This window comes from Streptomyces sp. NPDC096105 (assembly GCF_044763335.1).
GTDB lineage: Bacteria > Actinomycetota > Actinomycetes > Streptomycetales > Streptomycetaceae > Streptomyces.
Map to the genome: position 1 here is coordinate 56,718 of NZ_JBIWGC010000012.1, position 57,671 is coordinate 114,388.

A 57,671-nucleotide genomic window follows, 5' to 3' on the forward strand; every position below is an offset into this window, starting at 1 on the left:
CCGCCCCGGCCCGCACCCCCGCCCTAACCTGGTCCGCGCACGGACCCCACTCGGACGGCACGGATCCCATGACTGGAGATGTGATGCTCGATTCTCCGTTTCGCCTGCGGCTGCCCCCCGTTTTCTCCGTCCTACGTGTCTGCCGGAACAACGCCTGCGCATCCTCCGCCCTGCCGGAATCTTCTTTCTCCGCCTGGTCCCGCGGAGATCTGGAGGAAGGTATTCGCTTGGCAGCGGCCGCTGTTCGAACGGAACCCGATTGCGCCGGGGACTGCAAGGCGCTGGCACGGGTCTGGCACGCGGCACTGCTGGTCAGGGTCCGCCGGCTGTCGTCCGCCGCGCTGGTCCTGGCCGAGGTGGACGAACTGTCGGCCCGGTCGGACGCCGACGGCGGTCCCGCTGTCGCCTCCCTGCTCGGCGCGGCGGACCTCGCCTTCGCCAGGGGCGACACCTCGGCAGCCGTCGATCTCGCCGCCCGGGGCGCCGACCGCGCGCGGCGGGCCGGGCTGCACGGCTTCCTGCCCGACGCGCACACCGTGCTGGCGCTCGGCGCGCTTCGGCAGGGCGACATGAGTGTGAGTGCGCAGTTCGCCGATCAGCTACGGGACTGCGCTCTGCTCGGCCGGACCGCGCACGGGCCGAGCCAGTGCGCCTGGGCGGCGGCCCAGCTCCTCGAGGTGCAGGGCGGCCCGGCGAGCGCGGCCCAGCTCATCGCGGGCATCGTCACGGACGACCGGTTGCTGCTGGAGCTGCTGACCTCCCAGCCCACCGCCGCCGCCTGGCTCGTGCGGGCCACCCGCAAGCTGGGCGACGAGGTACTCGCCCGGCGGGTGGTGGCGGGAGCCGGCGCGCTCGCGGTGCGCAACCCGGGGCTGTGCTCCGTGGGCGCGGCGGCGGGGCATGCCGCCGGGCTGCTGGACGGCGATCCGGACGGGGTGCTCGCCGCGGCCGCCGCGCACCAGGACCCGTGGGCCGCCGCGTCCGCCGCGGAGGACGCGGGCAGGTTCCTCGCCGCGCGCCCCGCCGAACGCCAACGGGCCGTCGACGCCTTCGAGTCGGCGGCGGACGGCTACGCGGGGGCCGGGGCCCCGCGGGACGCGCGGCGGGTCGCGAGCCGGTTACGTGCGCTCGGCGTGCGGCGGGGCCGCCATCCGCAGTACGCCGGCCGGAGCGGCCCGGACGCCGGCACGCTCACCAACACCGAGGCCGCCGTGGCCGAGCTGGTGAGCCAGGGGTTCACCAACTCACAGGTGGGGGAACGGCTCTTCATCTCCGGGCACACCGTGGCCTTCCACCTGAAGAAGATCTTCCGGAAGATGAACGTGGCCTCGCGGGTGGAACTGACGCGGGCCTGGAGCCGGGTGCCGGGCGCGTCCCCCGAAGGCGCGAGGGCCTCCTGAGCCCGGCGCCGCCGCACGGACGGCCGCGGTTCGGTGGGTGGTCGGTCCGGTGAGGGGCCGGGGCCCGGTGAGGGGCCGGGATCCGGTGAGGGGCCGGGATCCGGTGAGCGGCCGGGGTCCGGTGAGCGGCCTGGCGGTGGTCCACCGGTCACAGGATCGTGCGGGGCGTGCCCGGCGGGGTCTGCCGCCTGCGCCACTCGCGGGGGTAGCCCACGGACACCTCCTCGAAGCGTACGCCCTCGTGGTGGGTGGTCCGCGGGATGTGGAGGTGGCCGTACACCACGGCAGCCGTGGGGTACCTGCGGTGCCAGTCGGCGGTCAGCCGGGTGCCGCACCACATGGCGAACTCCGGGTACCACAGCACCTCCGTCGGGTGCCGGTGCAGCGGATAGTGGTTGACCAGGACGACCGGCGTCCCGTCGGGCAGTGAGGCGAGCCGGCGTTCGGTCTCGGCGACCCGGGCCCGGCACCATGCCTCACGGCTCGGGTAGGGATCGGGGTGGAGCAGGCTCTCGTCGTTGCACACGACGCCGGTCTCGTGCGCGTAGGCGAGTCCCTCGTCCTTGGTGGCGCACCCGGCCGGCAGGAACGAGTAGTCGTACAGCAGGAACAGGGGCGCCACCACCACCGGCCCGTCCGGCCCGTGCCAGAGCGGGTAGGGGTCCTCGGGCGTCGTGACGCCGAGGTCCCGGCAGAGTCCCACCAGGTGCTCGTAGCGTGCGACGCCGCGCAGGGTGACGGTGTCGCTCGGGTGGGTCCACAGCTCGTGGTTGCCGGGCACCCAGACGACCTTGCGGAAGCGGCCGGCGAGGGTCTTCAGACACCAGTGGATGTCGGTGACGGTCTCCGCCACGTCACCGGCCACCAGCAGCCAGTCCTCGTCCGTCCCGGGTGCCATCCGCTCGACCAGGGCACGGTTGTCGGCGTGGCCGACGTGCAGGTCGCTGATGGCGAGCAGTCGTCCGCCGCGGTACGTCCCCGCCGTCGTCACGTCCCGCTCCTCTCTCCCGCTCACACCGAGGCGGACGGCGGCGCCGCCAGGTCGCGCGGTGCCGTGCCGGCCATGCCCATCCCCGCCTCGGCGTCCTCGTCGATCCGGGCCATCGCGACGCGCAGCACGGGCGGCGCCATCAGCGAGGTGACGATCGCGACGAGGATGATGATGGTGTACGCCTCGGCGCTGAGGACCCCGAGTTGCAGACCCACCATCGCCACGACAACCTCGATCACCCCCCGGGAGTTCATGCCGGCGCCGAGGGCGAGGCCCTCCCAGCGGCCGAGGCCGCTCATCTTCGCGCCGGCGAAGGCGCCGGCGAACTTCCCTGTGATCGCCACGGCGAGCACCGCGCAGGCCGCGGCCAGGACGGTGGGGTCGGTCAGCGCGGTCAGGTCCATCCGGATACCGGCCGTGGCGAAGAAGACCGGTGCGAGGAAGGCGAGGACGGTGGTCCGCAGCGGGGCCAGCTTCTCCCGGTCCAGCTGCCCGCTCGTGCCGATCAGCGCACCGCACACGAACGCGCCGAAGACCGCCTCCAGGTGCAGCGCCTGGGTCGCCGCCGAGCCCAGCAGCACGATCAGCGCCGTCACCGCGACGGTGGGCACCGGTGACGCGGAGCGGCCCGCCGCGCGCAGCGCCGCCTTCACCAGGGGGCGGCCCACCACCCAGGCGACCAGGACGACGCCGACGGGATAGAGCAGGGAGGTGGCGACCGTGCCGGTGCTCAGTCCGGCCGTCGCCATCGCCGACACGATGGAGAGCAGGAACCAGCCCACGACGTCGTCGAGGACTCCGGCGGCGAGGGTGAGCTGCCCGATGTCGCGGTGCAGCAGGTTCATGTCCATCAGGGTCTTGGCGATCACGGGGATCGCGGTGACGCACAAGGCCACACCGAGGAAGATCGCGAAGACCGTCGGGCTGGTACCGTCCGGCAGGATCGAGGAGGGCAGCAGGAAGCCGACCCCGACGCCGAGCGCCAGGGGCAGGACCAGACCGCAGACGCTCACCCGGGCCGCGGTGAGCCGGCGCCGCCTGACGAGGTCGAACTTCAGCTCCATGCCGGTGATGCCGACGAGCAGCACGACGCCCACCTGCCCGACCGCGTCGAGCATGTGCATCTGGGCGGTGTCCTTCGGCATCAGCCAGTCGGCGAGGGCGGGCCAGGCGTGGCTGAGGACCGAGGGTCCCACGAGCACTCCGGCGAGCAGTTCGCCGACGATCGCGGGCATCTTGAACCGTGCGGCCAGCTGTCCCAGGGACAGGGCCAGCAGGAGCAGGACCGCGAGCTGGAGGAGGAACACCAGGAGCGAGTGGTGGGGGATGGTGGGGACGGGTGTGGAGTTCAACTCGGTCACCTCAGACGCGGGCTTCGTGGGGCGCGCCGACGGGCCGGCGGGGCAGGCGGTCCGCGAGGAGCCGGGTCAGGCGCGCGTTCTGGTCGAGCAGGAAGAAGTGGCCGCCGGGGAACACTTCCAGCTCCGTCGGGCCGTTGGTGTGCTCCTCCCAGGCCGTCGCCTCGTCGACCGAGACGCGGGGGTCGCTGTCCCCGGTGAGCACCGTCACGGGGCATTCCAGGCGCCGGCCGGGTGCGCAGCGGTAGCTCTCGACGGCGCGGTAGTCGCTGCGCAGCGCCGGCATGATCATGTCCCGTACGTCCGGCTCGGCGAGCAGCGCCGCGTGCGGGCCGCCCAGCTTGCGCACCTCGGCCAGGAGGCGCTCGTCCGAGCCCAGGTGGAGCCGTTCGTCACGGTCCCGGGAGGGGGCGCGCCGTCCGGAGACGAAGAGCCTCACGGGGGCGGGGAGTCCGGCGTCGTGCAGGCGCAGCGCGACCTCGTAGGCGAGGACGGCGCCCATGCTGTGGCCGAACAGCGCCAGCGGCCGGTCGTCGAGGTGGCGTATCACCTCGAAGATCTTGTCGGCCAGCTCGGGAAGGCTGTCGATGTTCGGTTCGCGGAGCCGGTCCTGCCGTCCCGGGTACTGCACCGCCAGGACGTCCACGGCGGGCGTGAGCGACTTGGCCAGCGGAAAGTAGAAGCTCGCGGACCCGCCGGCGTGCGGCAGGCACACGAGACGGACGTCGGCGTCCGTCGCCGGACGGAACCGGCGGACCCATGTTTCGAATTGCTCCGGGGTTCGAGGCACGGCCTTAATTCCCTTCAGGAATCGTCGTCCGGCACGCCGTTTTCCCCGTCACGGATCGACGGACGTACGGAATGAGAATCGCGCCGGTCCCGTGATGCACATGTCCAGCGACAGGATAGGAAGGGCTTCACGGACGCGATATCCCTCGATCTGATAGGACTTTTCGCCACGGTCCTTGTCGCCGCGGTCCTTATGGGCGTGCGCTCGAATTCGACTGGAGCGGCACCGGCGAATCGCGGCGTCCGGGACGGTGTGCCGTATTCCTCGGGCATCATGGCCGACGGCCTGCATTCCACCCGTAGGAGGCGATCGCTGTGAAGATATTCGCGGACACCGACAAGTGCGTCGGCGCGGGTCAGTGCGTGCGCGTCGCGCCGGAACTGTTCGACCAGGGCGAGGACGACGGCGTGGTGGTCGTGCTGGACCCGGAGCCCGGTCGGGCCCTGTGGCCGGCGGCCGACGAGGCAGTCGACCTGTGCCCGGCCCGGGCGCTCACCGCGGACGGCTGATCCGGTGCTCCGGGCGGCGCTCGAGCGGGGCTCCGGGGGGAATCCAGGGGACGGTGGGGACACTCGGGCAGCCGATGCCGCAGTGCGGATCCAGTGCCGTTTCCATGCCCTCGCGCTCTTCGACCCCTGCGAGTTGGGATGACGATGTCCACCACGCGCCCGCACGACCCCTACGAGTCCCCGACGGACACCGGCACGGACACGGACGTGGCCGTCGTCGGCAACGGGCCGGTCGGCGCGGCGCTGTCGGTGCTGCTCGCCCAGCGCGGGCTGCGCGTGACCGTCCTCGAACGCCGGCCCCGGCCGTACCTGCTGCCGCGGGCGACCAGCTTCGACGGGGAGACCGCGCGGCTGCTCGCGGCCACGGGCGTCGGGGACCGGTTCGGTGAGATCACGGAGCCGGCCACCGGCTACCAGTGGCACACCGCGGCGGGCGAGACGCTGCTGGACATCGCCTTCTCCCCGACGGGGCGCTACGGCTGGCCGGACGCCAACACCATGCACCAGCCGGCGCTGGAGGGACTGCTCGCGGCCCGCGCCGCGGCGCTGCCCGGCGTCACGGTGCTGCGCGGGCACCGGGTCGTGGACCTCGCCGAGCGGGACGACCGGGTGTCGCTGACCGTCGAGACCGACGACGGAGCCGCCCGCACGGTCGTCGCGCGCTGGGTCGTGGGCTGCGACGGCGCCAACAGCTTCGTGCGCGAGCACCTCGGCGTCCCCATGACCGACCTCGGGTTCTCCTACGAGTGGCTGCTGTGCGACGTCGAGCTGCGCGAACCGCGCGAGTTCACGCCCACCAACGTCCAGATCTGTGACCCGGCGCGGCCCACGACGCTCGTCGGCAGCGGGCCGGGGCACCGCCGCTGGGAGTTCATGCGGCTGCCGGGCGAGAGCAGCGCCGAGCTGAACCGTCCGGAGACCGCCTGGCGCCTGCTCAAGCCGTTCGGTGTCACTCCGGAGACGGCCACGCTGCTGCGCAGCACGACCTACATCTTCCGGGCCGCCTGGGCCGACGAGTGGCGCTCGGGCCGGGTCCTGCTGGCCGGGGACGCGGCCCACCTGATGCCGCCGTTCGCCGGGCAGGGCATGTGTTCCGGCCTCCGGGACGCGGCCAACCTGGCGTGGAAGCTGGACCTGACGCTGCGCGGCCTGGCCGACGCGTCGCTCCTCGACACCTACGCCGAGGAGCGGCGGCAGCACGTGAAGGAGTCGATCCTGTCGTCGGTGCAGCTCGGCCGGGTGATCTGTGTGACGGACCCGGCGGCCGCCGCGGAGCGGGACGCCACGGTCCTGGCGGGCCGGCGCGGCCGTACGGGGCCGGGGGCGCCGGATGCGGCGAAGCCGCTGTCGGCCGGGCTGCTGCGGACGCCGGCGGGCGCGCCGCGGGCTCCGGCCGGCGAGGTGGTGCCGCAGTGGCGGGTGAGCACGGCGGGCGGCACGGGCCTGTTCGACGCGGTCGTGGGGGGCGGCTTCGTGCTGCTCACCACGAACGATCCGCGCCCGGCGCTCGGGGAGGACCGGTGGTCCTTTCTCGCGGCTCTCGACACCCGTGTGGTGCGCCTGTCGCCGCCCGGCACGGTCCTGCCGCCCGAGGACACCGGGCCCGGCCTGACGGACGTCATCGACACGGACGGCTTCTACCGGGCGTACCTGGCCGAGCACGACGCGAGCGCACTCCTGGTCCGCCCGGACTACCACGTCTTCGGTGCCGCGCGCGGCACCGAGGACACCGCCGCGCTCGTCGACGGCCTGCGCGACCGGTTGGCGACGGCCGTGCCGGCGGGGGGACCGCACCGCAGGACCTGACCGGGGGCACCCGTGCCTGAGCGCACGAGCGCTCAGGCGCACGAGCGTGAGCGGCAGCGATCGCCGCGCTCGAGGACCCCGGCGTTCACCCGCCGGCCCTCACGCGTGCGTCAGGCGGGCCAGTTCCACCGCTCCGCGCAGGGACGACAGGCCGCCCAGGGAGGCGGGGCGCACCGTGAGGGGTGGGTGGCCCGGACGGGCGAGGCCGGCCAGGTGCTCGGTCAGGAGGGCGTCCAGGCCGGGCAGGCCGCTCGCGAAGCCGCCGCCGATCAGCAGCAGCCGCGGGTGGAGCAGTTCCTGGACGCCGGTCGCGGCGGCGGCCAGGGCCCGGCAGGTGCGGCGCAGGGCCGTCACCGCCCAGGGGGCCGCGTCCAGCCAGGCCTGCCGCAGCGCGTCGTAGCCGACGTCGCTCCCCCGCAGCCGGGCCGCGTGGCGCAGGGTGGCCGGGCCCGAGGCGATGGCCTGGAGGCAGCCCCGGCGTCCGCACACGCACCGCGGGCCGTCCAGGTCGACGACCGTGTGCCCGATCTCGAAGGAACCGCGGCCCAGCCCCGGGCAGAGGTCGCCGCGCAGGACGAGGCCGCCGCCGACGCCCGTACCGACCCCTATGTAGAGGAGGTCGGCGCAGTCGGCGGCCCGTGCCTCGGCGAGGGCGCCGAGGTCGCCGTCGTCCGCCCAGGCGACGGGCGTGCCCGGCAGCAGTGCGCGCAGCGCAGCGCCCAGGTCCGTGCCGGTCCACTCGGGCCGGCTCGGCCAGGCGGTGACCCGCTCGTCGGGTCCGACGGTCGCCGGTACGGCGACGCCCACCGCCCTCGGGGGGACGGCCAGCCGCTCGCTCAGCCCGCCGACGTGCGCGGCGAGTTGGGCGAGGTCGCGGTCGGCGCTGTGCCGCGGCTGCCAGGCGAAGACGGTCTCGGCCACGCACCGCGCGCCGGCCTCGACCCGCAGGGCGACCTTGGTGCCCCCGATGTCGACACCGAGGCAGGGCCCGTCCTCAGTCACCGGGTACGGAGGGGCACAGGGCCAGCAGGTCACCGGGGCGGGCCAGGACGATGTCGGGCCCGGCGGCGAGCAGTTCTTCGGCGTCGGACAGCGCCCACAGCGCGCCGGCCGAGGTCACGCCGGCGCCGTGGGCGCTGGCGATGTCGGTCGGCGCGTCACCGATCATGACGGCCTGCTCGGGCGTGAAGCCCATCAGGTCCAGGGCGTGCTCCACGATGTCCGGGGCCGGTTTGGGCCGGGCGACCTCGTCCGAGCCGATCACGTGGTCGAAGAAGGGCAGCAGCCCGAGCAGGCCGAGCAGCGACCGAGCCCGTTCCCCGCTCTTGCCGGTGGCCACGGCGAGCCGGTAGCCGCGTACCCGCAGGGTGGTGAGCAGCTCCACGACGCCGTCGAAGACCGGCACCTGGGAGGCGAGCCGGTAGCTCTCGCGGACGAAGGGCTCCTCCATCTCCAGGGGCAGGCCCATGATCCGCATGATGTCGGGGAAGAAACGCCCCAGGTGGCGCCGGTACTCGTCGAACGGCGCGGGGCCGTCGCCGACGACCTCCTTGTACGCGACGGCGAACGCCTCGTACATCACCGCGAAACTGTCGACGAGGACTCCGTCCAGGTCGAAGACCACGGCGCGTCCGACCGGCCGGAGCGTCCCCGTCGCCGGCCGGCCGGCGTCCGGGGCGGCGGGCCGCTGCGCGAGCCACGCTGGTCCTGTCGAAATGGGTGATGTCACCGGCTTCCTCACCTTCTAGTGACGGGCGGGCACGGCGGTCTGCTCGTGCGCGCGGCGGGCCGCGGCGTAGAAGTCCTCGATGACGCGGACCGTCGTACGGGCCTCCTCGGCGGTCCTGCCGCGGTGGCCCGGATCGGACAGGACGCCGGGGAGGACGTCCAGCTGCCGCCGGTACTCGGTGCCGATGGGCTCCTGGGGTACCGGCAGGGAGGTCGTGGTGCCCTCACGCGTCAGCGTCAGCCCGGCGTGGGGGTGGCGGTTGGGGCTGAAGCCGAACGTGCAGCGCAGTTCGGCGGTGGCGGCGCTGCCCGTCACCCGGATCCGGGTGACGTCCCGCGCCTGGTGCGACGCCCAGCCGGCGCGGAGGCCCACGGAGACGCCGTCGTCGCGGACGAGGAAGCCCCGGGCCGTGTCCTCGACATCGACGGCTCCGGCGGCCGGGGCGGGCACCGCGTCCTGCCGCCAGGCGGCGCTCCAGGCGCCGGTGCCCAGGAAGTCGTTGGTGGTGACGCCGAGGACCTGGGTGAAGCGGGCGGGGCCGAGCAGGGACGTGAGCGTGTCGAGCAGGTGCCAGCCCAGGTCGAAGAGGACGCCGCCGCCGGCCTTGTTGCGCTGGGTGAACCAGCCGCCGGCCTGCGGGATGCCCCGGGCCCGCACCCACGACAGGTCGACGTGGCGGATGCGGCCCAGGCCGGGCAGGAGGTTCGCCAGGGCGCCCACGTCCGCGCGGTGCGGGGCGGCGCTGCCGGCCAGCAGGGTGGCGCCGCCGTGCCGTTCGGCGGCGGCCAGGGTGTCGGCCTCGCGGGAGGTCAGGCACACCGGCTTCTCCAGGAAGACGCTCACGCCCCGGCGGAGCAGCCCGGCAGCCACGTCGGCGTGCAGGTGGTTGGGTACGGCGACGACGGCCAGGTCGACCGCGCGGGCGGTGAGCGCGTCCGCCGTCGGGTGCACGGGCACGCCCGGGGCCGCGTCGAGGGCGGTACGCGCCCGCGGGGCGGGGTCGACGACGGCGACCACGTCGAAGCCGGTGTGCTCGGTCAGGCGGGGCAGCCACAGCTCCCGCCCCGCCCAGCCGAGCCCGACGACGGCGGTCCTGACACTCATACCGCGGCCACGGCGTCCGCGATGATCTCCGCGGTCCGGTGCATGTCCTGTTCGCCGGCGAGCAGGACGCGGTGGTGCAGCCAGACGCAGTCCCGGCTGATGGCTTCCGTGTGGGGGCAGCGTTCGGCGATCTGCTCCGGGGTCTCGTCCGGGGCGCCGGTCTCCCAGAAGGCGTCGGTGCGGTAGATCGCGCGGAAGGCGGCGAACGCCGGCACGCCGGCCTCCACGAGCCGGTCGACCAGGGCGTTGCGGTCGTCCTCGCCGATCCCGGGGACGCGGAACATCGCCATGTAGTGCGAGGGGGAGTCGGTGCGGACGTCGGGGCGCTGCGGGACGACGCCGTCGATGGCGTCGAGCAGCGGGGAGAGCACGGCCCAGCGCTGCCGGCGGGTGGCGATCTGCTGCTCCAGGCGGCTGAGCTGGGCGCGCAGTACGGCCGCGGAGAACTCGTTGAGCCGCAGGTTGGTGCCGGCGACCTGGTGCAGGTAGCGGCGGTCGGTGCGCGGGCGTCCGCAGCTGTGCCGCAGGAACGCCGCCTCGTAGCTCTCCGTGTCGGGGAACAGGACGGCGCCGCCCTCGCCGGCGGTCATCAGCTTGCCGTTCTGGAAGCTGAACGCGGCGATGGTGCCGAGTTCGCCGACGCGCTTGCCCTGCCAGCGGGCGGCCTGGGCGTGGGCGGCGTCCTGGAGCAGCGGGACACCGGTGTCGGCGGAGAGCTTGGCCAGCGCGTCCATGTCGGCCAGGAAGCCCGCCATGTGCACGGGCATGATGGCCCGGGTGCGGGACGTCACGGCCGCCGCTGCCGCCGCCACGTCGATGTTGTAGGTGTCGGGTTCGACGTCCACGGGGACCGCGACCGCGCCGAGCCGCTGCGCCGCCTGCGACGACGAGATGAAGGTGAAGGCCGGGACGACGACTTCGGTGCCCGGTCCCACTCCCATGACCTGGAGGGCCAGTTCCAGGGCGTGGGTTCCGTTGGTGACGGCCAGGGCGTGGGGGGCGCCGTGCAGTTCGGCGAACTCCCGCTCGAAGGAGTCGACCTCACTCCCGCCCATGCGCCACCACTGGCCCTGCTCGAGTGCGCGGATAAGACCTTCCCGCTCCTTCTCGTCGTACTGCGGCCACTGGGGGTATTCCGGCGCCTGTCGCACGTTCATGATTCTCCAAGAAACTGGATGTGACTCGATTCCAAGGCACGGAACAGATTTGACGGCGGTTTCCAAATTAGGTTTCCGCCGCGGCCGTTGCATCCCTCGGTCCGGTAGTTGTCGGCGTGGTTCAGCGAAGGTCGAAGAATTCCCGGTAGGAATTCAGTTGTCCCTCGAGCATGTGAATGCCGTGGTGGATCCGGTGTCCTCGTGCGGCGGCTTCGCGCAACAGCCGTGTCTCGCGGGGTTTCATGATGATGTCGGCCACGACGCAGCCCGGTGGCAGGGGTTCCAGCGGGAAGGGCAGCGGATCGTGGGCGCGCAGTCCGAGCGGGGTGGCGTTGACCGCGATGTCGGTGTCCTCCAGCGTGGGGGCGGCGAGCGGGCGCACGCGGCCCGGCCAGTGCGCGTCGAGCCGGGCGGCCAGCGCGCCGAGCTTCGCGGTGTCGGTGTCGTGGACGAGCAGGTGCTCGACGCCGGCCGCGAGGAGCGCCGCGGCGATGGCGCTGCCCGCGCCGCCGGTGCCGACCAGTGCGGCCCTGCTGCCCCGGGGGTCGTGGCCGGCCGCGACGAGGCCCGCGACGAAGCCCGAGCCGTCGAAGTTCTCCGCGAGCCAGGTCCCGTCGGGCTCGCGGCGCAGCACGTTCGCGCTGCCGACGATGTCGACGGTCGGGCCGCACCGGTCGGCGAGGCGCCGGACGGCCACCTTGTGCGGCACGGTGACGAACAGGCCGTCGAGGTTCTCCACGCGTTGCAGGCCGCGTACGACGGTCTCCAGGTGCGGGGGCCGGGCGTGCACCGGGACGACCACGGCGTCGCGGTGCAGGGCGGCGAGCAGGGGGTTGATCAGCGCGGGCGCCTGGACCTGGGCGACGGGGTCGCCGAGGACGGCGTACAGCCGGGTGGTGCCGCCGATGGGCGCGGCGGGGGCCGGTGCGGTCATCGTGGTCCTTCCTCACGGTGGGCGGCGGCGCCGGCCGCCAGCCGGGCCACGACGTGGGCGAGTTCGCGTGCCTGGTCCGCGTTGAGGCGGGGGTCGCAGGCGGTGCGGTAGCGGTCGGGCAGGTCGCTCTCCGCCGGGCCCCCGGGGCCGCCGACGCACTCGGTGACGGGGTCGCCGGTGACTTCGAGGTGGACGCCGCCGGGGTGGGTGCCGAGCGCCCGGTGCACGTCGAAGAAGCCGGTGATCTCGTCGGCGATCGCGTTCCAGTGCCGGGTCTTGTGGCCGCCCGCCGTGGTGTAGGTGTTGCCGTGCATCGGGTCGCACTGCCAGATCACCTGGTGGCCGTCGGCGGTGACCTTCTCGACGATCGGCGGCAGCACGTCCCGGACCCGGGTGTGCCCCATGCGGCTGATCAGTGTGAGCCGCCCGGGTTCGGCGTGCGGGTCCAGGCGGCGCACGTAGGCGGCGGCCTGTTCCGGGGTGGTGCCCGGGCCGATCTTCAGGCCGAGGGGATTGGAGAGGAGTTCCGCGAACGCGATGTGCGCGCCGTCGGGCTCGCGGGTGCGTTCGCCGATCCACAGGAAGTGGCCGAGCCCACTGGTCAGGCGGGGTTCGGGGCCGTTGGTGTCGGCGCGCAGCGAGGACCGCTCGTAGTCGAGGAGCAGCGCCTCGTGGCTGACGTAGACGTCGCCCCGGCCGGTCCTGCGGACCAGCGCCATCGTGCGGGCGGCCTCGGCGTGGACGCGCAGCATCCGGCCGGGGTCGGGGGTGCGGGCGGCCCTGGTGGGCTCGGCGGAGTTGACCATGTCGCCGCGGTAGGCGGGCAGCCCTTGGGCGTCGACGGCCCGGGAGCGGGGCTTGGCGTACTGGCCGGCCATGCGGGCGATCTTGACGACGGGCAGTCCGGTGCGGCGGGTGAGCACGTCGGCCATCTCCGCCAGCGTGCTCAGGTTGGCCCGCTGGTGGGCCTGCGTGTTCTCGGCGAAGGCCTCGGCACAGTCGCCGGCCTGGAGGAGGAACGCCTCACCCCGGGCGACCGCGGCGAGTTCCGCGCGCAGGCGGGCCGTCTCGTCCGGCGTGACGACGGGCGCGGCGCGGCCGAGCAGGGCGGTGATTTGCTCGGCGCGGGCCGGGTCGGGCCAGTGCGGCTGCTGTGCGGCGGGCCGCGCCAGGGCATCGGCGAGCCTGCCGGCGAGCGGGCTGCCGACGAGGGCGGCCGGGTCGTGGGTGGGGGCCGGGGCGCCGGTCGAGGCGGTGTCGCCGGTGAGGCCGGCCGGCCCGCCGGTGGGGGCCGGGGCGCGCGGGAGGGTGGTGTCGCCGGTGGGGGTGGCCGGGGTTTCGGCGGGGAGCGCTTCGTCGGCGGGGGTGTGCGCCGCGGTGCCGGGCGGCCACTGGGTCGGCTGCCTCATGAGCGTGCCGTGTCCGGCGTGGCGGCGGGCTCGGCGTCGCCGACGAGTTCGGCCAGGGGCGCCCTGGGCATCCGGTCGAGGACACGCGTGACCAGCTCGGGCGGTACGTCGTACACGAGTTCCACACCCTTCGGACCGTCGAGGACGAACGTGAGTCCGCTGAGCGCCTTCTTGTCGTGCCGCATCAGCCGTACCAGTTCCGCGGGTCCGGTCTCGGCGGGCAGCGCGGCGGGCAGCCCGTAGGCGCGGACGACGTCGTGGTGTTCGGCCACCCGTTCCCCGCCGATCCGGCCGAGGGCGCCGGCGAGGCGTCCCGCGAAGACCGTGCCGACGGCCACCGCCTCGCCGTGGCGCAGGGCGAACCCGGTCGCCAGCTCCAGCGCGTGGCCCAGCGTGTGGCCGTAGTTGAGGATGTGCCGCGGTCCGGCGTCCCGCTCGTCGGCCTCCACGACGCGGGCCTTGAGGGCCACGCTCGCGGCGATCTGCTCGGCGGGCGGCAGCGCGCGCAGGTCCGGCGCGCCGATGAAGTGGCAGCGGGCGATCTCGCCGTAGCCGTTGAGCAGTTCCCGCCGCGGCAGGGTGGACAGGTAGTCCGTGTCGCACAGGACCGCGCTCGGCTGCCAGTACGCGCCGACCAGGTTCTTCCCGGCGGGCAGGTTGACCGCGGTCTTCCCGCCGACACTCGCGTCCACCTGGGCCAGCAGCGTGGTGGGCAGGTGTACGACCGCGACGCCGCGGTGGTAGAGGGCGGCGGCGAGTCCGACCACGTCGGTGGTGGTTCCGCCGCCGCACGAGACGACGACGTCGGACCGGGTGAGACCGAAGCGTACGAACTCGCCGCACAGCTGCTCCACCGTGCCGAGCGTCTTGGCCCGTTCCCCGTCGCGTGCCGGAAGGAACAGGGTGTCCACACCGGTGTCGGGCACCCATTCCCGCGGGCGGGCCGACACGACGACCGCCCGTCCGGCGCCCAGCCGCCCGACGACCTCGGCGAGCGACGTACGCACCCCGGGACCGACGAGGACGTCGTAGGAATGGTCTTTCAGGCGCAGCGGAATGGATGCCATGACCGTTCCCTACCGGCCCGCCGTCACCCGGCGGACGCGTGCCTCGGACCGCTCCTTGCGGTCGAGTTCGTCCAGGTGCGGGTAGGACGGGCAGCCGTAGACCCGCTGGAACGGCTCGAAGGTGTCCCACTCCTTGCGGCGCCGCATCTCCTGGGCCACCGAGTTGTGCTCGCTCCAGAAGTCGCCCCCGATCAGCCGCATGAGGTACTTCTCCAGGGTTTCGCGGTCGGTGGAGCGGGCGGCGTCGGCGGCCATGGCGACCAGTTCGCCGTCGTAGTAGGAGTGGATGAGCCGGATGTAGGTGTCGTAACCGGTCTTGAAGTAGTTGGAGTACCTCTCCAGCAGGCGGTCCTCGGCCGACGGGTCGGCCAGCACCTCGCCGAGCGTCTCGGCGGCGCGGACGGCGGTGGCCGTCGCCACGAGGACGCCGCCGGAGAACATCGGGTCGCCGAAGCAGCCGGCGTCGCCGACCATGAGCCAGCCGGGGCCGGTGACCGTGTCGGTGTGGTAGCAGTAGTCGGTCTCGACCTTGAGGTCCATCGAGGGGCGGGTGCCGGTCAGACGGGCGACGATCCTGGGGACGCGGGCCAGGTGCTCGTCGAACCGCTCCTGCGTCGTCGCCCCGCGCAGCACGTCGCGCGGCATGACCGTGCCGACGCTGATGGTGTCCTTGGTCAGCGGGATCGCCCAGACCCAGCCGTCGTCGTGGGCGCCGACCTGGATGTCGCCCTCGACACCGGGGTTGTGGCGCTCGTCGAGGCCGCTGTAGTGGCGGAACACGGCGACCATGCGGAGCTTCTCGAGGGTCTTGCGCAGCCCGAAGCGGTTGGCGATCCGCCCGGAACGGCCGCTGGCGTCGACCACGTAGGCGGAGCGCACCTCGTGGCTCTCGCCGTCGCGCTCGTAGCGGACGCCGACCATCCGGTCACCGTCCATGAGCAGCTCGTTGACGTTCGCACCGAACAGGACGCGCGCGCCGGCGGCCTCGGCCTGCTCGGCGAGCATCCGGTCGAACTTGGCGCGCTCGACCTGGAAGGCGTTGTCATGCCGGCCCACGCCCTGCTTGGTGAAGTCCGCGCGGAAGACGCCCTCGAAGAACTTCTTCTCCGTCGGGTCGATGAACTCGCCGCCGAACTTGGGCACGTAGCCCTGGGCCGCGACCGTCTCCCGCAGTCCGATCCGCTCGAACAGGCCCATCATGTACGGCAGCAGGGACTCGCCGATGTGGAAGCGTGAACTCAGCTCCTTCTCCAGGAGCACCACGGAGTGCCCCTGTTTGGCGAGCACGTAGGCGCAGACCGAACCGGCCGGCCCTCCGCCGATCACGACCACATCGGCTGTTTCCTTCGCCATCTTCTTCCCTTTCCGGTGCGCGGTCTGGTGCGAACGTGTGTGTCCGCAGTGCTGGGTGCTGGGTGCTGGGTGCAGGAGTGCTGGGTGACGGCAGGCGGTTCGGCTCAGCCGAATGCGTCGGACAGCAGGTGGGAGACCAGCCGCTGGTGCTCGTCGTCGTCCGTGATCGTGCGGATTTCCTCGCGGCCGTCCCGGACCGTCAGGTAGCGGCGTCCTTTCAGGACGGCCTGGCCGTTGTCAAGCGTGCGGCCGCACAGGATGTTCCGGCCGTCCCGCGGTCCTGCGTCCGCGGCGATCTCCCGGACGAGGAACTCCTCCATTTCCTTCCAGTCGCTCCACTGCCGGGCCTGCGGCGTGAAGGTGTAGACGACGCTCCACCGTGTGATCCTTCCCCGGCGCTGTAGAGCGGTCCTGGATCCGCGGTCGACCAGGCGGTACTGGCAGCCGTACTGGTTCTGCACCGCGTCGGTGATCAGCAGCGGCTCCACGTAGGAGGGGCCGGGGTAGCCGACGTCCACGAGCCAGTCGGCGCCGTCCAGGGCGACGCGGTTGAACATGTGCTCCACGTCGAGCCCGGACGCCTCCCGTCCCTCCGCGGTGCTGGCCGCCAGCAGTGTGACGTCGTGGCCGAGTTCCGTCAGCAGCCGTGAGAACAGCCGGTTGAGCTGGAAGCACGTGCCGCCCCGCCCCTGGATGACGCACGTCTCGAACGTGGCGTCCTCGTCGAGGTCGACGAGCCGCACCCCGTCCGCGAAGTCCTGGGTGGCCCCGTTGTACGGGATCGCCATGAGGTGGTTGCGGTGCAGCTTGCGCAGGGTCGCGATGTCCACACCGGTCTCTCCGGCACAGCCGATCCGCGCCAGGTACCTGTCCACGTCGAACACTTGCGTCACCTTCTCTCGGGGTGGGTTCGCCGCGTCACACGGAGACCGCTACGGGGCCCGCGACCGGAAGTGCCGCCTGTTCGCCGCACATGAGCCGGTGCAGGTAGCCGGCGAGCGACGCTGCCGTCGGGTGGTCGAAGACCAGGTGGGGCGGGAGTTTGCGCTCGGTGAGGTCACGGAGCCGGTTGCGCAGTTCGATGGAGGTGAGGGAGTCGAAGCCGACCTCGAACAGCCCCTGGTCCGCGTCGATGCGGAACGTGGCGCTGTGCCCCAGCACCGCGGCCACCTGGTCGCGGACCACGTCGAGCAGCAGCTCGGCCTGCTCTGCGGCCGGGAGTGCGGCCAGCCGCTCGGACAGGGCCTTGCCCTGGTCGCCGACGCTCGCCGTGTGGGCCGTCTGCCGGCCGGCGCGGACCAGGCCGCGCAGCAGGTGCGGGACTCCCCCGCCGTCCGTGGCCCGGGTGCGCAGCGACGCCAGGTCCAGTTTGGCGGGCACGAGCTGCGCCTGCCCGGACCGCACGGCGGCGTCGAACAGTTCCATGCCTTCGGCCGGGGTGATCGCCTGGAGGCCGCCTCGCCGGTTCATCCGGGAGCGGGTGAGTTCGTCGGTGTTCGCCGCCATGCCGCTGGTCTGCTCCCACAGGCCCCAGGCCAGCGACAGCCCCGGCAGACCCGCGGCCCGCCGGGCGGCCATCAGACCGTCCAGGTAGGCGTTGGCCGCCGCGTAACTGCCGCTGCCCGCGCCCATGAACACCGCCGAGACGGACGAGTAGACGACGAACGCGTCCAGGGCCAGGTCACGGGTCAGTGCGTCCAGGTGCCGTACGGCGTCCACCTTCGGCGCGAACACCCGCGCCAGCCGCTCCGGGGTCAGCGCCCCGATGACACCGTCGTCGGTCACGCCCGCGGTGTGGACCACACCGCGCAGGGGGTGCGCGTCGGGCACCGCGGCGAGGAGGGCCTCGACCTGGGTCCGGTCGGACACGTCACAGGCGACGACCTCGACGGCCGCCCCCTGCCCGGCCAGCTCGGCGACCAGTTCCGGTACGCCCTCGGCGTCCGGGCCCCGGCGGCTGGCCAGGACCAGGTGCCGTACGCCGTGCCGGGACACCAGATGCCGGGCCACCAGACCGCCCAGCGAACCGGCACCGGAGACCAGGACGGTCCCTTCCGGTCCGAACGCCGTGTGCGGGTCGGCGCCCTGGGCACCGGCCCGGACGAGCCGGGGCACCGAGAGCACCCCGCCGCGCACCGCCACCTGCGGCTCGCCGCCGGCCAGCGCGACGCCCAGCGCGGTCACCGCCGTCTCGACGGGAGCAGTGCCGGCCGTGACCGCCGGGTTGGTCAGTGCGCCCTCCTCGGGCGAACGGGCCGGGTCAGTCGCTTCGGTCGCTTCGGTCGCTCGGGCCGGGTCCGTGTCGACGAGGAGGATGCGGTCCGGGTTCTCGGCCTGCGCGGCGCGCACGAGGCCCCACACCGCCGACCCCGCCGGATCGGTCACCGTCTCCTCGCCGCCGGCGGGCACCGCGCCCCGGGTCACCACGGCCAGCCGCGTCTCTTCCAGGCCCGGCCCGTCCAGCCAGCACTGCACGGCCTCCAGCACCCGGGTGGCCAGGTCCAGCGCCGCGTCGTCACCCTCACCCCCGATGGCCTCGAGGACCGCCAGGGCAGGTGCCGGGGCACCCGATTCCACGTCGTCGGCCAGGGTGGCCACCTCTTCCGCGGTGGACACCGGCGACCAGGCGGGTACGGTCTCCGTGCCCAGGAGCGGCAGCAGCTCGGTCCATTCCACCCGGAACAGCGAGTCGGCCCGGGTGGTGCCCGCCGCCGTCTCGAGCTGGTCGGCGGAGACCACCCGGGACACCAGGGAGTCCATCGTCACGACCAGCGCGCCGGTCTCGTCCGCCGCGGCCAGCGACAGCGCGTCGTGCTCGGACCGCGCGATGCGCACCCGCAGGACCGAGGCACCCGCGGCGTGCAGCACCAGGCCGTTCCATGCGAACGGCAGCCGCAGCTCGGGCCCGCCCGGCGCCGCGTCGGCCGCGCCGTCGCCCGCGTCCACCCCGGCGATCTGGAGCAGCGGCGAGTGCAGGGCGGCGTCGAGAAGCGCGGGGTGGATACCGAACCGGGCGGCTTCCGCGCGGTGCTCCTCGGGCAGGGCGACCTCGGCGAAGATCTCGTCGTCGCGCCGCCACAGGGCGCGCACGCCCTGGAACGCCGGGCCGTACCCGTAACCCACCTCGGTGAGCAGACCGTACCCACCGGCGACGTCCACCGGCCGCGCCCCCGGGGGCGGCCAGGTGGCGAAGTCGAACTCGGCCGCACGGGAAGCCGGTTGGGGTGTGCCGGCCAGCATGCCGGTGGCGTGCCGCGTCCAGGCGTCCGCACCGCTCCGCAGGGAGCCGGCGTCTTCGGGCCGCGAGTAGACGTCCACGGTGCGTGCGCCGTTCTCGCCCGGTGCGCCCACGGCGACCTGGACGCGCACCCCGCCGTGCTCCGGCACCACCAACGGCGCCTCGATGACCAGTTCCTCCAGCACCCCGCACCCGGCCTCGTCACCGGCCCGCACCGCCAGCTCCACCAGCCCGGTACCGGGGACGAGTACGACACCACCGACCCTGTGATCGGCCAGCCAGGGCTGCGACTTCAGCGACAGCCGTGAGGTGAACACCAGTCCGTCGGAGTACGGCAGCTCCACCATCGCGCCGAGCAGCGGGTGATCGGTGCCGGCCAGTCCGAGGCTGGTGGCGTCGACGGGGCCGGCATCGGTGGCCTGGAGCCAGTAGTGCTGGTGGTCGAAGGCGTACGTCGGCAGGTCCACGTCCAGAGAGGTGGCCCCGGCCGGGAGCACTCCGGTCCAGTCGACGGTGACCCCGCGCACGAACAGCTCGGCCATCGAGGCCAGCAGCCGGCGCATGCCGCCGTCGTCACGGCGCAGCGAACCGGTCACCACGGCATCGGCGCCGTCACCACCGTCATCAAGGATCTCCGTGATCGGCTGGACCAGCACCGGATGCGCACTGACCTCGACGAAGACGCCGTGGCCCTGACCGGTCAACTCCGCGACAGCCGGGCCGAAGCCGACCTGGCCCCGCAGGTTGCGATACCAGTAGGCGCCGTCCAGGACACCCGCCTGGTCCACCCACTCGCCGGTCACCGTCGAGTAGAACGGCACCATCGGCGCCTGCGCGTTCACCCCGGCAAGAGTCTCGGCCAGGATCTCGCGGATGTCCTCCACGTGCCGGGTGTGCGACGCGTAATCCACCGCCACCCGCCGCACCCGCACGCCCTCGGCCGAGAGGGCCTCCAGCGCCTCGTCCAACGCCTCCGCATCACCCGCGACGACCACGGAGGACGGGCCGTTGACGGCCGCGACCTCCACCCGGCCCGCCCAACGCTCCAGGCGCGCCGAGGCGTCGGCCTCGCTCAGGGCGACCGAGGCCATCCCTCCCCGCCCGGCGAGCTGATCGCGGATGGCCTGACTCCGCAGCGCCACCACCCGCGCCGCATCCTCCAGCGACAACGCACCCGACACACACGCGGCAGCGATCTCACCCTGCGAATGCCCCAGCACCGCATCCGGCAGCACACCCACCGACGACCAGACCGCAGCCAGACCCACCATCACCGCGAAGCTGGCCGGCTGAAGCACATCCACCCGCTCCAGCAACGCGGGCTCCACCTCACCCCGCACCACATCAACCAAAGACCAGTCGACCCACCGCTCCAAAGCAGCCGCACACTCCGCGATCCGCTCCGCGAACACCGGCGAGGCGTCCAGAAGTTCCCGGCCCATACCCGCCCACTGCGAGCCCTGCCCCGGGAACACCCACACCACCTTCCCCGGAACACCCGCACCACTCACCCTTCCAGTGACCAGGCCGGCCGGGCTCTCGCCGTGCTCCAGCGCCCGCAGGCCGGCCAGGGCCTCCGTGTCCGAGTCGGCCACGACGACCGCGCGCTCGCTCAGCACCGCGCGCCCGACGACCAGCGCACCGGCCACGGCAGCCAGTGGCACCCCGTCCGTGCCTTCGACGAACGCGGCGAGCCGCCCCGCCTGACCGGCCAGTGATCCCGCACTCCGCGCCGACACCACCAACGGCACCACACCCCCACCACCGGCAGGCAGCGGCTGCGAGGCATCCCCCTCCGGCGCCTCCTCCAAGATCAGGTGCGCGTTGGTACCGCTCACCCCGAAGGACGAGACACCGGCCCGGCGCGGACGGCCCTCCCGCGGCCACTCCCGCGCCTCGGTCAGCAGCTCGATGGCGCCCGCCGACCAGTCCACCCGCGAGGACGGTGCGTCCACGTGCAGCGTGGGCGGCATGATCCGGTGCCGCAGCGCCTGCACCATCTTGATGACGCTGGCCACACCGGCAGCCGCCTGTGTGTGTCCGATGTTCGACTTCAGCGAGCCGAGCCACAGCGGCTGCCGGGGGTCACGGTCCTTGCCGTAGGTGGCGAGCAGCGCCTGCGCCTCGATCGGGTCGCCCAGCGCCGTACCCGTACCGTGCCCCTCCACCACGTCCACGTCGGCCGCCGACAGCCCCGCACTGGACAGGGCGCGCCGGATCACCCGTTGCTGCGAGGGGCCGTTGGGGGCGGTGAGGCCGTTGGAGGCGCCGTCCTGGTTGACCGCGCTGCCCCGCAGCACCGCCAGAACCTTGTGTCCGCGTTCCCGGGCCACCGACAGGCGCTCCAGGACGATCAGGCCGATGCCCTCGGCCCAGCCGGTGCCGTCCGCGCCGTCGGCGTACGCCTTGCAGCGGCCGTCGCCGGCCAGGCCCCGCTGGCGGGAGAACTCCACGAAGCTGACCGGTGTCGCCATGACCGTGACGCCACCGGCCAGCGCCATGGAGCACTCGCCCTGCCGCAGCGCCTGCGCGGCCAGGTGCATCGCGACCAGCGACGACGAGCAGGCCGTGTCCACGGTGACCGCGGGACCCTCGAAGCCGAAGACGTACGACACCCGGCCCGACGCCACACTCGACGCGGTGCCCGTGCTCGCGAAGCCCTCCAGTTCCGGGGCGGTCACGCCGGCCCCGTAGCCCTGGCTGGAGACTCCGGAGAAGACGCCGACGTCGGTGCCCTTCAGGGACAGCGGGTCGATGCCGGCGCTTTCGAAGGCCTCCCAGGAGGTCTCCAGGAGCAGCCGCTGCTGCGGGTCCATCGCCAGCGCCTCACGCGGCGAGATCCCGAAGAACCCCGCGTCGAAGAGACCCGCTTCCTGAACGAATCCACCCCGGCTCGTGTACGAGGTGCCCGCGCTCTCCGGGTCGGCGTCGAACAGGCTCTCCAGGTCCCAGCCGCGGTCCCCGGGGAAGGCGGACGTACCCTCACGGCCCTCGGACACCAGGCGCCACAGGTCGTCGGGGCTCGTCACACCGCCCGGCAGCTTGCAGGACATGCCCACGACCGCGATCGGTTCGCCGGGGTCCGCGGCGGTGGCCGTGGACGGGGCCGGCGCGCCGGACGTCGCCGTGGTGTCCCCGAACTCCTCGCGCAGGAAGCCCGCGAGGGCCTGCGGGTTCGGGTAGTCGAAGATCAGCGTGGCGGGGAGCTTGAGGCCGGTCGCCTCGCGCAGCCGGTTGCGCAGCTCCACCGAGGTGAGCGAGTCGAACCCGGCTTCGCTGAACGCGGTGTCGGCGCGGACGCTGTCGGGTCCGCTGTGGCCGAGGACGACCGCGGCCTGGGTCCGTACGAGGTCGAGGAGGAGGGCGTCCTGTTCCGGCCCGGTGAGTGCGGACAGCCGGCGGGGCAGGTCGTCGCCGCCCGTGCCGGCCGCCGCCCGCGCCTGCCTGCGTCCTGCCGGTACGAGGCCGCGCAGCAGGTGCGGGACCGCTGCCCCGGTCGCCGCGCCGGCCCGCGCCGCGCCCAGGTCCATCTTGATCGGTACGAGCAGTGCCTGCCCGGAGACGAGGGCGGCGTCGAACAGTTCGGTGCCCTCGGTGGCGGTGATCGCCAGGACGCCGCCGCGCCCGGCGCGGGCCTGGTCGGCGTCGCCGAGGTGGGCGGTCATTCCGGCGTCCTGCTCCCACAGGCCCCAGGCCAGGGAGAGGCCGGGCAGGCCCGCGGCCCGGCGGTCGGCCATGAGACCGTCCAGGAAGGCGTTGGCCGCCGCGTAGTTGCCCTGGCCCGCCGATCCGAAGACGCCGGAGGCGGACGAGAACACGACGAACGCGTCCAGGGTCAGGTCGCGGGTCAGTGCGTCGAGGTGGCGTACGGCGTCCACCTTCGGCGCGAACACCCGCGCCAGCCGCTCCGGGGTCAGCGCCCCGATGACACCGTCGTCGAGGACGCCCGCCGTGTGCACCACGCCGCGCAGAGGGTGCTCGCCGGGTATCCGGCCGAGGAGGGCCTCGGTCTGGGCGCGGTCGGACACGTCACAGGCGACGACCTCGACGGCCGCCCCCAGTTCGGTCAGCTCGGCCGCCAGCTCCTGCGCACCCTCGGCGTCCGGGCCCCGGCGGCCGGCGAGAACCAGGTGCCGTACGCCGTGCCGGGTGACCAGGTGCCGGGCCATCAGGCCGCCCAGCGAACCGGTGCCGCCTGTGATCAGTACCGTCCCCTCGGGGGCGAACACGCGGGGTGTGTCCGGGGCGGGTCCGCCGGCGCGGGCGAGCCTGGGCACCCTCAGTGCCGGGCCGCGTACGGCGGCCTGGGGTTCTCCTGCGGCCCGCACCACGCCCAGCACCGGCACGACGCCGTCGTCGGCGGCCGGGTCGGCGTCGACGAGGACGATCCGGTCGGGGTTCTCCGCCTGCGCGGCACGCACCAGACCCCACACGGCCGCCCCGGCCGGGTCGGGAACCGCGCCCTCGTCGCCGGCGGGCACGGCGCCCCGGGTGGCCACCACCAGCCGGGACTCGTCGAGGCCGTCCGTGGCCAGCCACGCCTGCACCACGCCCAGCACCCGCGAGCTGAGCGCCAGGACGGCGTCCGCCCCGTCGTCGCCGGTGGTGACGGCGTCCAGCACCGCCATCGCGGGAGCCCCGCCGCGGGCGAGGTCCGCCACGTCCTCGGCGGTGGCGACGGGTGCCCAGGCCGGGGCGGGCGGGAGGGACTGGTCCGGCGTCATCTCGGTCCAGTCCACCCGGAACAGCGCGTCGGTGGCCGCCGGGGCCGGCACCGGTGCGAGCTGGTCGGCGGAGACCGGCCGGGACACCAGGGAGGCCAGGGTCACGACGAGGCCGCCGGTCTCGTCGGCGGCCTCCAGCGCGACGGCGCCGGGACCGGCGGAGGTGAGGCGGATACGCAGCGCGGGCGCGCCCGCGGCGTGCAGTTCCAGGCCGTTCCACGCGAACGGCAGCACCGGCTGCCCGGGGTCGTGCGCCGCCGCGTCGGCCTCGGCGCCGAACATCCCCGCGTGCAGGGCCGCGTCCAGGAGCGCCGGGTGGATGCCGAAGCGGTCCGCGTCCTCGCGGTGCTCGGCGGGCAGGGCGGCCTCGGCGAAGACCTCGTCGCCGCGCCGCCACACGGCACGCAGACCCTGGAACGCGGGGCCGTAGCCGTAGCCGCGTTCGCTGAGGCCGCCGTAGAAGTCGCCGGTCTCGACGGGCTGCGCGCCGGGCGGCGGCCAGGCGACGAAGTCGAAGTCGCTGTCCCGGGCGGCGGGTGCGGCGGCGAGGGTGGCGGTGGCGTGCCGGGTCCACGCGTCGCCGGCACCCGGGGCGTCCTCGCGCTGGGAGTGGATCTCCACGGTGCGTGCGCCGTCGCGGTCCGGCGCTCCCACGGCGACCTGGACGCGGACGCCACCGTGCTCCGGCACCACCAGCGGCGCCTCGATGACCAGTTCCTCCAGGATTCCGCAGTCGGCCTCGTCCCCGGCCCGTACGGCGAGCTCCACCAGGCCGGTGCCGGGGACGAGCACGGCACCGCCCACGGTGTGATCGGCCAGCCAGGGGTGGGTCTTCAGGGACAGCCGCGAGGTGCACACCAGCCCGTCGGAGTGCGGCAGCCGCACCACCGCGCCGAGCAGCGGGTGGTCCGCCGCCGCCTGTCCCAGTGACGCCGCGTCGGTCACCGACCGCGCCGTCCGGAGCCAGTACTGCTGGTGGTCGAAGGCGTACGTCGGCAGGTCCACGACCGTCGTCCCGGTTCCGGTGTCCGGCAGGACACGTGCCCAGTCGACGCTCACGCCGCGCACGAACAGCTCCGCCATCGAGGCGAGCAGGGTCCGCTCCTCCGGGCGGCCGTCGCGCAGTGCCGCCACGCACGTGACGCCGGGGCCGGCGGTGGTGTCGGGGACCGCCGAGGCGGCCGTCTCCGCGACGAGTCCGGTCAGGGCGGCGCCCGGGCCCAGCTCGACGAAGAGCGTGCCGCCGTACTGGACCGCCGCGGCGATGCCCTCGGCGAACCGCACCGGGCGGCGCACGTGCCCGGCCCAGTACTCCGGGCCGGTGAGTTCGCCGGGCCCGGCGAGACGGCCGGTCACGTTCGAGATCACCGGTATCCGCGGGGCCCGCCACTCCACGTCGGTGAGTTCCGCGGCGAAGTCGGCCAGCATCGGTTCCATGTGCAGGGAATGGAACGCGTGGGAGACCACGAGGCGTTTGGTCTTGCGGCCCTGTTCCCGCAGTCGTCCGGCCGCGGCGAGGACGGCGTCCTCGTCACCGGAGAGGACCACCGCCGCGGGGCCGTTGACCGCCGCGATCTCCACGCCGTCGCCGAGCAGCCCGTCGGCCTCCGCCTCGCCGGCGGCGACCGCGACCATCGCCCCGCCCGGCGGCAGTGCCTGCATCAGCCGTCCCCGGGCCGCGACGAGTCGCGCCGCGTCGCGCAGGGACAGCACCCCCGCCACGTGCGCGGCGGACACCTCGCCGATCGAGTGTCCGATGACGGCGTCCGGCCGTACGCCCCAGGACTCCACGAGCCGGAACAGGGCCGTCTCGACCGCGAACAGGGCCGCCTGGGTGAACACCGTCTGGTTGAGCAGTTCGGTGCTGCCCGGTGACCTGCCCAGGACGACGTCCCGTACCGAGTGGTCGACCCATCCGGCGAGGCACGCCTCCAGTTGCTCGCACGCCTCGTCCAGGGCGCGGGCGAACACCGGGTAGCGGTCGTAGAGTTCCCGTCCCGCACCGGCGCGCTGGGAACCCTGGCCCGGGAAGACCCAGACGACCTTGCCCGGGCCGCCCGCTCCCGCGGCCCTGCCGGTCACGGTCCCGGCCGCGTGCTCGCCGCGGGCCAGCGCCCCGAGTCCGGCCGAGGCCTCCTGGCCCGTGGCGGCCAGAACCACCGCGCGCTCCCGCAGCAGGGCCCGCTCCGACAGCAGCGCCCCGGCCACCCGCGGCAACGACACCGGGCCGGGAGCGTCCGGCTCGGTGTCCGGCCGGGTGTCCAGGAATGCAGCCAGGCGCCTGGCCTGGCCCGCCAGGGAACCTTCGCTATGCGCCGACACGACCAGGGGCACCACTCCCGCGCCCACCGCGCCCGGCGTCGCCGTCACGTCCCCTGCCGGGGTCTCGTCCTCGGCGGCGGGGGCCTCCTCCAAGATCAGGTGGGCGTTCGTGCCGCTGATGCCGAACGAGGAGACTCCGGCGCGACGCGGACGGCCGTCGCGCGGCCACTCCCGCGCCTCGGTGAGCAGCTCGACCGCGCCCGCCGACCAGTCGACCTCGCTCGTCGGCTCCTCGGCGTGCAGCGTAGGCGGCATGACGCCGTGCCGCAGCGCCTCGACCATCTTGATCACACTGGACACTCCGGCGGCGGCCTGCGTATGCCCGATGTTCGACTTCAACGACCCCAACCACAAAGGCCGTTCGGGATCCCGCCCCTGCCCGTACGTGGCCAGCAGCGCCTGTGCCTCGATCGGGTCACCCAGCGCCGTGCCGGTGCCGTGCCCCTCGACCACGTCGACGTCCGAGGCGACGAGTCCGGCCCCGGCCAGCGCCTTGCGGATCACCCGCTGCTGCGACGGCCCGTTCGGCGCGGTGAGGCCGTTGGACGCGCCGTCCTGGTTGACCGCGCTGCCCCGGATGACGGCGAGGACCCGGTGCCCGCGCTCACGGGCCTCCGACAGCCGCTCCAGGACGATCACACCCGCGCCCTCGGCCAGGCCCATGCCGTCCGCGCCGTCCGCGTACGCCTTGCAGCGGCCGTCGGCGGCCATGCCCTGCTGCCGGGAGAAGACCACGAAGGTGCCCGGTGTCGCCATCACCATCGCGCCGCCGGCCAGCGCCAGCGAGCACTCGCCCTGCCGCAGTGCCTGCGCGGCGAGGTGGATGGCGACCAGCGACGACGAGCAGGCCGTGTCCACGGACACCGCGGGACCCTCGAAGCCGAAGACGTACGACACCCGGCCCGACGCCACACTCGACGCCACGCCGGTGCCGGTGAAGCTCTCCAGCTCGGGCGCGACCCCGCCGGCTCCGGAGCCGTAGCCCTGGCTGGAGACTCCGGAGAACACCCCGACGTCGGTGCCCTTGAGCGTGACCGGGTCGATGCCCGCCCGCTCCAGCGCCTCCCAGGAGGTCTCCAGGAGCAGCCGCTGCTGCGGGTCCATCGCCAGCGCCTCACGCGGCGAGATCCCGAAGAAGCCCGGGTCGAAGAGGCCCGCGCCCTTCAGGAAGCCGCCCTGGTCGGTGTAGGAGGTGCCGGGGTGGTCCGGGTCGGGGTCGAACAGGCCGTCCAGCTCCCAGCCCCGGTCGTCGGGGAACCCCGACACGGCGTCCCCGCCCTCTCGCACCAACCGCCACAGATCCTCGGGCCCCGTGACACCGCCCGGCAGCCTGCACGCCATCCCCACGATCGCGATCGGCTCCCCCGCGTGCGAGGAGCCCTGCTTGCGCAGGGTGTGCAGTTCCGTGGTGACGCGCTTGAGGTACTTGAGGAGTTTTTCGTCCGTGGCCATTCGTCAGTCCTCACGAGAGATGTGGCGGTGCCGGATGCCCTGTACCGGCGTCACACGAGCCCGAGTTCTCCGTCGATGAAGTCGAGGACTTCGTCGGCCGATGCGGATTCCAGCTTCTCCGCGACCGTGGAACCGTCCGTCTGCTCGACGACCCCATTGCACCTGGCCACCAGGCCCTGGAGGCGCAGCGCGATAGCGGTCCTCATGGATTCGTCGAGGCTCACTGCACCGAGGAGCGACTCGACGTCTTCTATCTTCGTGGTCACCCTGGACAGCACGTCGTCGCCGATGCCGAGTTCGCCGCGCAGGAAGCGGGCGAGCACGAGCGGGGTGGGGTGGTCGAAGACCAGCGTGGCGGGCAGTTTCCTGCCCGTCACCTCGCGCAGCCGGTTGCGCAGCTCCACCGACGTGAGCGAGTCGAACCCGACCTCCTTGAACGCGGTCTCCGCCTTGACGCTCTCCGGTCCGCTGTGGCCGAGCACGACCGAGGCCTGAGTCCGCACCAGGTCGAGCAGCAGGGCCTCCTGCTCCGGCCCGGGCAGCCCGGACAGCCTGCCCAGCAGGTCCCTGTCCTTCCCGGCCGACGCGCGCGCCTGCTGGCGGGTGACGGGCACGAGGCCGCGCAGCAGATGCGGCACCGCACCGCCGGCCACCGCTGAGGCCCGCACGCCCCGCAGGTCGAGCTTGACCGGCACCCGCAGGGCGTCCGCGGCCCCGACCGCGGCGTCGAAGAGTTCCATGCCCTCGGCCGGTGTGAGCGCGACGACCCCGTCGCGGTTGGCGCGCCGGCTCATCCGCGCCTGGTCGTCGGTGCTGAGGTGGGTGGTCATGTTGGTGGCGTGCGCCCACGTGCCCCAGGACAGGGAGAGTCCGGGCAGGCCGGCCGCGCGTCGGTGGGACATCAGCCCGTCGAGGTAGGCGTTGGCCGCCGCGTACCCGCTGCTGCCGGCGCCCATGAACACGGACGAGGCGGAGGAGTAGACGACGAACGCGTCCAGGGCCAGGTCGCGGGTCAGCTCGTCGAGGTGCCGTACGGCGTCCACCTTCGGCGCGAACACCCTCGCCAGGCGCTCCGGCGTCAGGGTCTCGACGAGCCCGGCCTCGAACACACCGGCGGTGTGCACCACCGCGCGCAGGGGCTGCTCCTGCCCGGTCCGGGCGAGGAGAGCCTCGACCTGGGCGCGGTCGGACATGTCGCAGGCCACGACGGACACCGTCGCCCCCAGCCCGGTCAGCTCGGCGGCCAGTTCGTTCACGCCCTCGGCGTCCGGGCCCCGGCGGCTGGCCAGGACCAGGTGCCGTACGCCGTGGCGGACGACCAGGTGCCGGGTGACGAGCTCACCCAGGGATCCGCCGCCGGAGACCAGGACGGTCCCCTGCTCCCGGAACACCGGGTTCGCGTCCACGTCCTGAGCGGTGGCACGGGCCAGCCGGGGCACGGTGAGGGCGGCGCCGCGCACCGCGACCTGCGGCTCACCGCTGGCCAGCACCGCCGCGAGGACGGCCCCGGGCACGGGGCCCGCCGCGCCCTCGGAGGCCGGCCCGGCGTCCAGCAGGACGACACGGTCGGGGTTCTCGGCCTGCACGGCCCGCACCAGGCCCCACACCGCCGACCCGGCCGGGTCGGTCACCGTGTCCTCGCCGTCGGCGGGCACCGCGCCCCGGGTGAGGACGACGAGTCGCGACGCGTCGAGCCCGTCCGCGGCGAGCCACGTCTGCACCACCGCGAGGACCCGGGAGGTCAGCGCGAGTACGGCGTCGTCGCCCGTCCCGCCGACGGCCTCCAGGACCGCCGCCTGCGGGGCCCCGGCGCCGTCGGCCAGCGCCCCGGCCTCGTCCGGGGTGCGCACCGGCGCCCACGTCGGCACGGGCTCCGGCCCGCGGGCCGGGGGCAGTTCGGTCCACTCGACCCGGTACAGGGAGTCGGTGACGACCGAACCCGCCGCCGTGTCCAGTTGTTCGGCGGACACGGCCCGGGACACCAGCGAGTCCATCGTCACGACCAGGGCGCCGCTCTCGTCGGCCGCCTCGACCGACAGGCCGTCCGGACCGCTCGGCGCGACCCGCACCCGCAGCGCGGAGGCTCCCGTGGCGTGCAGGACCAGGCCGTTCCACGCGAAGGCCAGCACCGGCCGGCCGGCCTCCTCCTCCCCCGGTCCGCCGACGGCGGCACCGAACGTGCCCGTCTGGAGCGCGGCGTCCAGCAGCGCGGGGTGGATTCCGAACCCGGCCGCTTCCCGGTGCAGTTCCTCGGGCAGGGCGACCTCGGCGAAGACCTCCTCGCCTCGCCGCCACACCGTCCGCACCCCCTGGAACGCCGGTCCGTAGCCCACACCGCGCTCGCGCAGGTCGTCGTAGAAGCCGGCGACGTCCACCTCGACGCGCCGGGCACCGGGGGGCGGCCAGGCGGCGAAGTCGAAGTCGCTGTCCCGGGCGGCGGGGACGGACGACAGGACGCCGGTGGCGTGCCGCGTCCACGCGTCCCCCTCGCCGGGAACGCCGTCCCGCTGCGAGTGCACCTCGACGCCGCGCGAGCCGTTCTCGCCCGGTGCGCCCACGGCGACCTGGACGCGCACCCCGCCGTGCTCCGGCACCACCAGCGGCGCCTCGATGACCAGTTCCTCCAGCACCCCGCAGCCGGCCTCGTCACCGGCCCGCACCGCCAGCTCCACCAGACCCGTCCCCGGGAGCAGCGCCATGCCGCCGATCGCGTGGTCGGCCAGCCAGGGGTGCGACTTCAGCGACAGCCGTGAGGTGAACACCAGTCCGTCGGAGTGCGGCAGCTCCACCATCGCGCCGAGCAGCGGGTGATCCGACCCGGCCAGCCCGAGGCTGGTGGCGTCGACGGGGCCGGCATCGGTGGCCTGGAGCCAGTAGTGCTGGTGGTCGAAGGCGTACGTCGGCAGGTCCACGTCCAGAGAGGTGGCCCCGGCCGGGAGCACTCCGGTCCAGTCGACGGTGACCCCGCGCACGAACAGCTCGGCCATCGAGGCCAGCAGCCGGCGCAGACCCCCGTCGTCGCGGCGCAGCGAACCGGTCACCACGGCATCGGCGCCGTCACCACCGTCATCAAGGATCTCCGTGATCGGCTGGACCAGCACCGGATGCGCACTGACCTCCACGAAGACGCCGTGGCCCTGACCGGTCAACTCCGCGACAGCCGGGCCGAAACCGACCTGGCCCCGCAGGTTGCGATACCAGTAGGCACCGTCCAGGACGTCGGCGTCCTGCACCCACTCGCCGGTCACGGTCGAGTAGAACGGCACCGACGGTGCCTGGGCTTCGACCCCGGCAAGAGTCTCGGCGAGGATCTCGCGGATGTCCTCCACATGCCGGGTGTGCGAGGCGTAGTCCACCGCCACCCGCCGCACCCGCACGCCCTCGGCCGAGAGGGCCTCCAGCGCCTCGTCCAGCGCCTCCGCATCACCCGCGACCACAACGGAGGACGGGCCGTTGACAGCCGCCACCTCCACCCGGCCCGCCCAACGCGTCAGACGGGAAACCGCCTCGGTCTCGCTCAGGGCGACCGAGGCCATCCCTCCCCGCCCGGCGAGCTGATCGCGGATGGCCTGACTCCGCAGCGCCACCACCCGCGCCGCATCCTCCAACGACAACGCACCCGACACACACGCGGCAGCGATCTCACCCTGCGAATGCCCCAGCACCGCATCCGGCTCGACCCCCACAGACGCCCATACGGCCGCCAGACCCACCATCACCGCGAAGCTGGCCGGCTGAAGCACATCCACCCGCTCCAGCAACGCGGGCTCCACCTCACCCCGCAACACATCAACCAAAGACCAGTCGACCCACCGCTCCAAAGCAGCCGCACACTCCGCGACCCGCTCCGCGAACACCGGCGACGAATCCAGAAGTTCCCGGCCCATACCCGCCCACTGCGAGCCCTGCCCCGGGAACACCCACACCACCTTCCCCGGAACACCCGCACCCGCAGTGCCGGACACCACACCAGGCGCGCTCTCACCCCGCGCCAGCGCACTCAGCCCACCCAGCGCCTCCGCGCCCGAGTCCGCCAGCACCACCGCACGCTCACCCAGCACCGCACGCCCCGCGACCAGCGCACCGGCCACGGCAGCCAGCGGCACCCCGTCCGTGCCCTCGACGAACGCGGCAAGCCGCCCCGCCTGACCGGCCAACGACCCCGCACTCCGCGCCGACACCACCAACGGCACCACACCCCCACCACCGGCAGGCAGCGGCTGCGAGACATCCTCCTCCGGCGCTTCTTCCAAGATCAGGTGCGCGTTGGTACCGCTCACCCCGAAGGACGAGACACCGGCCCGGCGCGGACGGCCCTCCCGCGGCCACTCCCGCGCCTCGGTCAGCAGCTCCACCGCACCCGCCGACCAGTCCACCTCGGACGTGGGCGCGTCCACGTGCAGCGTGGGCGGCATGATTCCGTGCCGCAGCGCCTGCACCATCTTGATGACGCTGCCCACGCCCGCGGCGGCCTGGGTGTGCCCGATGTTCGACTTCAGCGAGCCGAGCCACAGCGGCTGCCGGGGGTCACGGTCCTTGCCGTAGGTGGCGAGCAGCGCCTGCGCCTCGATCGGGTCGCCCAGCGCCGTACCCGTACCGTGCGCCTCGACGACATCCACGTCCGCCGCCGACACCCCCGCGCCGGCCAGTGCCTTGCGGATCACCCGCTGCTGCGACGGACCGTTGGGCGCGGTCAGGCCGTTGGACGCGCCGTCCTGGTTGACCGCACTGCCCCGCAGCACCGCCAGAACCTTGTGTCCGCGCTTGCGGGCGACCGACAGGCGTTCCAGGAGGACGACCCCGACCCCCTCGGCCAGACCCATGCCGTCCGCGCCGTCGGCGAACGCCTTGCAGCGGCCGTCGGCGGCCAGACCCCGTTGCCGTGAGAACGCCACGAAATTCCCGGGGGTGGCCATCACCATCGCGCCGCCCGCGAGGGCCATCGAACACTCGCCCTGACGCAGCGCCTGCGCCGCCAGGTGAATGGCGACCAGCGACGAGGAGCAGGCCGTGTCGAGGGACACCGCCGGGCCCTCGAAGCCGAGGACGTACGAGACCCGGCCCGACGCCACGCTCGTTGAGGCGCCCGTTCCGGCGAAGCCCTCGGTTTCCGGGGTCACCACGCCGGCGCCGGCACCGTAGCCCTGTCCGGACAGCCCGGAGAAGACGCCGACATCGGTGCCCTTGAGGGAGAGCGGGTCGATGCCCGCCCGCTCGACCGCCTCCCAGGAGGTCTCCAGAAGCAGCCGCTGGTGCGGGTCCATCGCCAGCGCCTCACGCGGCGAGATCCCGAAGAACCCGGCGTCGAACAGGCCGGCCCCCTCCAGGAAGCCGCCCTGGGTGACGTACGACGTGCCCGCGTGGTCCGGGTCGGAGTCGAAGAGTCCCTCCAGGTCCCAGCCGCGGTTCTGGGGGAAGTCCGAGACCGCGTCGACGCCGTCGGCGACCAGCGTCCACAACTCCTCGGGCGTGGACACGCCGCCCGGGTACCGGCAGGCCATGGAGACGATGGCGATCGGCTCGCGTGTCTCCTCCTGGACCTCGCGCAGCCGCTTGCGGGCAGTGCGGGCGTCGGCGATGGCCCGCTTGAGATAGTCGCGGAGTTCTGCCTCGTCAGCCACTGGATTCAACCCCCAGGAGAAGGAATGCGTGCGATGGCGATGGGTGAAATCCCGCACCGTCCGTGCGGGGGCGTGCGAGGCCGTGCGGGTCGCGGCCACGGGGGCGACGACCCGCACGGGTGCGCGCACGGATGGTGCGCTCGGTCGCGTCAGTCGAGCTGGTCGACGAGGGCGAACAGTTCCTCGTCAGTGGCGGTGTCGAGGTCCTCGTCGGCCGCGTCAGCGCCGGCCGGGTCCTCGCCGGGGCCGCCCGTCGCCTCGGCCGCGCGCAGCAGCTCCAGCAGCCGTACGGTGATCCGGTCGCGGGCTTCTTCGTCGGCTCCCGCGGACTCGATGGCCGCTTCGAGCCCGGCGAGTCCGGCCAGTACCGCGTCGGCGGGGGACGCCTCGTCGACGGCGAGTTCGGCCCGCAGGTAGCGGGCGAGCGCCAGCGGGGTCGGGTGGTCGAAGACCAGCGTGGCGGGCAGTTTCAGCCCGGTCGCCTCGCGCAGCCGGTTGCGCAGTTCCACGGAGGTGAGTGAGTCGAACCCGGCTTCGTTGAAGGCCATTTCCACGCGCACGCTCTCCGGTCCGCTGTGGCCGAGCACGACCGCGGCCTGCGCGCAGACGACGCCGAGGAGCAGCGTCTCCTGCTTCGCCGCGGACAGTCCCACCAGCCGGTCGGCGAGCTGCCGCCGGTCGCCACCGCCGCCGGTCGTCCGGACCGGCTGCCGGCCCGACCGGACCAGGCCGCGCAGCAGGTGCGGGACTCCGCCGCCCGCCGCCGCGTCGGCCCGTACGGCCCGCAGGTCCAGTCTGGCCGGGACCAGCAGCGACTCCTCGGACCGCAGCGCGGCGTCGAAGAGTTCCATGCCCTCGGCGGACCGCAGTGCCTGCACACCTCCGCGTCCTTCGCGTCGGCTCATACGGGTCCTGGTGAGGTCGTCGATGTTGCCGGCCATGCCGGTGACCTGCTCCCAGGGGCCCCAGGACAGCGAGAGTCCGGGCAGGCCGGCCGCGCGCCGGTGGGACATCAGCCCGTCGAGATAGGCGTTGGCCGCCGCGTAGCCACCGCTGCCGGCGCCCATGAAGACGGACGAGGCGGAGGAGTAGACGACGAACGCGTCCAGGGCCAGGTCGCGGGTCAGTGCGTCGAGGTGCCGTACGGCGTCCACCTTCGGCGCGAACACCTTCGCCAGCCGCTCGGGGGTCAGCGCCCCGATCACCCCGGGGTCGAACACACCGGCCGTGTGCACCACACCCCGCAGCGGGTGCTCCGCCGGCACCTGGGCGAGCAGGGACGCGACCTGCGTACGGTCGGACACGTCGCAGGCCACGACGGAGACCGTCGCCCCCTGCCCGGTCAGCTCGGCAGCCAGTTCCCGCACGCCTTCGGCGTCCGGGCCCCGGCGGCTGGCCAGGACCAGGTGGCGTACACCGTGCCGGGAGACCAGGTGCCGGGCCGCCAGGGCGCCCAGCGAACCGCCGCCCGAGACCAGGACGGTGCCCTGCTCCCGGAACACCGGGTTCGCGTCCACGCCCTGAGCGGTGGCACGGACGAGCCGGGGCACCGAGAGCACCCCGCCGCGCACCGCGACCTGCGGTTCGCCACTGGCCAGCACCGCCGCGAGGACGGAGTCCAGCACGGGCTCCACGCCGCCCTCGGCGCCCGGGTCGGTGTCCAGGAGGACGACACGGTCGGGGTTCTCGGACTGGGCGGCACGCACCAGGCCCCACACCGCGGCCCCGGCCGGGTCGGTCACCGCGCCGTCGTCACCGGCGGGCACGGCACCCCGGGTCGCCACCACGAGGCGGGACTCCTCGGCGCCGGGCACGCTCAGCCACGCCTGCACCATCGCCAGAACCCGGGAGGTCAGCGCGAGTACGGCATCGTCGCCCGCGCCTCCGGCGGCCTCCATGACCGCCACGGCCGGAGCTCCGCCGCCGGCGGCCAGGGCGGCCAGGTCGTCGGCCGTGGTCACCGGCAGCCACGGCGGCGCGGGCTCCGTCTCCTGGGCCGGGGGCAGCTCGGTCCACCGCACCGCGAAGAGCGAGTCGCGGCTCTCGTCCGCCGCCGTGGCACCCAACTGCTCGATGGACACGGCCCGCATCACCAGCGAGTCCATCGTGAGCACCGGGGTGCCCGACGCGTCGGCCGCGGTGACGGACAGGGCGTCGGGTCCGTTGGGCGCGACCCGGACCCGGAGCGCGGAAGCGCCCGCGGTGTGCAGCACCAGGCCGTTCCACGCGAACGGCATCACCGGCTGCCCGGCCTTCTCCTGCGAGGTGTCCGCCGCGACGGCGAACGTCCCGGCCTGAAGGGCGGCGTCGAGCAGCGCCGGGTGGATACCGAAGTCCCCGGACTCCTTGCGGTTCTCGTCGGGCAGGGCGACCTCGGCGAAGAGTTCCTCGCCGCGCCGCCACACCGCCCGCACGCCCTGGAAGACGGGACCGTACGCATAACCGCGCTCGAGCAGAGCCTCGTACAGCTCGCCGGTGTCCAGCTCCACCTGCCGGGCGTCGGCCGGCGGCCACGCGGCGAAGTCGAACTCGGCGGTTCCGGCCCCCGGCTGGGGGGCGTCGGCCAGCGTGCCGGTGGCGTGCCGGGTCCATGTGTCCCCGTCGTCGGCAGCGTCCTCCCGCTGGGAGAAGATCTCGACGGTGCGCGAGCCGTTCTCGCCCGGTGCGCCCACGGCGACCTGGACGCGCACCCCGCCGTGCTCCGGCACCACCAACGGCGCCTCAGTCACCAGTTCCTCCAGCACCCCGCAGCCGGCCTCGTCACCGGCCCGCACCGCCAGCTCCACCAGACCCGTCCCCGGAAGCAGCACCATCCCGCCGACCACGTGATCACCCAGCCAGGGATGCGACTTGAGGGAGAGGCGCGAGGTGAAGACCAGTCCGTCGGTCTGCGGCAGCCGCACCACCGCGCCGAGCAGCGGATGATCCGCCGCCGCCTGCCCCAACGACACCGCATCGGTCACCGACCGCGCCGTCTGAAGCCAGTAATGCCGGTGATCGAAGGCATACGTCGGCAGATCGAGCCGCGCCCAGCCGGTCCCGGTGTCCGGGAGCACACCGGTCCAGTCCACCGGCACACCACGCACGAACAACTCGGCCATCGAAGCCAGCAGCCGGCGCAGACCCCCGTCGTCGCGGCGCAGCGAACCGGTCACCACGGCATCGGCGCCGTCACCACCGTCGTCAAGGATCTCCGTGACCGGCTGGACCAGCACCGGATGCGCACTGACCTCCACGAACGTCCGGTGGCCCTGGCTCAGCAGGTCGGTCACCGCGGGACCGAAGCCGACCTGGCCCCGCAGGTTGCGATACCAGTAGGCGCCGTCCAGGACACCCGCCTGGTCCACCCACTCGCCGGTCACCGTCGAGTAGAACGGCACCATCGGCGCCTGCGCGTTCACCCCGGCAAGAGTCTCGGCCAGGATCTCGCGGATGTCCTCCACGTGCCGGGTGTGCGACGCGTAGTCCACCGCCACCCGCCGCACCCGCACGCCCTCGGCCGAGAGGGCCTCCAGCGCCTCGTCCAACGCCTCCGCATCACCCGCGACCACAACGGAGGACGGGCCGTTGACAGCCGCCACCTCCACCCGGCCCGCCCAACGCTCCAGGCGCGCCGAGGCGTCGGCCTCGCTCAGGGCGACCGAGGCCATCCCTCCACGCCCGGCGAGCTGATCGCGGATGGCCTGACTCCGCAGCGCCACCACCCGCGCCGCATCCTCCAACGACAACGCACCCGACACACACGCGGCAGCGATCTCACCCTGCGAATGACCGACCACCGCATCCGGCAGCACACCCACCGACGACCAGACCGCAGCCAGACCCACCATCACCGCGAAGCTGGCCGGCTGAAGCACATCCACCCGCTCCAGCAACGCGGGCTCCACCTCACCCCGCACCACATCAACCAAAGACCAGTCGACCCACCGCTCCAAAGCAGCCGCACACTCCGCGATCCGCTCCGCGAACACCGGCGAGGCGTCCAGAAGTTCCCGGCCCATACCCGCCCACTGCGAGCCCTGCCCCGGGAACACCCACACCACCTTCCCCGGAACACCCGCACCGCCGGACACCACACCAGGCGCGCTCGCACCCTCCGCAAAGGACCGCAGACCCGCCACGGCATCGTCCCGGGAGTCGGCCACGACGACCGCGCGCTCGCTCAGCACCGCGCGCCCGGCGACCAGCGCACCGGCCACGGCAGCCAGTGGCACCCCGTCCGTGCCCTCGACGAACGCGGCGAGCCGCCTCGCCTGACCGGCCAGTGATCCCGCACTCCGCGCCGACACCACCAACGGCACCACACCAGCCAAAGGCACAGGCGGCACAGCCACCTCCTCCGGCGCCTCCTCCAGGATCAGATGCACATTCGTCCCACTGACCCCGAAGGACGAGACACCCGCCCGGCGCGGACGATCCTCCCGCGGCCACTCCCGCGCCTCGGTCAGCAGCTCCACCGCACCCGCCGACCAGTCGACCTGGTCAGAGGGCCGCTGCGCGTGCAAGGTGGGCGGCATGACACCATGCCGCAGCGCCTGCACCATCTTGATCACACTGGCCACACCCGCGGCGGCTTGAGCGTGCCCGATGTTCGACTTCAGCGAGCCGAGCCACAGCGGCCGTTCGGCGTCGCGTTCCTTGCCGTAGGTGGCGAGCAGCGCCTGCGCCTCGATCGGGTCGCCCAGCGCCGTACCCGTACCGTGCCCCTCCACCACGTCCACGCCGTCGGCCCCGATACCGGCACTGGCCAGGGCCCGCCGGATCACCCGCTGCTGCGACGGACCGTTGGGCGCGGTCAGGCCGTTGGACGCGCCGTCCTGGTTGACCGCGCTGCCCCGCAGCACCGCCAGAACCTTGTGCCCGCGTTCCCGGGCCACCGACAGGCGCTCCAGGACCACGACGCCGACGCCCTCGGACAGGCCCATGCCGTCCGCGCCCTCGGCGAACGCCTTGCAGCGGCCGTCGCCGGCCAGGCCCCGCTGGCGCGAGAACGCCATGAAGGTGGCGGGTGTCGCCATCACCATCGCGCCGCCGGCCAGCGCCATCGAGCACTCGCCCTGCCGCAGCGCCTGCGCCGCCAGGTGCATCGCCACCAGCGACGACGAACACGCCGTGTCCACCGACACCGCCGGGCCCTCGAAGCCGAAGACGTACGACACCCGGCCCGACGCCACACTCGACGCCAGCCCGGTGCCCGCGAAGCCCTCCACTTCCGGCGCGAGCACGCCGGTCCCGTAGCCCTGGCCGGAGACACCGGAGAACACGCCGACATCCGTGCCCTTCAGTGACGTCGGGTCGAGGCCCGCTCCTTCCAGCGCCTCCCAGGAGGTCTCCAGGAGGAGCCGCTGCTGCGGGTCCATCGCCAGCGCCTCACGCGGCGAGATCCCGAAGAACCCCGCGTCGAAGAGGCCCGCCCCCTCCAGGAAACCGCCCTGACTGGTGTAGCTCTTGCCGGCCTGGTCCGGGTCCGGGTCGAAGAGGCCCTCCAGGTCCCAGCCGCGGTCCTCGGGGAAGTCCGACACCGCGTCGACGCCTTCGGCGACCAGCTTCCACAACTGTTCCGGCGAGGCCACCCCGCCGGGCAGCCGGCAGGCCATGCCGACGATGGCGACCGGTTCGTTCGCGTCGGCCGCGACGACCGCCGGCGCCGTCGCCTCCGGTGCCGCCACCTCACCGAACTCCTCGCGCAGGTAGCGGGCGAGGGCCTGCGGGGAGGGATAGTCGAAGACGAGCGTCGGGGGCAGCTTCAGGCCGGTCGCCTCACGCAGCCGGTTGCGCAGCTCCACCGAGGTGAGCGAGTCGAACCCGGCGTCCTTGAACGCCATGTCCGCCCGGACACCGCCGGGTTCGGTGTGGCCGAGGACGACCGCGGCCTGGGCCCGCACCAGATCGAGGAGGAGGGTTTCCTGCTCGGCGGGGACGAGTCCGGCCAGACGGTCGGAGAGCAGGCCGCCTCCGCCGGCGGTGCCTGCCACCGCCCGGGCCTGCTGACGGCCCGTGCGGACCAGTCCGCGCAGCAGGTGCGGTACCGCAGCGCCCGCCGAGGCGTCGGCACGTACGGTCCGCAGGTCCAGCTTGACCGGGACGAGCAGCGCCCGTCCGGACACGAGAGCGGCATCGAACAGCTCCATGCCCTCGGTCGCCGATATCTCCAGTACGCCGCTGCGGCCGGCCCGCGCCTGATCGACGGCACTGAGGTGTCCGGCCATGCCGAGGGACTGCTCCCACAGACCCCAGGCGAGGGAGAGGCCGGGCAGGCCGGCTGCGCGGCGGTGGGACATCAGCCCGTCGAGGAAGGCGTTCGCGGCGGAGTAGTTGCCCTGCCCGGCACCGCCGGACAGGCCCGCCACGGACGAGTACACGACGAACACGTCGAGGTCCAGGTGCCGGGTCAGTGCGTCCAGGTGCCGTACGGCGTCCACCTTCGGCGCGAACACGCCCGCGAGCCGCTCCGCGGTCAGCGCCCCGATCAGCCCGTCGTCGAACACGCCGGCCGTGTGGACGACCCCGCGCAGGGGGTGCGCGTCGGACACGGTGGCGAGGAGCGCCTCGACCTGAGCGCGGTCGGACACGTCACAGGCGACGACCTCGACGGCCGCCCCCTGCCCGGCCAGCTCGGCGACCAGTTCCGGTACGCCCTCGGCGTCCGGGCCCCGGCGGCTGGCCAGGACCAGGTGCCGTACGCCGTGCCGGGACACCAGATGCCGGGCCACCAGACCGCCCAGCGAACCGGCACCCGAGACCAGAACCGTCCCGTCGCTCCCGAACACCCCGGCCGTGTCCGCGACCCGGTCGGTGACGCGGGCGAGCCGGGGAACCGACAGGGTCGTGCCGCGTACGGCGACCTGGGGTTCTGCGGTCGCCGTCACCGGGCCCAGCACGGAGTCCAGGACCGAGTCCACGCCTCCCTCGGCAGTGGGGTCGGTGTCCAGGAGGACGATGCGGTCCGGGGCCTCGGACTGGGCCGCCCGCACCAGACCCCACACCGCCGCCCCGGCCGGGTCGGTCACCGCGCCCCCGTCACCGGCGGGCACCGCGCCGCGGGTCGCGACCACCAGCCGTGACTCCTCCAGGCCGTCGGCGGCCAGCCACGCCTGCATGACCGCGAGGACGCCGGAGGTCAGCGTGAGGACCGCGTCGTCGCCGTCCCCGCCGACGGCCTCCAGTACCGCCACCGCCGGCACTCCGGCACTCTCGGCCAGTGCCTCCACATCACCGGGGGCGGAGACCGGCACCCAGGACGGCGGGAACTCCGCGCCCTGGGGTGGCGGCAGTTCACTCCACTCCAGGCGGAACAGCGCGTTGGCGACCGTCGTGTCGGCCGCCGTGTCCAGTTGTTCTGCGGACACCGCCCGGGACACCAGCGAGTCCAGCGTCACGACGGGGCCGCCGGCCTCGTCGGCCGCCTGGACCGACAGTGCATCCGGGCCGTTCGGGGCGATCCGCACCCGCAGCGCGGAGGCGCCCGCGGCGTGCAGGACCAGGCCGTTCCACGCGAACGCGAGCACCGGCTCCCCGGAGTCCTCGGCGTCCGCCGCACTCCCGATGGTGCCGGCCTGGAGGGCGGCGTCGAGCAGCGCGGGGTGGATACCGAACCGTTCGGCGTCCTTGCGGTGCTCCTCCGGCAGGGCGACCTCGGCGAAGACCTCCTCGCCACGCCTCCACACCGCCCGCACGCCCTGGAACGCGGGGCCGTAGCCGTAGCCGCGCTCACTCAGGCCGCCGTAGAAGTCACCGATCTCGACGGGCGCCGCACCGGTCGGCGGCCATGCGGTGAAGTCGGTCTGTTCACCGGTCGCCGATGCGGCGACCGACAGCGTGCCCGTGGCATGCCGGGCCCATGTGTCCCCGTCACCGGGGCCGTCCTCGCGCTGGGAGTAGATCTCCACGCCGCGCGAGCCGTTCTCGCCCGGTGCGCCCACGGCGACCTGGACGCGCACCCCGCCGTGCTCCGGCACCACCAACGGCGCCTCGATGACCAGTTCCTCCAGCACCCCGCACCCGGCCTCGTCACCGGCCCGCACCGCCAGCTCCACCAGACCCGTACCGGGCAGGATGACCACACCGCCCACGGCGTGATCGGCCAGCCAGGGCTGCGACTTGAGGGAGAGGCGCGAGGTGAAGACCAGGCCGTCGGTCTGCGGCAGCCGCACCACCGCGCCGAGCAGCGGGTGATCCGCCGCCGCCTGCCCCAACGACGCCGCGTCCGTCGCCGACTCGACCTCGTGGAGCCAGTAGTGCTGGTGCTCGAAGGCGTACGTGGGCAGGTCCACGTCCAGAGAGGTGGCCCCGGCCGGGAGCACTCCGGTCCAGTCGACGGTGACCCCGCGCACGAACAGCTCGGCCATCGAGGCCAGCAGCCGACGCAGACCGCCGTCGTCACGGCGCAGCGAACCGGTCACCACGGCATCGGCGCCGTCACCACCGTCATCAAGGATCTCCGTGACCGGCTGGACCAGCACCGGATGCGCACTGACCTCCACGAACGTCCGGTGGCCCTGGCTCAGCAGGTCGGTCACCGCGGGACCGAAGCCGACCTTGTTGCGTAGGTTTCGGTACCAGTAGGCGCCGTCCAGGACACCCGCCTGGTCCACCCACTCGCCGGTCACGGTCGAGTAGAACGGCGCCGACGGTGCCTGCGCGTTCACCCCGGCGAGCGTGTCGGCGAGGGTGTCGCGGATGTCCTCCACGTGCCGGGTGTGCGAGGCGTAGTCCACCGCCACCCGCCGCACGCGGACACCGTCCGCCGACAGGGCCTCCAGCGCCTCGTCCAGCGCCTCCGCATCACCCGCGACCACGACGGAGGACGGGCCGTTGACAGCCGCGACCTCCACCCGGTCCGCCCAACGCGTCAGACGGGAAACCGCCTCGGTCTCGCTCAGGGCGACCGAGGCCATCCCTCCACGCCCGGCGAGCTGATCGCGGATGGCCTGACTCCGCAGCGCCACCACCCGCGCCGCATCCTCCAGCGACAACGCACCCGACACACACGCGGCAGCGATCTCACCCTGCGAGTGACCGACCACCGCATCCGGCAGCACACCCACCGACGACCAGACCGCAGCCAGACCCACCATCACCGCGAAGCTGGCCGGCTGAAGCACATCCACCCGCTCCAGCAACGCGGGCTCCACCTCACCCCGCAGCACATCAACCAAAGACCAGTCGACCCACCGCTCCAAAGCCGCCGCACACTCCGCGATCCGCTCCGCGAACACCGGCGAGGCGTCCAGAAGTTCCCGGCCCATACCCGCCCACTGCGAGCCCTGCCCCGGGAACACCCACACCACCTTCCCCGGCGCACCAGAACCCGCACCGCCGGACACCACACCAAGCGCGCTCGCACCCTCCGCAAGGGCCCGCAACCCCGCCAACGCCTCCGTGTCCGAGTCGGCCACGACCACCGCACGCTCACCCAGCACCGCACGCCCCGCGACCAGCGCACCGGCCACGGCAGCCAGCGGCACCCCGTCCGTGCCCTCGACGAACGCGGCAAGCCGCCCGGCCTGACCGGCCAGTGATCCCGCACTCCGCGCCGACACCACCAACGGCACCACACCAGCCGAAGGCACAGGCGGCACAGCCACCTCCTCCGGCGCCTCCTCCAGGATCAGATGCGCATTCGTCCCGCTCACCCCGAACGCCGAGACACCCGCCCGGCGCGGACGACCCTCCCGCGGCCACTCCCGCGCCTCGGTCAGCAGCTCCACCGCACCCGCCGACCAGTCCACCCGGGACGTCGGCGCATCGACATGCAACGTCGCCGGCATGACCCCATGCCGCAACGCCTGCACCATCTTGATCACACCGGCCACACCCGCCGCCGCCTGCGTATGACCGACGTTCGACTTCAACGACCCCAACCACAAAGGCCGTTCGACGTCCCGGCCCTTGCCGTACGTGGCAAGCAACGCCTGCGCCTCGATCGGGTCGCCGAGGACCGTGCCGGTGCCGTGACCCTCGACCACGTCGACGTCGTCCGGTGTGAGCCCCGCGTTCGCGAGTGCTCCCCGGATCACCCGCTGCTGGGCGGGGCCGTTCGGAGCCGTCAGACCGTTGGAGGCGCCGTCCTGGTTGACCGCGCTCCCCCGCAGCACCGCCAGCACCCGGTGTCCGCGCTCCCGCGCCACCGACAGGCGCTCCAGGACCACGACGCCGACGCCCTCCGCCCAACCGGTGCCGTCCGCGCCGTCGGCGTACGCCTTGCAGCGGCCGTCGTCCGCAAGGCCCCGCTGACGCGAGAACTCGACGAAGGCCCCGGGGTTGGCCATGACGGTCGCGCCGCCGGCCAGGGCCATGGAGCACTCGCCCTGCCGCAGCGCCTGCGCCGCCAGGTGCATCGCCACCAGCGACGACGAACACGCCGAGTCGATCGTGACCGCAGGACCCTCGAAGCCGAAGACGTACGACACCCGGCCCGACGCCACACTCGTGGAACCGCCCGTGCCCGCGAAGCCCTCCAGCTCCGGTGTCACCACGCTGGCGCCGGGAGCGACGTAGCCCTGGCCGAAGACCCCGGAGAAGACGCCGACGTCGGCGCCCTTCAGGGACAGCGGGTCGATGCCGGCGCTTTCGAAGGCCTCCCAGGAAGTCTCCAGGAGCAGCCGCTGCTGCGGATCCATCGCCAGCGCCTCACGCGGCGAGATCCCGAAGAACCCCGCGTCGAAGAGACCCGCTTCGTGGAGGAATCCGCCCCGGTCGGTGTACGACGTACCCGCACGGTCCGGGTCCGGGTCGAACAGGCCCTCCAGGTCCCAGCCGCGGTCCTCGGGAAACCCTGTCACGGCGTCGCGGCCGTCGCGCACCAGTCGCCACAGGTCCTCGGGGCCCGCCACCCCGCCGGGCAGCTTGCACGCCATGCCCACCACGGCCACCGGCTCACGGGAGGCGTCGACGAGCCGGCGGTTCCGCTTCTTCAGCGAGCCGACCTCTTCGACCGATTTCCGTAGCGCCTCGACGACCTTCTCATACGACGCACTCACTTGATCTCCCCAATCCTTCAGCGGTTTCGCGGGTCAGTTGTCGCCGAGCGCGAGCTGCACGAGGTCGTCGACGTCCAGCTCGGCGACCGCCATTTCCTCGTCGGCGTCGTCGAATGCGCCGGTGGCCGGTGTGCTGTCGTCGAGGGCGGCCAGCTTGACCAGGGCATCCATCAGGCCGGCTGCCCGGAACCGGGCCAGCGGGAGCGACGCGAGTGCGCGCCGCAGTCGTTCCTCGTCCACGTCCTGGCCGGCCGTGCCGCCGTCCGGGAACAGTTCGGTGTGCAGGTGCCGGGCGAGGGCCTGCGGGTTCGGGTAGTCGAAGGCCAGGGTGGCGGGGAGCTTCAGTCCCGTGGCCGCCCGCAGCCGGTTGCGCAGTTCCACGGAGGTGAGCGAGTCGAACCCGGTGTCCTTGAACGCCGTGTCCGCGCGAACCCCGTCCGGTCCGGCGTGCCCGAGCACGGACGCGGCCTGGGCGCGTACGAGGTCGAGGAGGGTCTTCTCCTGGTCGGCGGCGGGGAGCCCTGCCAGGCGGCGCAGCAGCTCGCCGTCCTGGGCGGTGCCCGTCTGCGCCGACCGTCGCCCGGTGCGGACCAGGCCGCGCAGCATGTGGGGTACTCCCCCACCGGCCGCGGCGTCCGCCCGTACTCCCCGCAGGTCCAGCTTGGCGGGTACCAGGAGCGACCGCGGGGACCCCAGCGCGGCGTGGAAGAGGTCCATGCCCTCCGTCAGGGTCATCATCTGGAGGCCGCCTCGCCGGTTCATCCGGGAGCGGGTGAGTTCGTCGGTGTTCGCCGCCATGCCGCTGGTCTGCTCCCACAGGCCCCAGGCCAGCGACAGCCCCGGCAGACCCGCGGCCCGCCGGGCGGCCATCAGACCGTCCAGGTAGGCGTTGGCCGCCGCGTAACTGCCGCTGCCCGCGCCCATGAACACCGCCGAGACGGACGAGTAGACGACGAACGCGTCCAGGGCCAGGTCACGGGTCAGTGCGTCCAGATGCCGTACGGCGTCCACCTTCGGCGCGAACACCCGCGCCAGCCGCTCCGGGGTCAGCGCCCCGATGACACCGGCGTCCAGCACGCCGGCCGTGTGGACCACACCGCGCAGGGGGTGCGCGTCGGGCACCGCGGCGAGGAGGGCCTCGACCTGGGTCCGGTCGGACACGTCACAGGCGACGACCTCGACGGCCGCCCCCAGTTCGGTCAGCTCGGCCGCCAGCTCCTGCGCACCCTCGGCGTCCGGGCCCCGGCGGCCGGCGAGAACCAGGTGCCGTACGCCGTGCCGGGTGACCAGGTGCCGGGCCGCGAGTGCTCCCAGCGATCCGGTGCCTCCGGTGACCAGGACGGTCCCCTCGGTGTCGAACACGGGAGTGCCGTCCGGGACTCGTCCGTCGTCGGTGACGCGGGCGAGGCGGGGGACGGAGAGGGTCGTTCCGCGCACGGCGAGCTGTGGTTCGTCGCCGGCCGACACGGCGGCCAGGACCGCCTCCCGCACGTCACCGGCAGCGGCGGCCGGGTCGGCGTCGACCAGGACGATCCGGTCGGGATTCTCCGCCTGCGCGGCACGCACCAGACCCCACACCGCCGACCCCGCCGGATCACTCACCACACCGTCACCGGCAGGCACCGCACCCCGCGTCACCACCACCAGCCGGGAGTTCTCCAACCCCGCCGCACCCAACCACGCCTGCACCACACCCAGCACCCGCGAAGTGAGCCCCAGAGCAGCATCCACAGCACCGTCACCAGCCGCGACGGCCTCCAGCACCGCCACAGCCGGAACCCCGGCCCCAGCACCGCCCGCCAGCTCCGCCACATCCTCGGCGGAAACCACCGGCACCCACACCGGAACCTGCACCGCATCCAGGGCGGAAGGCAGCTCCGTCCAGTCCAGCAGGAACAGCGAGTTGGTGCTCGTCGTGCCGTCGGGCCGGGCCAACTGCTCGGCGGACAGCGCGCGCATCACCACCGAGTCCGCCGACACCACCAGGGCACCGGTCTCGTCGGCCGCCTCCAGCGTCAGGGTGTCGGTCCCACCGGGCACCAGTCGCACCCGCAGGGCCGAGGCACCCGCGGCGTGCAGGACCAGGCCGTTCCAGTCGAACGGCCGGCGCGGACCGTCGCCGCTCACCGTCGCGGCATCGGTCGCGGAGACGTGCAGGGCGGCGTCGAGCAGCGCGGGGTGGATACCGAACCGGTCGGCGTCCTTGCCGTGCTCCTCGGGCAGGGCGACCTCGGCGAACAGTTCCTCGCCGCGCCGCCACACCGCCCGCACGCCCTGGAACGCGGGACCGTACTCGTGGCCCTGGCCGGCCAGACCGGCGTAGAGGTCACCGGCCTCGACGGGCTGCGCTCCGGGCGGCGGCCACGCCGTGAAGTCGTGTTCTCCGCCGCCGGCCGGCACCGACGCCGACAGGAGCCCCGTGGCGTGCCGGGTCCATGTGTCCCCGTCGTCGGCAGCGTCCTCGCGCTGGGAGAAGATCTCGACGGTGCGCGAGCCGTTCTCGCCCGGTGCGCCCACGGCGACCTGGACGCGCACCCCGCCGTGCTCCGGCACCACCAACGGCGCCTCGGTCACCAACTCCTCCAGCACCCCGCAGCCGGCCTCGTCACCGGCCCGCACCGCCAGCTCCACCAGACCCGTGCCGGGCAGGACGACCACACCGCCCACGGCGTGATCGGCCAGCCAGGGATGCGACTTGAGGGAGAGGCGCGAGGTGAAGACCAGGCCGTCGGTCTGCGGCAGCCGCACCACCGCGCCGAGCAGCGGATGATCCGCCGCCGCCTGTCCCAGTGACGCCGCGTCGGTCACCGACCGCGCCGTCTGAAGCCAGTAATGCCGGTGATCGAAGGCATACGTCGGCAGATCCACGCCCAGATGCCCGATCCCGGCGGTCCCGGTGTCCGGGAGCACACCGGTCCAGTCCACCGGCACACCACGCACGAACAACTCGGCCATCGAAGCCAGCAACCGGCGCAGACCCCCGTCGTCGCGGCGCAGCGAACCGGTCACCACGGCATCGGCGCCGTCACCACCGTCGTCAAGGATCTCCGTGATCGGCTGGACCAGCACCGGATGCGCACTGACCTCCACGAAGACGCCGTGGCCCTGACCGGTCAACTCCGCGACAGCCGGGCCGAAGCCGACCTGGCCCCGCAGGTTGCGATACCAGTAGGCGCCGTCCAGGACACCCGCCTGGTCCACCCACTCGCCGGCCACCGTCGAGTAGAACGGCACCATCGGCGCCTGCGCGTTCACCCCGGCAAGAGTCTCGGCCAGGATCTCGCGGATGTCCTCCACATGCCGGGTGTGCGAGGCGTAGTCCACCGCCACCCGCCGCACGCGGACACCGTCCGCCGACAGAGCCTCCAGCGCCTCGTCCAACGCCTCCGCATCACCCGCGACCACCACGGAGGACGGGCCGTTGACGGCCGCGACCTCCACCCGGCCCGCCCAACGCTCCAGGCGCGCCAAGGCGTCGGCCTCGCTCAGCGCGACCGAGGCCATCCCTCCCCGCCCGGCGAGCTGATCGCGGATGGCCTGACTCCGCAGCGCCACCACCCGCGCCGCATCCTCCAGCGACAACGCACCCGACACACACGCGGCAGCGATCTCACCCTGCGAATGACCGACCACCGCATCCGGCAGCACACCCACCGACGACCAGACCGCAGCTAGACCCACCATCACCGCGAAGCTGGCCGGCTGAAGCACATCCACCCGCTCCAGCAACGCGGGCTCCACCTCACCCCGCACCACATCAACCAAAGACCAGTCGACCCACCGCTCCAAAGCAGCCGCACACTCCGCGACCCGCTCCGCGAACACCGGCGACGAATCCAGAAGTTCCCGGCCCATACCCGCCCACTGCGAGCCCTGCCCCGGGAACACCCACACCACCTTCCCCGGAACACCCGCACCCGCAGTGCCGGACACCACACCAGGCGCGCTCGCACCCTCCGCAAAGGCCCGCAGACCCGCCATGGCATCGTCCCGGGAGTCGGCCACGACGACCGCACGCTCACCCAGCACCGCACGCCCCGCGACCAGCGCACCGGCCACGGCAGCCAGCGGCACCCCGTCCGTGCCCTCGACGAACGCGGCAAGCCGCCCCGCCTGACCGGCCAAGGCCCCCGCACTTCGCGCCGACACCACCAACGGCACCACACCCCCACCACCGGCAGGCAGCGGCTGCGAGACATCCTCCTCCGGCGCCTCCTCCAGGATCAGGTGCGCGTTCGTCCCACTGATACCGAAGGACGAGACACCGGCCCGGCGCGGACGATCCTCCCGCGGCCACTCCCGCGCCTCGGTCAGCAGCTCGATGGCACCGTCCGTCCAGTCCACGCGAGTCGTGCGCTGCTGGGCGTGCAGTGTCGGGGGCAGGACGCCGTGCCGCAGCGCCTGCACCATCTTGATCACACCGGCCACACCCGCCGCCGCCTGCGTGTGGCCGACGTTCGACTTCAACGACCCCAGCCACAGGGGCCGTTCGGCGTCCCGGCCCTTGCCGTAGGTGGCGAGCAGCGCCTGCGCCTCGATCGGGTCGCCGAGGACCGTGCCGGTGCCGTGACCCTCCACCGCGTCCACGTCGGCCGCCGACAGCCCGGCGCTGGTCAGGGCGCGCCGGATCACCCGCTGCTGTGAGGGGCCGTTCGGAGCCGTCAGGCCGTTGGAGGCGCCGTCCTGGTTGACGGCGCTGCCGCGTATGACGGCCAGGACCTTGTGTCCGCGTTCCCGGGCCACCGAAAGGCGTTCCAGGACGACCAGGCCGACGCCCTCGGACAGGACGGTGCCGTCCGCGTCGTCGGCGTACGCCTTGCAGCGGCCGTCGGCGGCCAGACCCCGCTGGCGTGACATGCCGAGGACGCCGATCGGTGAGCCCATGACGGCGACGCCGCCGGCCAGTGCCATCGTGCACTCGCCCTGCCGCAGGGCCTGCGCGGCCAGGTGCATCGCGACCAGCGACGACGAGCAGGCCGTGTCCACGGTGACCGCGGGACCCTCGAAGCCGAAGACGTACGACACCCGGCCCGAGGCCACGCTTCCCGCGGTGGCGGTGGTGACGAAGCCCTCGAGTTCGGCGGGCATGTTGCTCAGGGACTCGAGATAGTCGTGGATGGAGACACCGGAGAAGACACCGATGTTGTCGCCCCGTGCCGTGCTCGGGTCGATACCGGCGCGCTCCAGTGCTTCCCAGGAGGCTTCGAGGAGCAGCCGCTGCTGCGGGTCCATCGCCAGCGCCTCACGCGGCGAGATCCCGAAGAACCCGGCGTCGAACAGGCCCGCGCCCTCCAGGAAGCCGCCCTGGGTGGAGTAGGACGTGCCGGCGCGGTCGGGGTCGGCGTCGAAGAGGCCCTCCAGGTCCCAGCCCCGGTCGTCGGGGAAGGCGGAGACGCCCTCGCGGCCCTCCCGGACCAGGTGCCACAGGTCGTCGGGGCTGGTCACGCCGCCCGGCAGGCGGCACGCCATGCCCACGATCGCTATGGGTTCGCCGGGGTCGGCGGTGGCGGCCGCCGTGGCCGTGCCCGCTGCGGGGACGCCGGTCACCGTGGTGTCCGCGTCGCCGAGTTCCTCGCGCAGGTGGCGGGCCAGGGCGACGGGGGTCGGATAGTCGAAGATCAGCGTGGCGGGGAGTTTCACGCCGGTCGCCGCGCTGAGCCGGTTGCGCAGTTCGACGGCGGTCAGGGAGTCGAAGCCGATGCTGCTGAATCCTCGGGTGCCCTGCGTCAGTTCCTGGCTGGTGAAGCCGAGTACGGCGCCCGCCTCGGTCTGTACGACGGAGAGCAGGACGCTTTCCTGTTCGGCCTGGGACAGACCGGCGAGGCGGCGCACCAGGGTGCCGCTGTCGCCGGCGGCGGCCCGCGCCGAGCGGCGGCCTGCGCGTACGAGGCCGCGCAGCAGGTGCGGGACTCCCCCGCCGTCCCCGGCCTGGCCGCGCAGCGTCCGCAGGTCGAGTTTGATCGGTACGAGGAGTGCCTGGCCCATGTGCAGGCCGAGGTCGAGGATGTGCAGGCCTTCGGCCGGGGTCAGTGCGAGGACGCCGCCGCGGCTCATCCGGGCCTGGTCGACGGCGCCGAGGTGGGCGGTCAGTCCGGTGCTCTGCTCCCACAGGCCCCAGGCCAGGGAGAGGCCGGGCAGGCCCGCCTCGCGGCGCGTGGCCATCAGGCCGTCGAGGAAGGCGTTCGCGGCGGCGTAGTTGCCCTGGCCCGCCGATCCCATGAGCGCGGCGGCGGAGGAGAACACGACGAACGCGTCGAGATCCAGGTCGCGGGTGAGTGCGTCGAGGTGGCGTACGGCGTCCACCTTGGGCGCGAACACCGTGGCGAGGCGCTCGGGGGTGAGGGCCGCGATCACCCCGTCGTCCAGCACGCCGGCGAGGTGGACCACGCCGCACAGGGGGTGCTCGTCCGGTACGGAGGCCAGCAGTGCCTCGACGTCAGCGCGCCGGGAGACGTCGCCGGCCACGACGGAGACCGCCGCGCCCTGTTCGGCCAGTTCGGCGACGAGTTCGGGCATGCCTTCGGCGTCCGGGCCCCGGCGGCCGACGAGGACCAGGTGGCGTACGCCGTACCGGGTGACCAGATGCCGGGCCACCAGCGTGCCCAGGGAGCCGGTGCCGCCGGTGACCAGGACCGTCCCCCGGGGCCTGAAGATTCCGGGGCTGTCGGGGACCTGGCCGGTGACGCGGGCGAGGCGGGGGACGGAGAGGGTCGTTCCGCGCACGGCGAGCTGTGGTTCGTCGCCGGCCGACACGGCGGCCAGGACCGCCTCCCGCACGTCACCGGCAGCGGCGGCCGGGTCGGCGTCGACCAGGACGATCCGGTCGGGATTCTCCGCCTGCGCGGCACGCACCAGACCCCACACCGCCGACCCCGCCGGATCACTCACCACACCGTCACCGGCAGGCACCGCACCCCGCGTCACCACCACCAGCCGGGAGTTCTCCAACCCCGCCGCACCCAGCCACGCCTGCACCACACCCAGCACCCGCGAAGTGAGCCCCAGAGCAGCATCCACAGCACCGTCACCAGCCGCGACGGCCTCCAGCACCGCCACAGCCGGAACCCCGGCCCCAGCACCGCCCGCCAGCCCCGCCACATCCTCGGCGGAAACCACCGGCACCCACACCGGAACCTGCACCGCATCCAGGGCGGAAGGCAGCCCGGTCCACTCGACGCCGAACAGCGCGTCGCGGGTGTCGTGGGCCGCGGCGGCGTCCAGTTGGTCGGTGGAGACCGGCAGGGACACCAGGGAGTCCATGGTCAGCACGAGGCCGCCGGTCTCGTCCGCGGCCTGGAACGACAGGGCGTCCGGCCCGCACGGCGCGACCCGCACCCGCAGCGCCGAGGCGCCCGTGGCGTGCAGCACGAGACCGTTCCAGGCGAACGGCAGCACCTTGCGGCCGTCGTCCGGCGCGGCGAGGGCGTTGGTGTGGAGGGCGGCGTCGAGGAGCGCCGGGTGGATACCGAACCGGCCCGCGTCCTCGCGCTGTTCCTCGGGCAGGGCGGCCTCGGCGAAGACCTCGTCGCCGCGCCGCCAGACGGCACGCAGGCCCTGGAAGGCGGGCCCGTAGGCGTAGCCGCGCTCGGTCAGGTCGTCGTAGAAGTTCTCGACGTCGACCGGCTGGGCGCCGGGGGGCGGCCAGGCGGCGAAGTCGAAGTCGCTGTCGTCCCGGGCGGCGGGCGCGGCCGACAGCAGTCCGGTGGCGTGCCGGGTCCACCCGTGGGTGCCGCCCTCGCCGGCGGCGTCCTCCCGCAGGGAGTACACGTCGACGGTGCGCAGGCCGTTCGCGCCCGGTCCGCTCACCGCGACCTGGACGCGCACGCCGCCGCGTTCGGGCAGCACGAGCGGTGCCTCGATGACGAGTTCCTCCAGGATGCCGTGGCCGAACTCGTCGCCGGCGCGCACGGCGAGATCGACGTAGACCGTGCCGGGGACGATGACGACCCCGCCGATCGCGTGCCCGGCGAGCCAGGGGTGGGACTGGAGGGACAGGCGGGAGGTGAAGACCAGGCCGTCGGACTGGGGCAGTTCCACCACCGCGCCGAGCAGCGGGTGGTCGGCGCCGGTCAGTCCGAGCGACGCCTGGTCCGTGGCCGTGCCGCCCATCTTGAGCCAGAAGTGCTGGTGGTCGAAGGCGTACGTCGGCAGGTCGACGCGTGCCGCGGCGGCGCCGTCGGGCAGCACCTCGCTCCAGTCCACGGGCACGCCGCGTACGAACAGCTCGGCCATCGAGGTCTGGAGCCGGCGCGGTCCGCCGTCCTGGCGGCGCAGCGAACCGGTCACCACCACGTCCGTGACGTCCCCGGTGCCGGTGACCGTGCCGGTGCCGGTGACCGTGCCGGTGCCGGTGTCGTAGACGGTCTCGGTGATCGGCTGGACGAGGACGGGGTGGGCGCTGACCTCGACGAAGACGCCGTGGCCCTGGCGGACCAGTTCCGCCACCGCCGGGCCGAAGCCGACCTGGCCGCGCAGGTTCCGGTACCAGTAGGCGCCGTCCAGGACGCCGGCGTCCTCCACCCACTCGCCCGTGACGGTGGAGTAGAAGGGGACGGCGGGTGCCTGCGCGCCGATGCCGGCCAGGGCGTCGGCGAGGGTGTCGCGGATCCGCTCCACGTGCCGGGTGTGGGAGGCGTAGTCCACGGCGATCCGCCGCACCCGTACTCCCTGGTCCTCCAGGGTGTCGAGGGCCTCGTCCAGCGCCTCGGCGTCACCGGCGATCACCACGGAGGACGGCCCGTTGACGGCGGCGACCTCGACCCGGTCCGCCCAGCGCTCCAGACGGGGGACCGCCTCGGCCTCGTTCAGGGCGACCGAGGCCATGCCCCCGCGTCCCGCGAGCCGTTCGGCGATGGCCTGGCTGCGCAGGGCCACGACCCGCGCCGCGTCCTCCAGTGTCAACGCTCCGGACACGCACGCCGCGGCGATCTCGCCCTGCGAGTGGCCGACCACCGCGTCGGGCTCGACGCCGACGGACTGCCATACGGCGGCCAGACCGACCATCACGGCGAAGCTGGCGGGCTGGAGCACGTCCACCCGCTCCAGTACTCCGGGCTCGGCCTCGCCCCGCAGCACATCGACAAGGGACCAGTCCACCCACCGCTCCAGAGCGGCGGCACACTCGGCGATCCGCGCCGCGAACACCGGTGATGCGTCCAGGAGTTCCCGGCCCATGCCCGCCCACTGCGAGCCCTGCCCCGGGAACACCCACACGACCTTGCTCGGCGTCCCCGAGCCGGAGAGGACCCCGGGCGCGCTCTCGCCCCGCGAGAGGGCGCGCAGTCCGGCGAGGGCCTCCGCGTCGGAGCCGGCCACGACGACCGCCCGCTCCCCCAGCACCGCACGCCCGGTCACCAGGGCGCCGGCGACGTCGGTGAGCGACGCGCCACCGGCGCCGGACTCCACGAACGCCGCCAGCCGTTCCGCCTGGGCCGCCAGGGACGTCGCGGTTCCCGCCGAGACCACCAGCGGCACCGCACGGGCGGGCCCGGCGCCCCGCGCGTCGTCCCGGGCGCTCTCCGCCGCGTTCCCGTCGATCCCCGTCGCGGTCCGGGCGGCACCCGCCGCGTTCCGGGTGGGCCCCGTCTTCCGGACGGTCTCGTTCGCCTCCGGCGGCGCTTCCTCCAGGATCAGGTGGGCGTTGGTGCCGCTGGCCCCGAACGAGGACACCCCCGCCCGGCGCGGACGGCCCTGGTCCGGCCACTCCCGGGCCTCGGTGAGCAGCTCGACCGCGCCCGCCGACCAGTCCACCTGGGGGGTCGGCGCGTCCAGGTGCAGGGTCGCCGGGAGCACCCGGTGCCGCAGCGCCTGCACCGTCTTGATGACACCGGCCACCCCGGATGCCGCCTGCGTGTGCCCGATGACCGACTTGACCGAGCCGAGCCACAGCGGCTTCCGCGGGTCGCGGCCCTGTCCGTAGGTGGCGATCAGCGCCTGCGCCTCGATCGGGTCGCCGAGGACCGTGCCCGTGCCGTGGCCCTCCACCGCGTCCACGTCGGCCGGGGAGAGACCGGCGCCGGCCAGGGCCTTGCGGATGACCCGCTGCTGCGCGGGCCCGTTGGGCGCGGTGAGACCGTTGGACGCGCCGTCCTGGTTGACGGCGCTGCCGCGCAGCACCGCGAGGATCCGGTGGCCGCGCTCCTCGGCGACCGACAGCCGTTCCAGAAGCAGGACGCCCACGCCCTCCGCCCAGCCCGAACCGTCGGCGCCGGCGGCGTACGACTTGCAGCGCCCGTCGAAGGCGAGGGCCCGCTGCCGTGCGAAGCCGACGAATCCGCCGGGCGTGGCCATGACCGTGGAGCCGCCGACGAGCGCCATCGAGCACTCACCGCGGCGCAGCGCCTGCGCGGCGAGGTGCGTCGCCACCAGCGACGAGGAGCACATGGTGTCGACCGTGACGGCGGGGCCCTCCAGTCCGAGCGTGTAGGCGACGCGTCCGGAGGCGACGCCACCCGCGGTGCCCAGCGCGCGTTCCAGGCTGAGGAAGTCCTCGTGGCCGCTCAGGTCGGGGGCGTAGTCCTGGTGCACCATGCCGGCGAAGACGCCGATGTCGCTGCCCCGCACCGAGTGGGGGTCGATACCGGCCCGTTCGAGGGCTTCCCAGGACACTTCGAGCAACTGCCGCTGCTGCGGGTCCATCGCCAGCGCCTCGCGCGGCGAGATGCCGAAGAACGCGGCGTCGAACCGGGCGGCGTCGTGGAGGAAGGCACCTTCGCGCACGTAGGTCGTGCCGGGGTTGTCGGGGTCGGGGTGGTAGAGGCCCTCCAGGTCCCAGCCCCGGTCGTCGGGGAAGGGGGTGTAGACGTCGGTGCCCTCGGACACCACCCGCCACAGGTCCTCGGGGCTGCGGATCCCGCCGGCGTACCGGCAGGCCATGGAGACGATCGCGATGGGCTCCGTGGCCGCGGCCGCGAGCTCGCTGTTCTCCTGCTGAAGCCTGGCGTTCTCCTTCAGCGAGGCTCGCAGTGCGTCGACAACCTGCTCGTCCGGCGCGGACATAACCATCCTCCACGATTCCTCGACCATCGGTGGTCAGCTCGTCTTGCCCAAAGCCCGTTGCACCAGACCGGCAACGTCCATTGCGTCGATCAGTTCCTCGGTGCCGGCCGCCGTCGCCTCCGCGGCCGCCGGCCCGTCCGCGTTCGCGTCGCCGCCGACGGCGCCTCCGCCACTGCCGTCGGCGCCACTGCCGTCTTCGGCGAGGCCCAGGAGGGCGTCCAGGAGACCGGCCTCCTTGAAGCGGGCGAACGGCACGGACGCCAGCACCCGCCTGAGGTCGTCCTCGCGCGCGTCCGGCCCGTCGTCGGCCTCCTGGAGCAGCTCGGCACGCAGATAGCCGACCAGCGCCTCCGGAGTGGGGTAGTCGAAGATCAGCGTGGCGGGCAGCCGCAGTCCGGTGGCCGTGCCGAGGCTGTTGCGCAGGTTCACGGCGGCCAGGGAGTCGAATCCGACCTCCTGGAACGCCTGTCGCGGGCCTATGCCCTCCGCGCCGCCGTGGCCGAGGACGACCGAGGCGTGGCCGCGTACGAGGCGGAGCAGGAGGCGGTTCTGCTCGGTGTCCGAGACCGCCCGCAGGGAGTCGGCGAGGGACGCGGCGGCGTCGCTGTCCTCGCTGTCCTGCCGCGCCGCCTGGAGCACCGCCTTCGCCTCGGGTAGGTCGGCGAACAGGGGGCTGGTGCGGACCGAGGTGAACGCGGGGACGAAGGCCCCCCAGTCCATGTCGGCCACGGTCACGAACTTCTCGTTGCCCTGCACCGCCTGGACCATCGCGGTCACCGCCAACTCGGGGGCCATGGGCAGCACACCGCGGCGCCGCAGTTGGGCGAGGGCGGCCTCGTCCATGCCCACGCCGATCTCGTCGAGCGCGCCGCAGGCGATCGCCGTCGCCCTCAGTCCCCGGGCGCGGCGCCATTCGACCAGGGCGTCGAGGACGGCGTTGGCCGCTCCGGACGGGCCCTGGCCGCCGCCGCCCCACACGCCGGCGATCGAGGAGAACACCACGAACGCGTCCAGCGGCGTGTCCTGGAACCGTTCGTCCAGCCACACAGCGGTGTCCACCTTGGCCGCGAACACCTCGGCGAGGGCGGTCCCGTCGGTGTCGTCGAGGGAACTGGTCCGGGTGATGTCGGCGGCGTGCACGACGGCGGTCAGGGGCTGTTCCGGCACGTCCAGCAGACGCGCGATGGTGTCCCGGTCCGTGTCCGCGCAGGACTCCACGGCCGTGGAGAGGTCCAGCCCGGCCAGTTCGGCGGCGAGGTCCGGCACGGCTCCCTCGGGTGCCTGCGCCGTGGTGGTGACGACGAGCCGGTCGGCGCCGGCGAGGGCGAGCCGCACCGCGACGTGCCTGCCGAGTCCTTCGGCGCCGCCGGTCACCAGGACGGTGCCCCGCGGCTGCCAGCGGCCGTCACCGGCCGTCGCGTCCGGCACCGGCTTGCGCAGCAGGCGGCGGCTGTAGACGCCCGACCGCCGGACCGCGAGCTGGTCCTCGTCGCCGGCGCCGTTCAGCACACCGAGCAGGTACTGGCCCGTACGCGCGTCCGTCCTGGCGGGCAGGTCGACCAGGCCGCCCCAGCGGTCGAGGCGTTCGAGGGCGGCGGCCCGGCCCAGTCCCCACAGCGCCGCCTGGGCCGGCGAGGTGAGCGTGTCGTGGATGCCGATGTTCACCGCGCCCCTGGTCAGGCACCACAGGGGCTGGGTGACCCGGCTGTCCGCCAGGGCCTGGATCAGGGCGAGCGTCGAGGCCGTCACGGCGAGCGGGTCCTGGGGGCCGCCCGCCGTCCGCTCGTCCAGCGCGAGCAGGGACAGCACCCCGGACACGTCGCGTCCGGGGAGGACGGCGGTGAGCCGCTCGACGAGACGTGCACGCGTCCGGTCGGAGTCGTCGACCTCCAGCAGGACCATGTCGAGCCCTTGGCCGGCCAGCTCGTCCAGGAGGGCGTCGATCGCGGTGTCGTCCGGACGCTTCGACGGTACGACGACCAGCCACTGACCACCCGGCACACCGGCGGCCTCGCGTTCCAGGGGCTGCCAGGTGACGTGGTAACGCAGCTTCTCCGCACTGGAGCGCTCACGCCGCTTCCCCCGCCATTCGGCGAGGACCGGTACGACACTGCCCAGCGCGCCCCGGTCCTCCGGCGACGCCGTCTCCAACAGCTCGGTGAGGGCGTCCAGATCGGCGCGCTCCACCGCCTCCCAGAAGTCGGAGTCCGCACCCTCCGCGACACCGGCGGCCTCATCGGCCCCTTCCGCCTCCTGGAGCCAGTAGCGCCGGCGGTCGAAGGCGTACGTCGGCAGATCGAGCCGCGCCGAGGCCGCCCCGGCCGGGAGCACTCCGGTCCAGTCGACGGTGACCCCGCGCACGAACAGCTCGGCCATCGAGGCCAGCAGCCGGCGCAGACCCCCGTCGTCGCGGCGCAGCGAACCGGTCACCACGGCATCGGTGTCGACTCCGGCGGCGTAGACGGTCTCGGTGACCGGCTGGACCAGCACCGGATGCGCACTGACCTCCACGAACGTCCGGTGGCCCTGGCTCAGCAGGTCGGTCACCGCGGGACCGAAGCCGACCTTGTTGCGTAGGTTTCGGTACCAGTAGGCGCCGTCCAGGACACCCGCCTGGTCCACCCACTCGCCGGTCACGGTCGAGTAGAACGGGACCGACGGTGCCTGCGCGTTCACCCCGGCGAGCGTGTCGGCGAGGGTGTCGCGGATGTCCTCCACGTGCCGGGT

Annotated in this window: 19 protein-coding genes and 1 pseudogene (1 of these 20 only partly in view); 3 read left to right on the forward strand and 17 right to left on the reverse strand. The window is 73.6% G+C overall.

The window, feature by feature from the left end; genetic code table 11:
- Positions 1-227 precede the first annotated feature (227 nt).
- Positions 228-1,400 (forward strand): LuxR C-terminal-related transcriptional regulator, encoded by a 1,173-nt coding sequence (locus ACIQ8B_RS20070; RefSeq protein WP_403548424.1) that lies wholly within the window; start codon positions 228-230, stop codon positions 1,398-1,400.
- Between the two features lie 148 nt (positions 1,401-1,548).
- Here the strand turns inward: ACIQ8B_RS20070 and ACIQ8B_RS20075 are convergent, their stop codons facing one another.
- The 3 genes from ACIQ8B_RS20075 to ACIQ8B_RS20085 are packed head-to-tail and all read right to left on the reverse strand — an operon-like array spanning position 1,549 to position 4,539.
- Complete coding sequence (locus ACIQ8B_RS20075) at positions 1,549-2,391, reverse strand: metallophosphoesterase family protein (RefSeq protein ID WP_403548426.1); 843 nt, start codon at positions 2,389-2,391, stop codon at positions 1,549-1,551.
- Positions 2,392-2,411: 20 nt separating this feature from the next.
- Positions 2,412-3,743, reverse strand: coding sequence for a cation:proton antiporter (locus ACIQ8B_RS20080; RefSeq protein WP_403548428.1), 1,332 nt, complete (start codon positions 3,741-3,743; stop codon positions 2,412-2,414).
- Between the two features lie 10 nt (positions 3,744-3,753).
- Positions 3,754-4,539 carry a thioesterase II family protein gene (locus ACIQ8B_RS20085; RefSeq protein WP_403548430.1) on the reverse strand — a complete coding sequence of 262 codons (786 nt, stop codon included), beginning with the start codon at positions 4,537-4,539 and terminating at the stop codon, positions 3,754-3,756.
- Positions 4,540-4,853: 314 nt separating this feature from the next.
- Here ACIQ8B_RS20085 and ACIQ8B_RS20090 point away from each other — a divergent pair, with 314 nt between their 5' ends.
- A complete protein-coding gene (locus tag ACIQ8B_RS20090; protein WP_403548432.1) occupies positions 4,854-5,048 on the forward strand; it encodes a ferredoxin in 195 nt (64 codons plus the stop codon).
- A 144-nt stretch (positions 5,049-5,192) separates the two neighbouring features.
- The gene (locus ACIQ8B_RS20095) at positions 5,193-6,854 is read left to right on the forward strand and encodes a bifunctional 3-(3-hydroxy-phenyl)propionate/3-hydroxycinnamic acid hydroxylase (RefSeq protein ID WP_403548434.1); all 1,662 of its coding nucleotides are present in this window, start codon (positions 5,193-5,195) and stop codon (positions 6,852-6,854) included.
- A 99-nt stretch (positions 6,855-6,953) separates the two neighbouring features.
- On the opposite strand, the gene ACIQ8B_RS20100 is transcribed toward ACIQ8B_RS20095, so the two are convergent.
- The 14 genes and pseudogenes from ACIQ8B_RS20100 to ACIQ8B_RS20165 all read right to left on the reverse strand — a co-directional run.
- The gene (locus tag ACIQ8B_RS20100) at positions 6,954-7,856 is read right to left on the reverse strand and encodes an ROK family protein (protein ID WP_403548436.1); all 903 of its coding nucleotides are present in this window, start codon (positions 7,854-7,856) and stop codon (positions 6,954-6,956) included.
- Positions 7,849-8,478 (reverse strand): HAD-IA family hydrolase, encoded by a 630-nt coding sequence (locus ACIQ8B_RS20105; RefSeq protein WP_403548546.1) that lies wholly within the window; start codon positions 8,476-8,478, stop codon positions 7,849-7,851. Before ACIQ8B_RS20105 ends, ACIQ8B_RS20100 begins: the two co-directional genes overlap by 8 nt.
- A 120-nt stretch (positions 8,479-8,598) precedes the next feature.
- On the reverse strand, positions 8,599-9,687 hold the full coding sequence (locus ACIQ8B_RS20110) for a Gfo/Idh/MocA family protein (protein ID WP_403548438.1): 1,089 nt from the start codon (positions 9,685-9,687) through the stop codon (positions 8,599-8,601).
- A complete protein-coding gene (locus ACIQ8B_RS20115; protein WP_403548440.1) occupies positions 9,684-10,844 on the reverse strand; it encodes a DegT/DnrJ/EryC1/StrS family aminotransferase in 1,161 nt (386 codons plus the stop codon). The genes ACIQ8B_RS20110 and ACIQ8B_RS20115 overlap by 4 nt, the downstream gene beginning before the upstream one ends.
- Positions 10,845-10,965: 121 nt before the next feature.
- On the reverse strand, positions 10,966-11,778 hold the full coding sequence (locus ACIQ8B_RS20120; RefSeq protein ID WP_403548442.1) for a shikimate dehydrogenase family protein: 813 nt from the start codon (positions 11,776-11,778) through the stop codon (positions 10,966-10,968).
- On the reverse strand, positions 11,775-13,187 hold the full coding sequence (locus ACIQ8B_RS20125) for a 3-deoxy-7-phosphoheptulonate synthase (RefSeq protein WP_403548443.1): 1,413 nt from the start codon (positions 13,185-13,187) through the stop codon (positions 11,775-11,777). Before ACIQ8B_RS20125 ends, ACIQ8B_RS20120 begins: the two co-directional genes overlap by 4 nt.
- Positions 13,184-14,254: a 3-dehydroquinate synthase family protein gene (locus ACIQ8B_RS20130; protein ID WP_403548445.1), complete on the reverse strand. Its 1,071-nt coding sequence runs from the start codon at positions 14,252-14,254 to the stop codon at positions 13,184-13,186. The genes ACIQ8B_RS20125 and ACIQ8B_RS20130 overlap by 4 nt, the downstream gene beginning before the upstream one ends.
- Positions 14,255-14,263: 9 nt before the next feature.
- Positions 14,264-15,607 carry an NAD(P)/FAD-dependent oxidoreductase gene (locus tag ACIQ8B_RS20135; protein ID WP_403548447.1) on the reverse strand — a complete coding sequence of 448 codons (1,344 nt, stop codon included), beginning with the start codon at positions 15,605-15,607 and terminating at the stop codon, positions 14,264-14,266.
- A 104-nt stretch (positions 15,608-15,711) separates the two neighbouring features.
- Positions 15,712-16,491: an arylamine N-acetyltransferase gene (locus ACIQ8B_RS20140; protein WP_403548449.1), complete on the reverse strand. Its 780-nt coding sequence runs from the start codon at positions 16,489-16,491 to the stop codon at positions 15,712-15,714.
- A gap of 34 nt (positions 16,492-16,525) precedes the next feature.
- Positions 16,526-27,343, reverse strand: coding sequence for a type I polyketide synthase (locus ACIQ8B_RS20145; protein ID WP_403548451.1), 10,818 nt, complete (start codon positions 27,341-27,343; stop codon positions 16,526-16,528).
- Positions 27,344-27,393: 50 nt separating this feature from the next.
- A pseudogene (locus ACIQ8B_RS20150) lies at positions 27,394-32,925 on the reverse strand (SDR family NAD(P)-dependent oxidoreductase); the annotation flags it as partial.
- Between the two features lie 188 nt (positions 32,926-33,113).
- Positions 33,114-43,946, reverse strand: coding sequence for an SDR family NAD(P)-dependent oxidoreductase (locus ACIQ8B_RS20155; RefSeq protein ID WP_403548453.1), 10,833 nt, complete (start codon positions 43,944-43,946; stop codon positions 33,114-33,116).
- Positions 43,947-43,979: 33 nt separating this feature from the next.
- Positions 43,980-54,911: a type I polyketide synthase gene (locus ACIQ8B_RS20160; protein WP_403548548.1), complete on the reverse strand. Its 10,932-nt coding sequence runs from the start codon at positions 54,909-54,911 to the stop codon at positions 43,980-43,982.
- Between the two features lie 66 nt (positions 54,912-54,977).
- Positions 54,978-57,671 carry the 3' portion of a type I polyketide synthase gene (locus tag ACIQ8B_RS20165; protein ID WP_403548455.1) on the reverse strand. 13,842 nt of this gene lie beyond the right edge of the window, so 2,694 of the gene's 16,536 nt are visible here — the last part of the coding sequence; its start codon lies beyond the right edge, outside the window — the gene reads right to left on this strand; its stop codon occupies positions 54,978-54,980.

Bases quoted from the DNA above. Each gene is read 5' to 3' on its own strand.
- ACIQ8B_RS20130 (WP_403548445.1), bottom strand. From the start codon at position 14,254: ATGGCATCCATTCCGCTGCGCCTGAAAGACCATTCCTACGACGTCCTC.
- ACIQ8B_RS20135 (WP_403548447.1), bottom strand. From the start codon at position 15,607: ATGGCGAAGGAAACAGCCGATGTGGTCGTGATCGGCGGAGGGCCGGCC.
- ACIQ8B_RS20120 (WP_403548442.1), bottom strand. From the start codon at position 11,778: ATGACCGCACCGGCCCCCGCCGCGCCCATCGGCGGCACCACCCGGCTG.
- ACIQ8B_RS20115 (WP_403548440.1), bottom strand. From the start codon at position 10,844: ATGAACGTGCGACAGGCGCCGGAATACCCCCAGTGGCCGCAGTACGAC.
- ACIQ8B_RS20095 (WP_403548434.1), top strand. From the start codon at position 5,193: ATGTCCACCACGCGCCCGCACGACCCCTACGAGTCCCCGACGGACACC.
- ACIQ8B_RS20125 (WP_403548443.1), bottom strand. From the start codon at position 13,187: ATGAGGCAGCCGACCCAGTGGCCGCCCGGCACCGCGGCGCACACCCCC.
- ACIQ8B_RS20110 (WP_403548438.1), bottom strand. From the start codon at position 9,687: ATGAGTGTCAGGACCGCCGTCGTCGGGCTCGGCTGGGCGGGGCGGGAG.
- ACIQ8B_RS20145 (WP_403548451.1), bottom strand. From the start codon at position 27,343: ATGGCCACGGACGAAAAACTCCTCAAGTACCTCAAGCGCGTCACCACG.